The 57,671-nt window shown below is 34.6% G+C and carries 51 protein-coding genes; 12 read left to right on the forward strand and 39 right to left on the reverse strand.

The window, feature by feature from the left end:
• Positions 1-97: 97 nt before the first annotated feature.
• Entirely contained in the window at positions 98-484 is a 387-nt protein-coding gene (locus LAB100_RS10850) for a CvfD/Ygs/GSP13 family RNA-binding post-transcriptional regulator (RefSeq protein WP_119327480.1), read from the reverse strand.
• 79 nt (positions 485-563) lie between these two features.
• Between LAB100_RS10850 and LAB100_RS10855 the strand changes: the two genes are divergently transcribed.
• On the forward strand, positions 564-1,556 hold the full coding sequence (locus tag LAB100_RS10855; protein ID WP_119327479.1) for an NAD(P)/FAD-dependent oxidoreductase: 993 nt from the start codon (positions 564-566) through the stop codon (positions 1,554-1,556).
• A gap of 93 nt (positions 1,557-1,649) precedes the next feature.
• Positions 1,650-2,291, forward strand: a complete 642-nt coding sequence (locus LAB100_RS10860; RefSeq protein WP_119327484.1) for a DedA family protein — start codon at positions 1,650-1,652, stop codon at positions 2,289-2,291.
• 10 nt (positions 2,292-2,301) lie between these two features.
• On the opposite strand, the gene LAB100_RS10865 is transcribed toward LAB100_RS10860, so the two are convergent.
• From LAB100_RS10865 to LAB100_RS10890, 6 genes are read right to left on the reverse strand one after another with little or no spacing between them, the layout of a single operon-like run.
• Positions 2,302-2,904, reverse strand: a complete 603-nt coding sequence (locus LAB100_RS10865) for a TIGR01906 family membrane protein (protein WP_119327478.1) — start codon at positions 2,902-2,904, stop codon at positions 2,302-2,304.
• Positions 2,897-3,673 (reverse strand): TIGR01457 family HAD-type hydrolase, encoded by a 777-nt coding sequence (locus tag LAB100_RS10870; protein ID WP_119327477.1) that lies wholly within the window; start codon positions 3,671-3,673, stop codon positions 2,897-2,899. The genes LAB100_RS10865 and LAB100_RS10870 overlap by 8 nt, the downstream gene beginning before the upstream one ends.
• Positions 3,670-4,212, reverse strand: a complete 543-nt coding sequence (locus tag LAB100_RS10875; RefSeq protein ID WP_119327476.1) for a YutD family protein — start codon at positions 4,210-4,212, stop codon at positions 3,670-3,672. The genes LAB100_RS10870 and LAB100_RS10875 overlap by 4 nt, the downstream gene beginning before the upstream one ends.
• Before the next feature lie 9 nt (positions 4,213-4,221).
• Positions 4,222-5,589, reverse strand: coding sequence for a bifunctional metallophosphatase/5'-nucleotidase (locus LAB100_RS10880; RefSeq protein WP_119327475.1), 1,368 nt, complete (start codon positions 5,587-5,589; stop codon positions 4,222-4,224).
• Between the two features lie 6 nt (positions 5,590-5,595).
• Entirely contained in the window at positions 5,596-6,207 is a 612-nt protein-coding gene (locus LAB100_RS10885; RefSeq protein ID WP_119327474.1) for a metallophosphoesterase family protein, read from the reverse strand.
• Positions 6,207-6,542, reverse strand: a complete 336-nt coding sequence (locus tag LAB100_RS10890; protein WP_119327473.1) for a hypothetical protein — start codon at positions 6,540-6,542, stop codon at positions 6,207-6,209. The genes LAB100_RS10885 and LAB100_RS10890 overlap by 1 nt, the downstream gene beginning before the upstream one ends.
• 114 nt (positions 6,543-6,656) lie before the next feature.
• On the opposite strand from LAB100_RS10890, the gene LAB100_RS10895 reads away from it, so the two are divergent.
• The 4 genes from LAB100_RS10895 to LAB100_RS10910 all read left to right on the forward strand — a co-directional run bounded on the left by LAB100_RS10895 (position 6,657) and on the right by LAB100_RS10910 (position 12,922).
• On the forward strand, positions 6,657-8,087 hold the full coding sequence (locus LAB100_RS10895; RefSeq protein ID WP_119327472.1) for a glycerophosphodiester phosphodiesterase: 1,431 nt from the start codon (positions 6,657-6,659) through the stop codon (positions 8,085-8,087).
• A 66-nt stretch (positions 8,088-8,153) separates the two neighbouring features.
• Positions 8,154-9,557: a dipeptidase PepV gene (gene pepV / locus LAB100_RS10900; protein WP_119327471.1), complete on the forward strand. Its 1,404-nt coding sequence runs from the start codon at positions 8,154-8,156 to the stop codon at positions 9,555-9,557.
• Between the two features lie 116 nt (positions 9,558-9,673).
• Positions 9,674-12,406 carry a transglycosylase domain-containing protein gene (locus tag LAB100_RS10905; protein WP_119327470.1) on the forward strand — a complete coding sequence of 911 codons (2,733 nt, stop codon included), beginning with the start codon at positions 9,674-9,676 and terminating at the stop codon, positions 12,404-12,406.
• Between the two features lie 216 nt (positions 12,407-12,622).
• Positions 12,623-12,922 carry a hypothetical protein gene (locus tag LAB100_RS10910; RefSeq protein WP_119327469.1) on the forward strand — a complete coding sequence of 100 codons (300 nt, stop codon included), beginning with the start codon at positions 12,623-12,625 and terminating at the stop codon, positions 12,920-12,922.
• Positions 12,923-12,998: 76 nt separating this feature from the next.
• Here the strand turns inward: LAB100_RS10910 and ccpA are convergent, their stop codons facing one another.
• Positions 12,999-14,000, reverse strand: coding sequence for a catabolite control protein A (ccpA, locus tag LAB100_RS10915; RefSeq protein WP_119327468.1), 1,002 nt, complete (start codon positions 13,998-14,000; stop codon positions 12,999-13,001).
• A gap of 172 nt (positions 14,001-14,172) precedes the next feature.
• Between ccpA and LAB100_RS10920 the strand changes: the two genes are divergently transcribed.
• Positions 14,173-15,273: a M24 family metallopeptidase gene (locus LAB100_RS10920; RefSeq protein WP_119327467.1), complete on the forward strand. Its 1,101-nt coding sequence runs from the start codon at positions 14,173-14,175 to the stop codon at positions 15,271-15,273.
• A 143-nt stretch (positions 15,274-15,416) separates the two neighbouring features.
• Here the strand turns inward: LAB100_RS10920 and LAB100_RS10925 are convergent, their stop codons facing one another.
• The 4 genes from LAB100_RS10925 to murI form a co-directional block, all read right to left on the reverse strand.
• Positions 15,417-15,707, reverse strand: coding sequence for a YtxH domain-containing protein (locus tag LAB100_RS10925; RefSeq protein ID WP_119327466.1), 291 nt, complete (start codon positions 15,705-15,707; stop codon positions 15,417-15,419).
• A 2-nt stretch (positions 15,708-15,709) separates the two neighbouring features.
• Positions 15,710-16,120 carry a DUF948 domain-containing protein gene (locus LAB100_RS10930; RefSeq protein WP_119327465.1) on the reverse strand — a complete coding sequence of 137 codons (411 nt, stop codon included), beginning with the start codon at positions 16,118-16,120 and terminating at the stop codon, positions 15,710-15,712.
• 66 nt (positions 16,121-16,186) lie between these two features.
• The gene (locus LAB100_RS10935; RefSeq protein WP_119327464.1) at positions 16,187-16,786 is read right to left on the reverse strand and encodes an XTP/dITP diphosphatase; all 600 of its coding nucleotides are present in this window, start codon (positions 16,784-16,786) and stop codon (positions 16,187-16,189) included.
• A 1-nt stretch (position 16,787) separates the two neighbouring features.
• The gene (murI, locus tag LAB100_RS10940; protein ID WP_119327463.1) at positions 16,788-17,588 is read right to left on the reverse strand and encodes a glutamate racemase; all 801 of its coding nucleotides are present in this window, start codon (positions 17,586-17,588) and stop codon (positions 16,788-16,790) included.
• 133 nt (positions 17,589-17,721) lie between these two features.
• Between murI and LAB100_RS10945 the strand changes: the two genes are divergently transcribed.
• The gene (locus LAB100_RS10945; RefSeq protein ID WP_246001340.1) at positions 17,722-18,201 is read left to right on the forward strand and encodes a DUF2507 domain-containing protein; all 480 of its coding nucleotides are present in this window, start codon (positions 17,722-17,724) and stop codon (positions 18,199-18,201) included.
• A 146-nt stretch (positions 18,202-18,347) separates the two neighbouring features.
• Here the strand turns inward: LAB100_RS10945 and trxA are convergent, their stop codons facing one another.
• The 12 genes from trxA to LAB100_RS11005 all read right to left on the reverse strand — a co-directional run bounded on the left by trxA (position 18,348) and on the right by LAB100_RS11005 (position 32,273).
• The gene (gene trxA, locus LAB100_RS10950) at positions 18,348-18,659 is read right to left on the reverse strand and encodes a thioredoxin (protein ID WP_119327462.1); all 312 of its coding nucleotides are present in this window, start codon (positions 18,657-18,659) and stop codon (positions 18,348-18,350) included.
• 69 nt (positions 18,660-18,728) lie between these two features.
• Positions 18,729-21,083 carry an endonuclease MutS2 gene (locus tag LAB100_RS10955; protein ID WP_119327461.1) on the reverse strand — a complete coding sequence of 785 codons (2,355 nt, stop codon included), beginning with the start codon at positions 21,081-21,083 and terminating at the stop codon, positions 18,729-18,731.
• Between the two features lie 53 nt (positions 21,084-21,136).
• Positions 21,137-21,679 (reverse strand): CvpA family protein, encoded by a 543-nt coding sequence (locus LAB100_RS10960; RefSeq protein WP_119327460.1) that lies wholly within the window; start codon positions 21,677-21,679, stop codon positions 21,137-21,139.
• Positions 21,680-21,792: 113 nt separating this feature from the next.
• Positions 21,793-22,092 (reverse strand): DUF1292 domain-containing protein, encoded by a 300-nt coding sequence (locus tag LAB100_RS10965; protein WP_119327459.1) that lies wholly within the window; start codon positions 22,090-22,092, stop codon positions 21,793-21,795.
• Positions 22,093-22,102: 10 nt separating this feature from the next.
• Positions 22,103-22,537: a Holliday junction resolvase RuvX gene (ruvX, locus tag LAB100_RS10970; RefSeq protein WP_119327458.1), complete on the reverse strand. Its 435-nt coding sequence runs from the start codon at positions 22,535-22,537 to the stop codon at positions 22,103-22,105.
• The gene (locus LAB100_RS10975) at positions 22,538-22,795 is read right to left on the reverse strand and encodes an IreB family regulatory phosphoprotein (RefSeq protein WP_010018752.1); all 258 of its coding nucleotides are present in this window, start codon (positions 22,793-22,795) and stop codon (positions 22,538-22,540) included.
• A gap of 63 nt (positions 22,796-22,858) precedes the next feature.
• Positions 22,859-25,495, reverse strand: coding sequence for an alanine--tRNA ligase (gene alaS, locus LAB100_RS10980; protein ID WP_119327457.1), 2,637 nt, complete (start codon positions 25,493-25,495; stop codon positions 22,859-22,861).
• A 252-nt stretch (positions 25,496-25,747) separates the two neighbouring features.
• The gene (locus LAB100_RS10985; protein ID WP_119327456.1) at positions 25,748-27,088 is read right to left on the reverse strand and encodes a DEAD/DEAH box helicase; all 1,341 of its coding nucleotides are present in this window, start codon (positions 27,086-27,088) and stop codon (positions 25,748-25,750) included.
• Positions 27,089-28,045 carry a DHH family phosphoesterase gene (locus LAB100_RS10990; RefSeq protein ID WP_119327455.1) on the reverse strand — a complete coding sequence of 319 codons (957 nt, stop codon included), beginning with the start codon at positions 28,043-28,045 and terminating at the stop codon, positions 27,089-27,091.
• Positions 28,038-29,168 (reverse strand): DNA polymerase IV, encoded by a 1,131-nt coding sequence (gene dinB, locus LAB100_RS10995; RefSeq protein WP_119327454.1) that lies wholly within the window; start codon positions 29,166-29,168, stop codon positions 28,038-28,040. Before dinB ends, LAB100_RS10990 begins: the two co-directional genes overlap by 8 nt.
• 15 nt (positions 29,169-29,183) lie before the next feature.
• The gene (zwf, locus tag LAB100_RS11000) at positions 29,184-30,620 is read right to left on the reverse strand and encodes a glucose-6-phosphate dehydrogenase (protein WP_119327453.1); all 1,437 of its coding nucleotides are present in this window, start codon (positions 30,618-30,620) and stop codon (positions 29,184-29,186) included.
• Between the two features lie 744 nt (positions 30,621-31,364).
• On the reverse strand, positions 31,365-32,273 hold the full coding sequence (locus tag LAB100_RS11005; protein WP_119327452.1) for an SDR family oxidoreductase: 909 nt from the start codon (positions 32,271-32,273) through the stop codon (positions 31,365-31,367).
• A gap of 157 nt (positions 32,274-32,430) precedes the next feature.
• Here LAB100_RS11005 and LAB100_RS11010 point away from each other — a divergent pair, with 157 nt between their 5' ends.
• Entirely contained in the window at positions 32,431-32,931 is a 501-nt protein-coding gene (locus LAB100_RS11010; RefSeq protein ID WP_119327451.1) for a TetR/AcrR family transcriptional regulator, read from the forward strand.
• Between the two features lie 102 nt (positions 32,932-33,033).
• Here LAB100_RS11010 and LAB100_RS11605 read toward each other — a convergent pair whose 3' ends face one another.
• The 9 genes from LAB100_RS11605 to LAB100_RS11050 all read right to left on the reverse strand — a co-directional run bounded on the left by LAB100_RS11605 (position 33,034) and on the right by LAB100_RS11050 (position 43,487).
• Positions 33,034-33,186, reverse strand: a complete 153-nt coding sequence (locus LAB100_RS11605) for a hypothetical protein (protein WP_162894271.1) — start codon at positions 33,184-33,186, stop codon at positions 33,034-33,036.
• Positions 33,187-33,282: 96 nt separating this feature from the next.
• Positions 33,283-33,750: a preprotein translocase subunit YajC gene (yajC, locus tag LAB100_RS11015; RefSeq protein WP_119327483.1), complete on the reverse strand. Its 468-nt coding sequence runs from the start codon at positions 33,748-33,750 to the stop codon at positions 33,283-33,285.
• Between the two features lie 96 nt (positions 33,751-33,846).
• A complete protein-coding gene (gene tgt / locus LAB100_RS11020; protein WP_119327450.1) occupies positions 33,847-34,989 on the reverse strand; it encodes a tRNA guanosine(34) transglycosylase Tgt in 1,143 nt (380 codons plus the stop codon).
• Between the two features lie 9 nt (positions 34,990-34,998).
• Positions 34,999-36,036, reverse strand: a complete 1,038-nt coding sequence (gene queA, locus LAB100_RS11025) for a tRNA preQ1(34) S-adenosylmethionine ribosyltransferase-isomerase QueA (RefSeq protein ID WP_119327449.1) — start codon at positions 36,034-36,036, stop codon at positions 34,999-35,001.
• 417 nt (positions 36,037-36,453) lie between these two features.
• Positions 36,454-37,482: a Holliday junction branch migration DNA helicase RuvB gene (gene ruvB / locus LAB100_RS11030; RefSeq protein ID WP_371851222.1), complete on the reverse strand. Its 1,029-nt coding sequence runs from the start codon at positions 37,480-37,482 to the stop codon at positions 36,454-36,456.
• 32 nt (positions 37,483-37,514) lie between these two features.
• The gene (ruvA, locus tag LAB100_RS11035) at positions 37,515-38,105 is read right to left on the reverse strand and encodes a Holliday junction branch migration protein RuvA (protein WP_119327448.1); all 591 of its coding nucleotides are present in this window, start codon (positions 38,103-38,105) and stop codon (positions 37,515-37,517) included.
• A gap of 2 nt (positions 38,106-38,107) precedes the next feature.
• Positions 38,108-40,027: a DNA mismatch repair endonuclease MutL gene (mutL, locus tag LAB100_RS11040; protein ID WP_119327447.1), complete on the reverse strand. Its 1,920-nt coding sequence runs from the start codon at positions 40,025-40,027 to the stop codon at positions 38,108-38,110.
• Positions 40,028-40,042: 15 nt separating this feature from the next.
• A complete protein-coding gene (gene mutS / locus LAB100_RS11045; protein ID WP_119327446.1) occupies positions 40,043-42,670 on the reverse strand; it encodes a DNA mismatch repair protein MutS in 2,628 nt (875 codons plus the stop codon).
• 13 nt (positions 42,671-42,683) lie between these two features.
• The gene (locus LAB100_RS11050) at positions 42,684-43,487 is read right to left on the reverse strand and encodes a TIGR00282 family metallophosphoesterase (RefSeq protein ID WP_119327445.1); all 804 of its coding nucleotides are present in this window, start codon (positions 43,485-43,487) and stop codon (positions 42,684-42,686) included.
• Between the two features lie 229 nt (positions 43,488-43,716).
• Between LAB100_RS11050 and LAB100_RS11725 the strand changes: the two genes are divergently transcribed.
• A complete protein-coding gene (locus LAB100_RS11725; RefSeq protein WP_249037598.1) occupies positions 43,717-44,898 on the forward strand; it encodes a restriction endonuclease subunit S in 1,182 nt (393 codons plus the stop codon).
• 89 nt (positions 44,899-44,987) lie between these two features.
• Positions 44,988-45,914 (forward strand): site-specific integrase, encoded by a 927-nt coding sequence (locus LAB100_RS11060; protein ID WP_119327444.1) that lies wholly within the window; start codon positions 44,988-44,990, stop codon positions 45,912-45,914.
• 49 nt (positions 45,915-45,963) lie between these two features.
• Here the strand turns inward: LAB100_RS11060 and LAB100_RS11065 are convergent, their stop codons facing one another.
• From LAB100_RS11065 to LAB100_RS11090, 6 genes are all read right to left on the reverse strand, one after another.
• Positions 45,964-47,181: a restriction endonuclease subunit S gene (locus LAB100_RS11065; protein ID WP_119327443.1), complete on the reverse strand. Its 1,218-nt coding sequence runs from the start codon at positions 47,179-47,181 to the stop codon at positions 45,964-45,966.
• Positions 47,174-48,823: a type I restriction-modification system subunit M gene (locus LAB100_RS11070; protein WP_119327442.1), complete on the reverse strand. Its 1,650-nt coding sequence runs from the start codon at positions 48,821-48,823 to the stop codon at positions 47,174-47,176. The genes LAB100_RS11065 and LAB100_RS11070 overlap by 8 nt, the downstream gene beginning before the upstream one ends.
• Positions 48,824-48,831: 8 nt before the next feature.
• Entirely contained in the window at positions 48,832-51,906 is a 3,075-nt protein-coding gene (locus LAB100_RS11075) for a type I restriction endonuclease subunit R (protein ID WP_119327441.1), read from the reverse strand.
• 219 nt (positions 51,907-52,125) lie between these two features.
• Positions 52,126-53,079, reverse strand: coding sequence for a restriction endonuclease (locus LAB100_RS11080; protein WP_119327440.1), 954 nt, complete (start codon positions 53,077-53,079; stop codon positions 52,126-52,128).
• Positions 53,080-53,200: 121 nt separating this feature from the next.
• Positions 53,201-53,896, reverse strand: a complete 696-nt coding sequence (locus tag LAB100_RS11085) for a DUF554 domain-containing protein (RefSeq protein WP_119327439.1) — start codon at positions 53,894-53,896, stop codon at positions 53,201-53,203.
• A gap of 59 nt (positions 53,897-53,955) precedes the next feature.
• The gene (locus LAB100_RS11090; protein ID WP_162894270.1) at positions 53,956-54,771 is read right to left on the reverse strand and encodes a MerR family transcriptional regulator; all 816 of its coding nucleotides are present in this window, start codon (positions 54,769-54,771) and stop codon (positions 53,956-53,958) included.
• A 178-nt stretch (positions 54,772-54,949) separates the two neighbouring features.
• Here LAB100_RS11090 and LAB100_RS11095 point away from each other — a divergent pair, with 178 nt between their 5' ends.
• Entirely contained in the window at positions 54,950-57,448 is a 2,499-nt protein-coding gene (locus LAB100_RS11095; RefSeq protein ID WP_119327437.1) for a DUF11 domain-containing protein, read from the forward strand.
• The last annotated feature ends 223 nt before the right edge of the window (positions 57,449-57,671 follow it).

Consider the following 57,671-nt stretch of genomic DNA (forward strand, 5'->3'; position numbering starts at 1 on the left):
AACGAGAAGCAGTTAAGCCTCAAAGCGTTGACGCCGTTGCTCTGTCGCAACAACAAGATATATATTACCAATTAGGATAGGTGTGTGCAACCCTTTTTTACAAAAAAGTTGAATTTTTTCGTTTTTTTTCTGAAATACGCTCCATAGCGCTCTTTACCCAGGCATTTTTATGCTGTGCAATTGTCTTATAACCTATCTTGTTCCGATAATCGGTCCAAAAATGCTTATGTAAAATCGGTCTTCCCAATTCTTCTGACTGTAAAGCACGCATTGATAAACTGATTTTTTGATTATATTCATCAATTCCCATTACAACTACCTTAACTGTATCGCCAACCTTATACTTATCGTTTAAGTCAGAAACAAATCCATGTTTTAATTCTGATATATGAATCAAGCCCTGATGTTCATCATCTATCTTAACGAACACTCCATATGATTGAATACCTGAAATAGTTCCGGTTATGATATCTCCTATTCGCATTTACTCTCCACCTTCTTTAAAATGTAAGTATGTAACAATATATCTATTGATTATATAACAGAAAATGGTGACTAAGATTATGAATGATAAAATTTATGACATTTCAATTATTGGTGGTGGCCCTGCTGGTATCTTTGCAGCCTACTTTGCTCGATTGCGTAACTTAGACGTTGCTTTAATAGAAAGTTTGCCAAAACTAGGAGGTCAACCTGAGACGCTCTACGCTCAAAAGCATATCTATGATATTGCTGCTCTACCTAAGATATCAGGAACTGACCTAACTAAGCAACTAACTGATCAACTAGCTATTATGAATTGTGATCAATACCTAAAAACTTCTGTTTCTTCTATAGAAAGAAAAGATGACATTTGGGAATTAACTACTAATAAAGAAACTATTCGTACCAAGGCAATTATCATTGCTATTGGTAATGGAGCATTTAAGCCTCGAAAGCTGACCTTCAACTATGATCCTAAAATAGAAGATAACAATCTGGACTACTTTGTTAATAGTCTCGATGAATTTGCTGGTAAAGATGTTGTTGTAGCAGGTGGCGGTGATTCCGCTGTTGATTGGTCAATTGATTTGAGTAAAGTTGCTAATCATACATCCCTAGTTCATAGAAGAAACAAGTATCGTGCTATGGAATCAAGTGTCAATAAGTTAAACCAATCTAACGTTGACCAACTCAACCCTTATATTATTAAAGGAGTTGACTTCAACACTCAAACTCCAGAAAAGATTGATGTTACTTTAAAGATGATCAAGTCCGATGAAATCAAAACTATCACAACAGACAAGCTTTTAGTCAATTATGGTTTCGTTTCCGATTCCAAAATTCTTCGTGATTGGAATATAGAACTAAATGGTCCGTTTATCAAAGTATCTCAACAAATGGAAACTAATTTGCCAAACGTCTTTGCCATTGGTGATATTGTTACCTATCCTGGAAAACTTCAATTGATTACTACTGCTTTTGCCGAGGGACCTATCGCTGTTACTAAGGCCTTACGTAATATCTATCCCAATAAGGATTACTTTGAACACAGCACTTCGATTTTTGAAAAATAATCTTTAATTTCCATTAAATTTAAAGTTATTTTAAGGTATGCTGGTATAATGAAGTTTAATTTGAATTCTGGAGTTGATTGATTGAGTTACGTTATGGGTCTGGTCGATTTCATTTTACATATTGATAGTCACTTAGTTAATATCGTAAATAATTTCGGCCTTTGGACATATTTAATACTGTTTCTAATCATCTTTATTGAAACTGGAGTTGTTATTTTACCTTTTCTTCCCGGAGATTCTTTGATCTTTGCTGCAATGGCGTTAGCCGCTAATCCTAAATATGGATTAATATCGTGGCTAATGTTCATTATCTTTTTAGCCGCTGCGGTCCTAGGAGATTCGATGAATTACGAAATTGGTGAACACTTTGGTGAATACGCGACGAGGAATAAATACCTCAGCAAGTTGATCAATAAAGATCATTTACATGAAGCACATACATTCTTTGAAAAACATGGTGGCAAAACAATTGCCATTGGTAGATTTATTCCGCTGATCAGAACTTTCGTACCGTTTGTTGCTGGTAGTGGAACAATGCACTACGGAACCTTCTTAAAGTACAACTTTATTGGGGCATTCCTCTGGGTACTTGTTTGTTCAGCTGCAGGACATCTTTTTGGTAATATTCCCGCAGTTCAAGAACACTTCTCAATGATTATCATCGGTATTGTCTTGGTATCATTAGTTCCTGTTCTTATCACTGCACTTAAAAATAGAAAAAAGAAAAAAGCTTAGGAAAATTTTCCTAAGCTTTTTTTAGTCTAGCTTTCCAAAAGTTTAATCCTTCAAATAGAATGAAGAACAAAATGAAACACTGCGTGAAGAACTCCTCTGGCAAAATATTAATAACTGGATCTTTATTTGGATCAAATAACCAATCACTATTGCGAAAGAGCACTTCATGGAAAACGACGAAAAATTCATCAAAATTCAACATCATTAAAATGGCTATAACAATACCTACAATACCTATCCACAAGAAAGTTCTATTAAACCGAGCCCTAATCTTATGAAATTTAGCCACAACAGCACCACTAGCTATAAAAACCACAAAGTTCAACAAAAAGAGTTTTTTACAATCTTGAAAGTGCAATCTTCCGGCAGCCGAAGAACCAAAGTCACTCAAACTAAAATGCCAATTGAAAGGATTAATCAAATAATCCATCATCTGGGCATAATTTTTCATTATCGTACCATACTTCATATTTACCGCCTGTTCAAGATAATAACGTTTTATATCAACTGCAAACAAAAGATAACTTACAAATATGGTTACCGTAATGGCTGTTGTCAGCAAAAAGAAAGCTAATGCAGTCGTATATAAAAGATCTTTTTGCGAATTAGACATCCCACTGGTCCAAGCTTTCAACTTGATGCGTAGGTTTAATTGGTGCCTTGTCAATATCTTCATGCGTACTTACACCAGTATTGACCCAAAGAGTATCAACATCAGCATTGATACCGCACTTAATATCGGTATTATAATTATCTCCAACCATTACAGCTGATTTAGGATCAAATCCTCTAGCTTTAACGGCAAAATCAATAATATCTCGTTCAGGCTTACCTATATAATGAGCCTTTTGTTGCGTTGATGTTTCTACTAAGGAAATTACAGAACCAGCACCTGGAACAAGTCCACGCTCGTTAGGCAAATTAGTATCAGCATTAGTTCCAATGAAGAAAGCTCCACGCTTAATTGCTAACGTTGCTAATTCAAATTTATGATAAGTTACGTCATAATCCAATCCTACAATAACAACATCCGGATCAACTTCATTTAACTTGATACCTGTTCCAAAAACGGCACTTTTTAATCCATATTCACCAATAACATAAGCCGAATGATTTTCCAAATCGTCTTCAAACATATTTTTAATGTATGCCGCCGTAGCAAGTGAAGGCGTCAATACTTGATCAGCAGTTGCTGTAATCTGATGATTGTTAGTCAAATTGTCTGCTACTTGTTGTGGCGTCTTAGTAGTATTATTCGTCAAGAAATAATATTTAGCCCCTGCAGCGTTTAGGTTATCAATAAAAATCTTAGCTTCAGGAATCTTATCCTTGCCTCGATACATAGTTCCATCTAAATCAATTAAATATGTTTGATACTTCATTTATTCTTTTCACCTATTTTTCTAATTTTAAACGTCTTCTTCGCACTCGTAGTTGTTGTTGTCTTCTTACTACTACGATGTTTAGAAATCCGTTTTTTGCGTTGCCCGTTATTATGTGGCTTATTAGCCTTAGTGCCGGGTTTAACATGATTATTTCTAGTTCTAAATCTATGGTTAGCTCGATGATGACCTGTTTTAAGTGGTGCTTTTTTGACTTTTTCCAAAACGAAATAAGCACAGCCGAAATTACAGTACTCCAACAAATAATCCTCTAAATGAGAAATTCGATTATCTAAAGTACTTTCTTTACGACCATCTTCATAAAATCCCTTAAAACGTAACTGATCATAACCCCAGTCACCAACAATATAATCATATTTTTCTAGAACATTGTTATAACGCTCTTCGATTCGTTCTTCACTAAAGCCACTGTCATGATTCTCTACAATTTTATATTGTGTTTTATCAATTGTAATCAAACTATCAGACAACTTGATTACATCAACTAATTTAGCTGCTTTTTCTTCAACATCCTCCAAGTAATCACCTCAAATCGGATATTTTTTATTCAAATAATCTCCGAATACACTTCTCAAAAATTTAGGATACAATATCTCATTTTTACCAGCAATCTCAATTGAAGGAAAATAAGGTACAAATAAGTAGTGATCCAATAATGCTAAAGTATACTCTTGATTCTTCTCTAATTCCTTACCGTTTATATAGACATTGCGCTTACTGTCAATTTCGATGCCCTGATAAACCAGTTCGCCAAATATCTTACCACGAAATCCCATTCCCTTTTGCATATGGTTACGTAAAAATAGACGATTCTTTTCCATCTCCATAATCAAACGCCATACATTATCACCAGTCATTGTAGTTCTCATGACATGAATCGCATGTGGTAAGGCATTGTGCAAGTTCTTTTCTGTAATAGTCCCCGCTGGTAGATTCTCTAAAAATAATCCTGAACTCAAAATTGCCACATCACTATGAGCATAGTCATTTACCGCCGTCAAGGCTTCATCAATGATACTATGTTCGGCTTGATAATCATTACTTAATGTTACTGGTAATTTAGCCACTTTTTGTTGATCTAATAAAGTCTCACCCTTGTCATATTGAGCTTTGATCCATTGTTGATCATCTGGTAGCTCTTTTAAACTTGAGGTTTTAGTCGTAAAGGCAGCCTTTTGTATAACTTTTTTACCATCGTCTAAATCCAAACTAATTGTTCCAATATGTTGACCATACTTACCTGCTGCAGCCAATAAAACACCATTATCTATTTCACCTTCAGGAAAAAGATGATGAGAATGAGAACCAATAATAATATCTATTTCTGGGTGTTTACTGGCAATTAAGCGATCCATTGAAACACCTAAATGTGATAGCAAAACAATTACATCGCAATCTTTTACCATCTTCAAAGCTTTAGGTAAAATATCCTGAACCAATCTAATATCCCAATCCAATAAAGGATAGGTCAAAATATACGGTGCCGTTAAACCGATAACTCCAATGGTAGTATTTTTTTTAGTTTTAATGATCTTATACGGCTGAGCAAACTCAGCTAACTGACCAGATTCTTTTTCATAGAGATTATCCAAAATAACAGGAAAGTTAGCATGGTCATACAAGTGTTCCAATTCAGCATGGCTATTTCCTAATCCTTCATTATTACCAATTGTGGCAGCATCATAATGAAGAGGATTCATCCATTCAATATTTGCCTGTCCATTAGTAGCTTCACTTAAAGGATGAGCCCGATCCATAGCATCTCCTAGATCAAACAAATAAAAATCATCAGCTACACTTTCTTTTCGAGACTGTTCAATAAATCGTTTGACTCGTGGAAAGTTTTCAAAGTGAGAATGCAAATCATTGGTGTGAACTATTTGAATTTTTTCCATAATATCCTACTTTCTTTGCAATCTAGCTAAATCCTTTTTCTTCTTATCATACATCTCTAATATCTCTTCACCACGTAATGGAGAACCCCAAGGTAAATCCTCTGACAAATAATCTCGTTCAGGTGCATCGACACCAACATTAATATTTTCAGGGATTGGAACTGCATAGTGATGAATGTGACCATGAAGATTAATAATTTTATCAACCTTACCTAAAAGCATTGGATAATGAGTACAATAAAATTGATGATGATCGAACTTTAGTAAAGATCCTACATCTTCAAATTCAAATCTTGGCTTGCCATCTGACATTGTTTCATTATGTCTATCAATAAATTTAAACAAAGAACGATAATCGTGGTTACCTTTGATCAAAGTCATATGTCCGTTCAACTGTCTTAACATATCATAGGTTTCCTCATCAGTTGGCGTAGCCTGAGGACGCATTGAGATATCACCCAGGTGATAAACTCGGTCATTCTCATCAACTCGAGCATTCCAAGCATCAATCATAGCTTGATTCATTTCATCGACATTTCCAAAATGACGTGGAGCAAAATTATTGGGCTCTAACAATTGATAATGATAAAAATGTGTATCTGCAATAAAATAATTCATTATTTACTTTCGTCTTCCTTTGAAATTATTCGGTTAGCTTTGAGAATTTCGTTAAAGGCATCGCGAATCTTACCCTCAGGTTTCTTATATTCAACCCATTCTGTTAAATTCATTGGTGGAACTGTATAATTTTGGTTGACGTAATCTTCATAAACGCCAACAGCTGAAGAATGCGGAATATTGAGCTTTAAGATTCTAACTTCTTTGATCAATCCTAATTCGGCGGCCTTTTCAGCACGACCGTTCATAACGATATTAGCCATCTCGTAATACTTTGTACCATCATTACGAGTAATTTGTTCAATCATATCTAATGTTTGATTCTCATTGTTCATTTATAAATACCTCATTATTTGGTTATTAAAGGATACATTCTTTTAAGACAGTATCCTAAAAACATTTTGCTACTTACTCTAGTATATAATATCTAAAAAGTTAGGGAGTTAATTATGAATTCAAAAAGTTTCAATCTTTTCAAAATTTCACTAGCTTTATTTCTATTTATCTTCGCTAGTGGTTTCACTGTTATCGGACACCGTGGCGATCCTATCAATGCCCCCGAAGAAACCTTTGAAAGTTTTGATAAAGCTTTTAAAGAGGGAGCCGATTATGTCGAACTGGACCTACACGTTTCCAAAGACAATGTCCTCGTAGTATCACATGACCGAGATCTAGAACGTGTTACTGGAACATCGGAAATCGTTTCACAGCATAATTTTTCAGATCTAGCTCAATTACATCAAAAAAATGGTGAACCGATCCATAGTTTGAACCAAGTCTTTGAACATTACAAAAATAATCCCAAGGCTAAGTTCCTGATCGAAACTAAGAAAACTAAAAAGGGTAATCCTCAAAATATGGAAGAATTGCTCAAACAAGTTATTGATCAATACGGTATGCAAGATAGAGTTATGTTCCATTCCTTCTCAACCAAAAGTTTGGAAAATGAAGCTCAATTAATGCCTGACATCCCTCGAATCTTTATCGCCGGAACAATCAAACGTGTCAATTTCGATATTTTACAATACGTTACTGGTGTTAATCTTTCATCTAATATTGTGACACCACAGATTATCGACACAATACATTTCATGGGCAAAAGTATTTACGTATGGGACGAAATGAATGAGAGTCCCAAAAAGTGGAATACTTTAATCAATATGCCAATCGATGGTGTGGTAACTAACTACCCTGCTACCGGTAATGAATATCGAGAATTAAAGGATCAATCAAAAAGTGAGGCCTTGAATCAGAATGTCTTTTACATGAGTTCTCAAAAAGAGCCAATCTACGAAAATCCTTATCGCCTAATCAAAACCGATAAGTCTGTTTTACCATTAGGTGGCTATCACATTACTAACATCATTAAATTCAACGGCGAAAAATATGTTCAATTGGGCGAAAATGAATTTGCCAATGCTACTGGCTTCAATTCTGAATATTCCTTACGTGATTTACGTCAATACTTTGGTGCCAAAGCTATCTATCGTAATCAACAACCTAATAACTACCTATACAGTGATCCATACGATAAGACTTCAATCTGCAATCGCATGGAAAGCAATCAACCAGAACAAATTTTAACTATTCAAAAAATCGGTACTCAAACTTGGCTAAAACTCAAAAATGGTTGGATCAATGCCCATAATGTTTTAATCCAGTTGAATCCCGATAATTATCTAGGTAACGATTCTGAAGAAAGCTATTATGATCTACCTCGTGGTCAACGTATTAAAAATATTGATTTATTACAAAATTTATCAATTATCGAACCAAGTAATAATCAAACAGTTAAAAATACTGATTTAATCAAGGATTTCAATAATTTTTATATTGATTTCTCTGTAAACAATGACAACGATTCCATAAATAAAATCTAGGTAGATTAGCCTTTGGCGGCAACCTTTGGTAAAATATAAAAAACTTCATGTGGAGGTCAAAGATATATGTCTATAGATTGGGAGAAAGAAGTTTCACATCGTTCTGATGAATTAATAAACGATCTTTCTGAATTAGTAAGTATTGATAGTTCTAGAGATACAGAACACAAGACTAGCGATTTTCCACTAGGTCCTGGACCAGCAAAAGCTTTACAAACTTTCCTACATTTTGCCGATCGTGATGGTTTCCAAACCAAAAACGTCGACAATTTAGCCGGAAGAATTGAATTAGGTGATAGTGATGATGCCATTGCAATCCTATCTCACGTCGATGTAGTTCCTGAAGGACCAGGTTGGGAAACTAATCCTTTTGAACCTGTAATTAAAGATGGCAATTTCTATGCTCGTGGCGCTTCTGATGACAAGGGCCCTGGTTTGGCTGCTTATTATGCAATGAAAATCATCAAGGAATTAAATTTACCAGTCAAAAAGAGTGTTCAACTTATCTTAGGTACTGATGAAGAAAGCGAATGGGTCGGTATCAACCATTACATGGAAAAAGAAACTATGCCTGAAACAGGTTTCTCACCAGATGCTGAATTCCCAGCTATCAATGGTGAAAAGGGAATTGTTTCCTTTAGAGTTAACTTCCCTACACCAACAATCAGCTTAGTGAAAAATTTTGCTGCCGGTATCAGACCAAACATGGTTCCTCAAAATGCCGAAGCAGATTTAGACTTATCAGCTATCAGTGCTGAAGACCTTAAGGCTAAATTAAATGATTTCTTGACTGCAAATAAAGAAATTAAAGGTAATATCGAAATTGATTCCGATAATAACATCGCAAAAGTTCAAATTATCGGTAAAGGTGCTCATGCCATGGAACCATTCAATGGTATTAATGCCGCAACTTACCTAGCCAAATTCTTAGTCGAATTAGACCTTAATGCGAGTGAAAAGCTTTACTTCTCATTTATTGCTAACGACTTGCATCTTGATTTTGCTGGTAAACACCTAGGTATTGCTAACAAAGACGATGTTATGGGTGAATTGACACTTTCACCTAATATTTATGAATACGATGCTACAAAAGCTAATATTCTTTTAAATATCCGTTATCCAAAGGGTGACACTGGTGACACCTTAACTGAAAAAATTAATCGGGCTCTACCTGAAAATGTTTCAGCTGTTATCGAAGGACATAACCAGTTGCCTCATTTCGTTGCTGTCAATGACCCACTAGTTCAAGCACTAGTTGGAGCTTATCGTGATCACACTGGCGATGATACTGAACCATTCACTGTTGGTGGTGGTACTTACGGCCGTATTCTAAAACATGGTATTGCTTATGGAGCTATGTTCCCTGGTGATGAAAATGTTATGCATCAACCTAATGAATATATTAATATTGATAAATTATTGAAGTCGACTGCCGTTTACGCAGACGCCATTTACCGCTTGATTAAGTAATGAATTAAAAGTTCTGTAGAGGTTCTTTTCTACGGAACTTTTTTTGTTTTTACACTTCTAAATCAATTTTATTATATAATTACGGTATGTAACTTTTTAAGGGAGCTTATTTAAAAGTGAAAAATTTATGGAATAGCATAGTCAACAGCTTTAAAAGTATTAAGAGCTGGTCTGATTTTGCTAACAAAGCTAATCTAACGATTGAAGTTATTCGAAGAATCATACTGTACTCTATTGCAGGGTTATTGATTCTTTTGAGTTTGGCAATCGGACTTGGAACAGGATATGTTTCGGCTTTAACTAATCAGGTCGCAGTCCCTACCAAGCATGAAATGAAGACTCAACTTCAAGATGTCAATAATTCAGCAACCTTGTATTTTGCTGATGGCTCAAAAGTTGAAAATCTTCAAAAAGATCTTGAGGGTAAAAAGATATCTTTATCTGAAATGTCGCCTTATTTAAAAAAGGCTATTGTTTCAACTGAAGATAGTGACTTCTATCGTCATAAAGGTGTCGTTCCTAAGTCTATATTTAGAGCTATTATTTCTGACGTTACTGGTATCGGTGCTCAAACTGGTGGTTCAACTCTAACGCAGCAAACAGTCAAGATGCAGATGTTATCTTCTGAAACAACGTGGAAACGTAAAGCTGTAGAAATTTTCTTAGCTATGCGTGTTGATAAGTACTTCACTAAAGATGAAATTCTTGAAGATTACTTAAACGCCGCTACATTCGGTCGTAATAACAAAGGACAAAACATTCAAGGTGTTCAAGCCGCAGCCCAGGGGTTGTTTGGCAAAGACGCTAGTGAATTAAATATTGCTGAATCAGCTTTTATCGCTGGTTTACCACAAAGCCCTTCAATTTATACCCCATACGATTACACGCAAAACGGTTCACGTGGTCGATTCAAAGATGATATTAGTCTTGGGCTAAAGCGTAAAGATGTCGTTTTATATCGTATGTATCGTGATAATCAAATTACTGAAAGTCAATATAATCGTGCTAAGAATTTTGATTTGAAGAATGATTTCTTAAAACCTGCTAAGGCTAGTTCAAAAGAAATCAAGTACGGTTATATTTATAATCTTCTAACTCAGCAAGCTACAAATGTCTTAATCAAACGCTTAGTTAAAAATGATGGCTTGAAATATAGTGATGTTGTTAAAGACGATAATTTATATAAAAAATATTCAACACAAGCTGAAACCGAATTACACAACAAGAACTACAAAATTCACAGTACAATCAATAAAAAATTGTACATTGCTATGAATCAACAAGTTCAACAATTTAAAAATAATCTAGGAACTACACATTCTGATAGTGCAACCGATCCTACAACTGGTAAACCTATTAAGGTTTCTGAACCTGTTCAGAATGGTTCCGTGCTTTTAGATAACAAATCAGGACAAGTTTTAGCTTTCGTCGGTGGTGTTAATTTCAAGAAATCACAGACTAACCACGTTTACACACAAAGATCACCTGGTTCATCTATTAAGCCATTAATTACCTTTGCTCCAGCGATTGAAAATGGTTTGATTGGTTCACAAACGATGCTAGCCGATTTCAAGACTAAGTATGGCGACTATGCTCCAACCGATTATGGTGAAACAATTCAAAATCGTTTTGTTTCTGCTCGAGAAACTTTGGAAGAATCTTATAATATTCCAACGGTTAATCTTTACAACTATATTCGTCAGCATAATGTTCATTCTAAAAAATACATGTCTAAAATGGGAATCAACCTATCTGACAAAGAATATAATCAATTAGGTATTACCCTTGGTGGTACATCTGATGGTGTTACCGTTCTTCAACAAGCCAGTGCCTTTTCAACTTTTGCCAATAAGGGAGTTCACGTTGATCCTTACGTTCTAACTGATGTAACTGATCCTTCTGGCAAGAAGATCTATCATCATAAAGGCAGCAAAAAGAAAGTCTTCAGTAAAGAAACATCATACATCATCAAGAACATGTTACATGGTGTTGTTACTAAAGGTACTGCCTCAGCCCTTTCATATGAGGCTAACTTCAGTACTAAGAATCTCTTTGGTAAAACTGGTACTTCTAATAACTATCGTGATAATTGGTTCATCGGTAGTACTCAAGGTATGACCCTTGCTTCTTGGATTGGTTACGATAATTTCTATGGCAATAACTACAATCTTGCAAGTAATTCGACCGACACTAACCAGGAACTCTGGGCTAATATGGCAAATGCCCTTTATCAAGAAGATAAGAGTGTCTTTGATGTCAATCAGAAATTCACCAAACCTGAAGGTGTCAAATCTTATAAGGTCGACAAAGAAACTGGTACTTATACAGGTTCAATTGGCTACAACGGCATTACTACTAAAGTCAATCAACACAAAGCCACATCGCTTTATTACAAAGGCAGTCCTAAAGAAATGTCTTACAGTGATTTTGCTATTGGTGGTAAAACTAAGAATTACAAACTATTCTGGGATCATTACTTTGGTCGTGATAATGGTTATGAGGTTGTTCAACAACTTGGAAGTAACTCAAAGAGTGCAAATGAATTAGCCAACGAGAATGGTAGTGGTCGTACTTCTGGATTCAGTAATAGTACTAACAGCAACGAATCATCAGAAGTCGTTACTAACAGTGCTTCCTCAACTTCGAGTCGTAACAATAACACTACTAACTCCACAACTTCTAATGGAACTTCAGAAACTGGTACAGGCTCTGGTTCATCAGGTTCAGGGTCCCGTGGAAGTAATTCTGAATCATCCTCATCTGTTGAAACTGAAGAAAATAGTGCCTCAACGGGTGATACTATTTCAACAAATTCAACATCAACAGAAACTCCGAGCTTAGGAGAATAGTTAAAAAAAGTTCAATTACTGAACAATAAAGAATCCTTATCTAGCTAACCTATTTAACGGTCACTAGATAAGGATTTTTTTTATCGAACAAGGTAGCTCTTTTTTAAAGCTGATTATAATTGGCATTAGCTAAAAAGGACCAAAAAAGGTTAACATCATTCAAACTCTTTTTTATGATAGAATAAAAACGTTACTTTGATTTAAGGAGATTAACTAATGTACTTTAGTCCAAGCTTTCTACAAAACTCTTTGTATCTTGTTGCCGCAATTTTAATAATCTTTATGATTGCCGTCATTGTTTACAAATTAAAACATAATATTAAAATTTGGGATAAGACTCTCACTTTGGCTAGTATTGTTTTGGCAAACACCTTATATTCAATTCTAGGCGGTTTTGTCGATCTCCCTTACGAATTAAGCTCAGTCGTAACTGGTGGCCTGTCACTAGTAGCATTTGGCTATATCGTAGTTATCATTTGGGAATTACATAAACAACGAAAAACTTTAAACAAATAGAACTTTGAGTAAATAAAAGTCCAGTACCTCAAATTGAGGCACTGGACTTTTTTATGTATGAAGTAGCTTATCTACTCTATTTTGTTGATCCACGTTTTACGATGCTATATGGCAACTTAATAGTATTATCATCAATTTGTTCTTGATTCATCATCTTAGTCAAAAGACGCATTGCAACGGCCCCGATATCATATAATGGTTCTTCAATTGAACTCATCTTTGGACGTGTTACTTCACAAAGAACTGTATCATTACTTGTTACTAGTTCAAAGTCTTCAGGAATTTTAACTCCAGCTTTAACTGCTGAGTTTAGAATACCAGCAGCTAGTAAATCATCTGTTACGTAAGCAGCTGTTGCACCACTACCTTGGATTGCATCCCAGATAGCTTCTCCAGCTCTTACTGAATATTCAGCTTCAAAAACTAAGTTAGATGAAAAGTTTAGATGTGCTTTTTTCAAAGCCTTCTTGTATCCATCTAATCTAAATTTACCGTCAATTGGATTTTCCAAACTGCCACCTACAAAGGCAATCTTCTTATGTCCATTTTGTGTTAATTGACCAACAACACTAGCAACAGCATCAGTAAAATCAATATTTACACTGGCACTTTCATTATTCTTATCAACCGAACCGGCCAAAACGATTGGTGTTTTTGAGTTTGCTAAGATACGTTTTAATTTCTTAGATAATTGCTTACCCATGTAAATCAAACCATCAACTTGCTTTGATAACAAATTATTCAAGATTTGTTCTTCATCGCCAACTGATTCTTGTAAACTAGTTAAGATAATATTGTACTTGTACATTGAGGCAACATCGTCAATACCCTTTGCCAATGATGCAAAATACAAATTAGTAATATCTGGTAAGATTACACCAATAGTTGTACTCTTCTTACTTGCCAATCCACGTGCAACCGCATTAGGACGATAATTTAAACGATCAATTACTTCCAAAACACGTTTTCTGGTTTCTTCCTTTACATTGGCGTTGCCATTAACAACACGAGAAATTGTTGCCATTGAAACATTGGCAGCCTCGGCTACGTCATAGATTGTTACTACTTTTTTCTCCATCAATATTCACTCTCTCAAACAATATTTTCATTAATTATCTCTAATTTATCAAAGATGTTTACATTTTGCAAGCGGTTTCTACATTATTGGCTTATGTTTTCACATTTTTTCAAAAAGAAAACCATTTTCAGTGATATACTACATATAAATATTATCGTAAAGGAGCATTTTCATGAAGAAACAATTAATAGCATTACAAGAGTACCTAGCACAAAATGGACTTGATGCCGCATATGTCTCAAATCCAACCGATATTAACTATTTTACTGGATTTTACAGTGATCCGGTAGAGCGTATTCTTGCCCTTCTCGTTTTCCCTGACAAAGATCCATTCCTCTTTGCACCTCAATTAGAGGTCGAAGCTGCTAAGGATGCTGGCTGGGATAAAGATGTTTTTGGTTATCTCGACCATGAAGATCCATTTGCCTTGATGGCTGGTCACATTCAAGATGTTGCTGGTGCGCCTAAAAAATGGGCTATTGAAAAAGACGACATGTCTGTTCAAAAGCTTGAAGCCCTTAAGAACCAATTTCCAGATGCTCAATTTCCTAATAACCTATCTCGTTACATGGAAAATGCCAAGTTAATCAAAACTGATGAAGAAATTGAACAATTAAAGGCTGCTGGTGCTGAAGCCGACTACGCCTTTTCCGTAGCCTTTAACGCTATCAAGGAAGGTCGAACAGAGCAAGAGGTTGTGGCTGAAATTGAATATGCCATGATGAAAAAAGGTGTCATGCACATGAGTTTTGACACAATTGTCCAAGCTGGTGCTAATGCTGCTAATCCACATGGTGGTCCTGAAAAAATTCCATTGAAGAAAGATGAACTAGTATTGTTCGACTTAGGTACTGTTCATAATGGTTATATCAGTGATGCTTCTAGAACTGTAGCTTTTGGACAGCCTGATGATAAGTCACTTGATATCTACAAGGTTGACCTTGAAGCTCAATACGCAGCCATGGATGCCGCTAAGCCAGGTATCACGGCCGCTGAATTGGATAAAGTTGCTCGTGACATTATCGACAAGGCCGGTTATGGAGAATACTTCATTCACAGATTAGGTCATGGTATGGGAACTTCAGAACATGAATTTCCATCAATTATGGAAGGTAACGATATGGTTTTGAAGCCTGGTATGTGCTTCTCAATTGAACCGGGAATTTACATTCCAAATGTTGCCGGAGTTAGAATCGAAGATTGTGTTTACATTACAGAGGATGGTTGTGAACCATTCACTCATACATCTAAAGAACTTAAATACATTAACTAGTAATCCATGCTACATTGAACACCGGTTATTCCTAGGGAATCCTTTCAATGTAGCATGAAGATTCAACCATTCACAAAAATACAAGCATAATAAAAAGCCCCAATCAAAACAACGTTTTGGTTAGGGCTTTTCGTTTGGATTACTTATTTATTAATATCGTCTTCGTCAAAAATAATATCTGAATTATCATCATCATCTTTGAATTTATCGACAGTTGATGCCATTTGATCCTTTAAAGCATCTGTCTTTTCATTAAATGAATCAACCAAATCACTATTAGTACTTAAACCAACACCACCGTTATTGAAATCTCCACGAATAGTTTTGATATTTTCTAATAGTTTTTGGCCTGATTCACTGGTTAAATACTTAGAAGCAACATATCCTGATGCACAGCCTAAAGCTAGGCCCAATAGAAAATGATTATTTTTCATAGTTATTTATTCTTCTTTCTTGGCCAGACTTTAGCAGCCGTTTTTGCGACTGTAGCTAAATTACCAATTGTTAACAAATTTTGAAAACTAAATCCGTTATTAGGCTTTTCTTCAGTAGCTTTGGCACTCTTCTTACCAAGATTTTCTACTGTGTCGAACAAAGGATTTAACTTACTTGATTTACTATTAACATCATCCATCAAAGTATTAGTCTTATCGACTAATTTTGTACTTTGATCCATAATTTGTTCAGTATTTCTTGAAAGAACCTCAACCATCTTAGTTGTTTCCTTCATTGTTTCCTGTAATTCTTGAAGTAATTTAGCAGTTTGAACTAAAGTTCTAGCTAAGTATACAACCAATACTACAAAAGCAACTGCTGCAATCAAACCTGCAATTTGTCCACCAGTCATAATATTACCCTCCTGTATTTTAATAGCACTTTCATACTAGCATTTTATCAAATTAACGGCAATTAATTACCAATTAATCCAATCTTGCCATTGTTGTTCCAATTTTTTAATAGCATTACCACGATGACTGATCTGATTCTTTTCATCAATTGTCAATTCCGCCATTGTCTTACCTAATTCTGGCAAATAAAATAATGGATCATAACCAAAGCCATCGTCTCCTTGAGGAAACATCGCAATTTGTCCTTTTACTTCTCCCTCAACCACCAAATCTTGCTCATTCTTAGGATTGGCAAAAACTAAAGTTGAAACGAAACGAGCTGTTCTTTTTTCAGCTGGAACACCACCTAGTTCACTCAGCAATTTAGCATTATTAGCAGCATCATTGTGATCACCTGCATAACGAGCTGAATAAATTCCAGGTCGTCCATACAAAGCATCAACTTGCAAACCTGAATCATCTGCAATTGTTGGCAAACCAAATTTTTCCATAACCGCATGTGCTTTTAAAGTAGCATTTTCTTCAAAAGTTTTACCATTTTCCCTTATTTCAGGAAAATCAGGAAAATCTAGTAAAGTTTTCAAAGTAAATTCCTGATCGTTAAAAATCTTCTTAAACTCACGAGCTTTTCCAGGATTCTTAGTGGCAATGATTATTTCTTTCATTTTATCCTCCAATATTCACTAAACTTATTTCATCAATATCTGTCTTCAACCAACGTTTTGCTAATTTCGCAAACTCATCAATTCCAGCAGTCGCGTGTAGTTTTAACGTTCTTGTTTGACTATCAGTTAATAAATCATTCTTAAATAAATATTCTTTAGCCGTTTCAACGGTACTTACAGCCGGATCTACTAATTTAGTTTCTGGTAAATAATTATTAATTTGTTTTTTTAGCATTGGGAAATGCGTACATCCCAAAATTAAGGTATCATAATTACTATCCTTAAATGGACGAAGGGTTGTTTCAATATTCTTTTTTGCTTCATCACTATCAGCTTTATCCCCCTCCACTAGTGCAACAAATTTTTGAGCTGCTATTCCTAAAACTTTGATTTTAGGATCTATTGCCGCAATTGTTTTGTCATAGCTTTTAGAGTTAATGGTTGATTCGGTTCCAATAATCCCAACATGATCAGTTTTAGTAATCTTAGAAGCCTGAGTTGAACCCGGCTGAATAACACCAAGCATTGGTACGGTAAACTCTTTACGCAATTGTAAAAGGGCATTAGCTGTTGCCGTATTACATCCATAAATAATTAATTTTACATTTTGACTAATTAAATACTGTACCATTTCTCTTGTATAAGATATGATTTGTTCATGAGTTTTTACCCCATAAGGCATACGTGCCTCATCACCAATGAAAATTACATTCTCATTAGGCAATTGACGGATCACTTCTTTAACGACGGTTAGACCGCCCAATCCAGAATCTAATACTCCAATTGGTCTTTGATCACTCATAATGTTACCCCTGCCTTCATTTAAGCAAATTATTTGTATTTTATGAAAATAATTATGTTCTATCTTTTACATTGACTTAAAAAGCAATTATTCTAATGATATAATGAATTGTCTGAAAAAAGGAGTTAAAGCAATGGCCGCAAAATCAAAAGATCTTAAGAAACCAACGTTAACAGATGCTCTACAAAAAGGTGAAGATGGTGAAAATGTAGATACGTTAACTGAAAATTACTTTGCAGTTTCGGTACTCCGTGATTTTATCCTTCCTGATCTTCTCGATAAGGATACCGTCGAACTACTATACTGGGCTGGTAAAAATCTTAGCCGCCAATTGATTCTTGATATGGAAAGTTTACCTGAACTATTCAGTAAAGCTGGTTTCGGCAAATTAGAAATCGTTAAACAATCGCCTAGTAGCTACACTTACAAATTAACCGGTCCTGAGGTTATTCAACGTTTTGATACTAATAATGATGATCCAGAATTTTCATTAGAGACTGGAATAATAGCTGAAACTGTTGAAAAGACAATTGCAGCATATTGTTTAGGAACATATACTGTCAACAGTAAAGCCAAAAGCGTTTCAATTAAAATACAAATTGATCGAAACTAAAGTATACACCAAAAAAAGATTAAAGTGGGAGTTCTCAGCCCATTATGATTCAAAAAACATTTTAGAAATCAACTATATTAATTCTCTATAACGCAAAAATGGACCATTAATCTAATAAGATTAATGGTCCATTTTTATTTCCTTGATTAGTCTGAATATCCATCGAGAATCTTAGCCAATTGTGCCTTGCTGTGGAAACCAGTCAAAGTTTCAACTACTTTGTCATCTTTCTTAACAAGCAATGTTGGAATAGCCATGATTCCAAAATCTTTAGGTGTATTAGGATTAGCATCTACATCCATCTTCAAGAATTTAACAGAATCGTCATCTTCTGATAATTCTTCTATTACAGGTGATTGCATACGACATGGACCACACCAAGTTGCCCAGAAGTCGACTAATACGACACCATCTTTTGTTTCTTCAGCAAAATCTTTATCTGTTACTTCATCAACCATTGTATTCACTCCTTTTAACAAACTAAATCTTATCATTAATACTCAATCTTTAAAAAGCATTTGCTCTCATTATAAATCAACAATCGTAGCACCAGATCCACCTGAACTAGCAGGTGCATATCCGAACGATTTCACACGTGGATTTCTCTGAAGGTATTTGGTAACACCTTTACGAATAACTCCCGTACCAAATCCATGAACGATCGTAACCTGATTATAACCAGCTAACAAAGCCGAATCAATATATTGATCTAAATCAGACATAGCCTCTTCATAACGTTTACCACGAAGATCTAATTTACTAGAAAGTCCGGTACTCTTAGTTCGACGAATCATTGTTGGTTTCTTCTCAGGTTCTGGCTGTGAACTTTGGACCTTTTCCAATTCGTCCGCATCGAACTTCATCTTTAAAATACCCAACTGTACTTCATATTGGTTATTCTTATCCTTACGGACAATAGTTCCAATTTGGTCATAAGTTAAGGCTTTAACTTCATCGCCGACTTTTAGAGCTTGTCTACGCTTATTACGACGTAAAACTCGGTTCTTTTTAATAGCTTCTTCTTGATGCAAGTTCTTCAAATTAGTTTTAGTTGAAATAATCTGATCTTCTTTAATAGCCACACCTTCACGTTGCATTTTATGCAATTGATCGATGATCTTATCAGATTCCTTTTTAGCTTTAGAAACTATTTGATTAGCACGAACTTTAGCAGCCTGAATCTCCGAGTTCTTGGACTTGTCTAAGGCATCGCTCTTTTGTTCATAATCTTTTTCAACATCTTTGTTTTTAGCAAGTTGAACCTTCAATTGTTCATTCTTTTGCTCAAACTCTTTACGACGATTCTCAAGGTCAGCAATCATATTATTAAGATCCTGACTTTCACCATCCATCAAAGCTTGCCCGCGATCGACAACACTCTTATCCATTCCCAAACGAGCAGCAATATTAAAGGCATTACTTGCTCCAGGAATACCAATCAACAAACGATAAGTTGGCTTCAAAGATTTGTCATCAAACTCCATACTAGCATTGATTGTTTCTGGCGTATTATAAGCAAAAATCTTCAATTCTGGATAGTGAGTTGTTGCCATAATAAAACAATTAGCTTTGGCCAGACGTTCCAAAATTGCAATCGCAATTGCTGCACCTTCTTGAGGATCAGTTCCGGCACCAAGTTCATCAATCAAAACCAAACTATGTTCAGATACTTTATGAATAATATTAATAATATTATCCATATGAGATGAGAAAGTACTCAAGTTTTGTTCAATTGATTGTTCATCACCAATATCAACAAAGACTTCATCAAAAACAGAAATCTCACTCTCTTCACGAGCCGGAATAAACAATCCTGCTTGAGCCATCAATTGAATTAAACCTAAGGTCTTCATAGTGATAGTTTTACCACCAGTATTAGGACCAGTGATCAGCATAGTTTTATAGCCATCACCTATCTTAATATCATTAGCTACAACCTTATCAGGGTCGATTAGCGGGTGTTTAGCGTCTTGTAGGTCCACTAGATGATCTTTAGAAATAATCGGTTCAGTCGCCTTTATTTCTTTAGCATATTTAGCTTTAGCGTTAATTAAATCAAATTGTGCTAAAACCTCATTATTTTTTACGATCTCGTCAATTTCTGGTCGGACCATATCTGACAAACGATTAAGAATTCTAATCTCTTCAGATTTTTCAGATATCTTAGCCTCATGTAATTGATTGTTCATCCCTACAACTGCTTGAGGTTCAATATAAAGAGTCTGTCCACTGGCACTCTGATCATGAACAACTCCACCAAACTTTGCCTTATATTCCGTTTTAACAGGAATAACAAATCTATCATCACGAAGAGTAACAATAGCTTCAGTCAAATACTTAGTATTTTTACCACGTGTAAATTGACTCATTGATTCTCTGACTTGGTCATTTAAACGACTGATACGTCCACGAATATACTTCAAATCTTCAGAGGCAGTATCTAAAACACGACCAGTATCATCTAAAGAACGTCCAATCCGTTTAGTCAATTCTGGATTATCAATCAGACGATCATTTAGATCATAAAGTTGACGTAAATCTAATTGATCATCTTTCAATCCTTCAAAGAATTCTTTTAATTCAGTAGTATTTTGCAAAACTTGACCGATTGCGGCTAGTTCTGTTCCATTCAAATTTCCATCTTTTTTTAAACGATTAGCTTGATCATGTAAATCAGCTAATTTTCTAACCGGGATTTCACCCTTAATACGAATTATATCGGCACCATCTTTTGTTTGATCGATCAATCTTTGGACAATTGATTCTACCGACATTGGCATTAATTTCTTTAAGAGAGTTTTCCCGCGCGTTGTGATTAGATATTTGGCAATTTCAGCTTTGATCTTGTCAAATTCCAATACTTTCAAAGCTTTATTATTCATACATCTCTCCTATTACAAAATAAGACTGAAACACAAAGTCTCAGCCTTAAAGTTTATATAGCTCCAATCCATAAACGACTAAGCATAGCCGTCAAAACAGGCGTATTCTTAATCATCGCTGAAGCTACAAATGAATGTTCCAAAGCATGTTGAATACCGGTTACTGGAATCATTGCTAACAATAGCAATACCATAAAAATGGTAACGTAAGTCACAATAAAACCAATAATTCCTCCACTAAGAACATTTACATCATTGTACATTGGAAAATATGTCAGTCTCTTAAAATAAAGACCTGTGAAACGAACAATTATCCAACCAATGAAACAAATAAATATAAAAGCAAAGGCACGGTAAAATGCATTATCTAGTTCCATACCAACTTTTGTTGAGAAAAAGGCAAATTCACTACCCAAACTTGCCGAAGGATAAGGCACAATCATTTCAAATTTAGGTCCTAATCCTCGAAAGGACACTAAGGCCAAACAGAAAAACAAAACATATCCAACAGCATAAAATGCTTCCATGGCTAAACCACGTCGAGCACCAATATAAAAACCATAAATCAAAAGTAAAATAAGTAACAGACTAAGCATTATTTCCCCTTACTTCAATCATGCTAAAAAGCGAATTTATAAATCATTATTGATAAGACTATAAACAACCAAACGATTGGCTTCCGCCAATCGTCAATTTGTTTTATTATAGCTTATTCATCTTCGTCACTTGTGAAGGTATTCAAAACCTCTTGAACCATATCCCATTCTTCAGGATCATCAATCGGATCTAAGTCTCCAGCATCGACATCGCCATTTGCATCTGGTGTAAATGAGAATGCTTGAATTTCTATTTCATCTGAATCTTCTGATGCTTTTGGATATAAGAATACATATGATTTACCATAGTCATCTGAATCAAAAGTAAAAAGAATTTTATAAACTTCTTCATTACCTTGGTCATCACTTAAAATAACTTCGTCTAAATCTTTTGGTGGTTGTTTTTCACTCATATTTATCACCTTAATTTCGTGTAAGTTTACCTTTAGCATCAAGATAATTCTGAAGAATCATCTCGGCGGCAATCTTATCAATTACTTTCTTACGTTTTTTACGAGACACATCCGCCTCATTTATTAACATTCTTTCAGCTTGAACCGTAGTTAAACGTTCATCAATAAAGTCAATTGGCAAATGAAACCTATCTTCGACCATTTTGCCATACTCACGAGATTTTTCTACTCTTGGTCCTTCAGTATTATTCATATTCTTAGGCAATCCCAATACAATTCCTGTGGGTTGTTTTTCTTTGATGATTTCGCCTAAACGATCTAAGCCAAAATCTTCCTTATCCTCGTTAATACGAATAATCTCTACTCCTTGAGCTGTCCAGCCTAATAAATCGCTACAGGCAACTCCAACAGTTCTCGAGCCAACGTCTAAACCTAATAATCTCATTTATTTACCTTGATTGAGATAACTTTTAACTAATTCTTCGATTATCTCGTCTCTTTCATGTTTCAAAATCAAATTACGGGCATCATTATGTCTTGGAATGTAAGCTGGATCACCAGACAGTAGGTAACCAACAATTTGGTTAATTGGATTATAACCCTTTTCTTCTAGTGATTGGTAAACACTTTGCAGTGTTTCTTTAACATCTTTGCCTTTGTTTTCATTAAAGTCAAAACTCATAGTTTTATCAAGTGAACTCATGGCAAACCTCCGTATAACTAAAATTTAAGTGACCGAAAAGCTTCATTTCAATTATAGCCCACTTTAATAAGATTTAATAATATCTTTAGCTAATTGTAACGCATTTGTTAAACCAGCAGGATTCTTACCACCAGCTTGCGCCATATCGGGACGGCCACCGCCGCCACCTTGAATTTCCTTAGATATTTTCTTAATTAAATCTCCAGCTTTAACACCTTTAGCTTGAGCATCTTTGTTAACAGCAACGACAAGACTGGCCTTATCGTCTCCACTAGCACCAAGAATCAAAATATCTGACTTATTGTCATTCTTCCAGTTATCAGCTAATTGTCTAAGCGCAGCCATGTCGGCTGGAATAATATTAGCAATAATCTTGTAGCCATTGATTTCTTCTACATTATCGAAAACTTCAGCAGATTTTTGACTTGTGAGTTGTGTCTTCAAGTTCTGGTTGTCACGTTTGAGGGCTTTGATTTCATCAACTAATTGAGTTGCGCGACTAGGCACATCCTTCAATTGGTTAACTTTAATATTTTTAGCAGTTTCTTGCAATGTTTGTAGTTGTTCATTTAGATATTCAAAAGCCTCTTCACCTGTTACGGCTTCGATTCTTCTTGTACCTGAACCAATAGCTGATTCTGAAGTGATCTTGAATAATCCCAATTCAGAAGTATTACGAGCATGTGTACCACCACAGAATTCAACTGAATAATCTCCAACTTCAACGACTCGAACTGTATCACCATATTTTTCACTAAACATGGCAATAGCACCCTTCTTCTTTTTGGCTTCTTCAATTGGCAAAACTTCTGTTTTAACTGGAATAGCAGCCCAGATTTTTTCATTAACAATCTTTTCAAGTTCTGAAATTTGTTCTGATGTCAAAGCAGCGTTGCTATTGAAATCAAAACGCAAGTAATCTGGTTCAACTAATGAACCGGCTTGATGAGTTCTAGCACTAACTACATCACGTAAAGCTTGATCTAACAAGTGAGTTGCTGTGTGATTGTGACGAACCTTTTCACGGAAATCACCATCGATCTTCAATTGATATTCTGTATCAACATCAAGTTCTGACATGATATTTACCAAATGAATATTTTGACCATTAGGTGCATGTTGAACATCAACGACTTCAGCAACTTGATTACCTTTAAGATCATAAATATTACCAGCATCAGCAACTTGTCCACCCATTTCGGCATAGAAAGGAGTTGTATCAAAGATAAGTTGAGCTTGGCCTTCAGTAACTGACTTAACTTCCTTATCGTCCATAATAATATTCTTCAAAGTACTTTGAGTTTCGTTATGATCATAACCGACAAACTCACTAGGTGTCTTGATTTCCATCAAGGTTTCATCTTGCATACCCATTGATTGCAAGTTTCCACGAGCATCACGAGCACGTTGTTTTTGTTCTTCCATGTTTTGCTTGAATCCGGCTTCATCAACACTTAAACCTTCGTCATTAGCATATTCACGAGTTAATTCCATTGGGAAACCATAAGTATCATAAAGCTTGAAAGCATTAGCTCCGTCAATAACAGTTTCATTCTTCTTACGAAGATCAGCAATTACACCGTTAAGTAGAGCCAATCCAGCATCAAGTGTTTCTGAGAAACGTTTTTCTTCTTGTTGAATTGTCTTTGAAATGAATTCTTGTTGTTGGCTAACTTCTGGATAATAACTTTCCATAATTCTACCAACAATTGGTGTCAATCTATATAAGAATGGTCCATTAATACCTAGCTTCTTACCATTCAAAACAGCACGTCTGATCAAACGTCTAATAACATAACCACGACCCTCATTTGAAGGAAGTGCTCCATCACCAATAGCAAATGAAACAGTTCTAGCATGATCAGCAATAATTTTGAAGGAAATATCATCTTCATCATTTACGCCATACTTCTTGCCACTTAATTCACCAACATCTTCAATCAATGGCATGAATAAATCAGTTTCAAAGTTAGTTTTAGTACCTTGAATAATTGAAACCAAACGTTCTAGTCCCATACCCGTATCAATGTTTTTATGTGGTTGTTCAACATATTGACCATTTGGCAAATGATTCAATTCTGAGAAAACAATATTCCAAACTTCAAGGTAACGTTCATTTTCGCCACCAGGATAGTTTTCAGGATCATCTTCTGAAAGATTGTTGAATTCTTGACCACGATCATAGAAAATTTCTGAATCGGGACCACAAGGACCTTCACCAATATCCCAGAAGTTATCTTCATTCTTTAAAATATGATCTTGAGGAATACCAACTTCAGCCCAAAGCTTTTGAGTTTCAGTATCTTTAGGATAAGTTGTGACATACATGTTATTAACGTCCATCCCGATCCAATCAGGACTTGTTAGAAATTCAAAAGCCCAAGGAATAACTTCTTTCTTAAAGTAATCACCAACTGAGAAATTACCCATCATTTCGAAGAATGTTTGGTGACGTGCAGTCTTACCAACATTTTCAATATCATTAGTTCTGATACACTTTTGAGCATTAGTAATTCTAGGATTCTTTGGTACAACAGTTCCATCAAAGTATTTCTTTAAAGTAGCAACACCAGAGTTGATCCATAAAAGTGTTGGATCATCTTGTGGTATCAATGATGCACTAGGTTCAATCATGTGACCTTTTGATTGGAAAAAGTCTAAAAACATCTTTCTTATTTCAGCACTTGATAAATTCTTCATTTTATCTCCCCAAAAAAGCGAAAAATCGCTGCAACTCCAAGGACGCCACTGCGCGGTACCACCTTGTTTGCAACGATTTTCGTTAGCCTCTCAACAATTATTATCTACGATTTAAATTGGCAGCATCTTTATAACAAATATTTAGGCTTTTTCACCGACTAGCCTTCTCTGAAAAACATTCACTATAAGATATATCCAAGGAAAATATTAACCATCAACTTAAAAATTGTCAATATTTATATAGTTGCGAAACTAGCTATTACGTCTTGCTTCTCTTTCTTTTCTACGATCTTGTCTGATCTTGATCTTTCTTTGTTGACGATGTTCTTCGTTGATTGCCTTCTTGATCTTCTTCTTATAGCCTGGTTTTTTCTTAGTCTTTTGTTTCTTAACATAACCAACTAACTTAGTATCAAGCTTTTCTTGTGTAGCTTTTCTAGTATCACGACGATCACGTTCTTGAGCATCAACAATTTCACCATGCTTAATATCTTTAGGAGTAAACTTAATCCCTATATGTTCGATTTCGGCAACCTTATTCTCTTCACCGGGTTCATAGAAAGTAATGGCAGTACCAGACATCTTATTACGACCAGTTCTACCAATACGGTGAATCAAGAAATCAAGGTCTGTAGGGATCTCAGCATTGATAACATGTGAAACTCCACTAATATCAATTCCACGAGCAGCTAAATCAGTTGCTATGACATATTGATATTCCATATTTTCGATCTGTTTCATTGTTCGCTTACGTTCTCTTGGGGTTAAGCCACCATGAATACGAGCAACCTTCAAACCTTTATTACGTAAGTAATGATAAATTTCATCAACTGTTTTCTTAGTATTAGCAAATACTAGAACCAAATATGGCTCTCCAAGAGTCATCAATTGATAAATAATTTCCTTTTTGTCACGACCATGTGTGAACATCAACCAATTGTCAACGTTTCTAGGAATAATGTTATTATTCTTGATTTCAACACGTTGTGGTCCATGCATATACTTCTTTAAAAATGGTTCTAACTTTTGAGGAATAGTAGCTGAAAAGACCATCATTTCACGATCTTCAGGTAATTTCTCAGTAATATGGTCAACTTCGTTCAAGAAGCCCATATCTAAAGTCATATCAGCTTCATCAATAACATATCTTTGGACATTTTCAACGTGAAGATCATTTTCACGAATCAAATCCCACAAGCGTCCTGGTGTTCCGATAGCAATTTGTGGCTGGTGAGCTTCTAGCTTTCTCTTTTGTCTTTCGCGATCAGCACCACCAACAAAGATGAAGGCATTATACTCTTCAGGATAATTCTTCAAAATTGCTTGAGTATCTTCATAGATCTGATAAGCTAACTCTCTACTTGGTGTAGCAATCAAGAGTTGAACTTCTTGATCCTTAGTTAAAGCATTCATTGATGGCAACAAGAATGCATGTGTTTTACCCGAACCTGTTTCAGATTGAACAATAATATCTTTTTTCTTATTGACCAAAGAAATTACTGCCTCTTGTACTGGCGTTGGTTCGTCAAAATTTATTTCTTTCAATGACTTATTAATAGAGTCATTAAAATTATATTGTGAAAATTTAGTCATCTATTCACCCTTCTGGTTATATTCAGTAACAATATCTTTCAATTCTTCAAACATTTGTTTTACTTCATCAAGATCTTGAGCAGTAGCACCACTGGCTAATGGATGTCCACCACCATCGTGCTTCTTAGCTAATTCATTAATAATTGGTCCTTGAGAACGCAAATGCATTCTGAAAGTACCATCGTCTTTTTGAACAGCCTCCATCCAAGAACATACTTCTTTCAAACGTCCTGGTGTTGAAACCACAGAATTAGCTTGTTCTTGGTTAATGCCCAACTTCTTCATCAAATCCAAATCAATTACGCCTAAAGCCGCACCTGATTCATCAATTTGAAGTAAATCGAACATTACACCTTGCAACTTAGCTTGTTTTAAAGTGATCTCATTCATCTTATTGTTAATAGCAGCGGTATCAACTCCTAAAGCAATAAACTTACCGCCAACTTCCATTGTATGTTGAGTTGTTGAAGGATATAAGAATCTTCCTGTATCTCCAACAATACCAGCATAAAGGTAGTAAGCTACTTCTTTAGTCAATTGTAGTTCATCACAACTTTCAATCAAATCAGCAATGATTTCTGAACTAGAACTAGCATCAGTATTAACAAAAAGTTGATCTCCATAAGCATCATCATTAGGATGATGATCGATCTTGATTAAGAAAGCTCCATCATCAAAACGTTGATCGTCAATTCTTGGTTGATTAGCAGTGTCAGTAACGATTACTAGTGCATCCTTATAATCTTCATCGGTTACTTCTTGTGCTGTTGAAAGCCATTTGAGACCTTCAGTATCATTACCACCAATCAAAACTTTTTTATTTGGAAATGCTTGGCGAATTGTTGTTGCTAAACCAGCTTGTGACCCCAATGCATCAGGATCTGGATTTTGATGACGTAGAATGATAATTCTATCATATTTTTTAATTGTTGCAATTATTTCAGCAAAGCTATTCATAATTGTCCCCCTTGTAAGACAAATTCAAAGAAACTTCTTCATATGATAATGGATCTAGATTCGTAATCGTAATTCCCAGCAAACGAATCTTTTGATCAGTTACCTTTAATTTATCATAAATATCCTTAGCAACACGATAAATTTCTCCTTTTGTCTGCACATAATCTTGAAAACTCATACGTTTAGTAATCGTTTCAAACTCAGAGTTTCGCAATTTCAGAACAACTGTTTTGCCGTGTTGTCGTTGTTTCTTTAAATCCTGACTGACTTTTTCTGACAAGAAAATTAATTCTTGATTGATTTGTTCATCAGTTACTAAATTTCGATTATAGGTTCGTTCACGACCAATTGATTTACGTAGACGATGCCCTTCTACTGGCGAATCATCAATTCCATGAACTCGTTTATAAATTACGTAACCCATCTTACCAAATCTTTTCAAAAAGGCATCCTGATCTAAATTTTGTAAATCTTCACCCGTATAAATATCCATTTCATGCAATTTTTCCTGCATGGCTTTTCCAATACCATTGAATTTTTCAATTGGAATTGGCTTCAAAAATTCTTTAGCGTATTTACCCAAAATAATCGTTCGACCAAATGGTTTTCGATAATCAGAAGCCATCTTTGCTAAAAACTTATTATAGGAAATTCCCACTGAACAAGTTAATCTGGTTTCCTTAACAATTCTTTGCTGAATGTAATTGGCCAATTTAATAGTATTGGGCTCGTTCATTTTATTATGAGTAACATCTAGGTAAGCTTCATCCAAAGCAACCGTTTGGTAATTATCCGTCACATCACCAAAAATATCATGAATCTGATTAGATACAGTGCGATACAATTCAAAATTCGGTGGTGAGATAACTAACTTTTCTTTAGGAATTAAATCAACCGCCTGTTGAGCTGGCATAGCCGAGTGAGCACCATATTTACGAGCATTATAATTGGCAGTTGTCACCACTCCATGATGATTATGTTTTCGTGGATCTTGTGCCACGATCAAACATTTCTTTTTATACTCTGGATGCTCTCTTTCTTCCACTGAAGCGAAAAAAGCATCCATGTCAACATGGATGATTTTTCTATTTTCTTCAATTTTAATGGGTATTTTTAAAAAGATGAAACAGCACCACCTTTAGTCCCAGATCCAAGAATTACCATCACGTTCAAGTAACATTTCTGCAGCATCAGGACCCATTGTTCCACTAATATAATTTGGAAAATCTGGTTGTTGATCAGCCCAACGTTCTTCAACAGTATCGATATATTTCCAAGTACTTCTCAATTCGTCCCAAAGTGTAAAGTGAACTCTATCACCAGAAAGAATATCAATAATCAAACTTTCATAAGCCTCACGAGCATTATCAAAGTCGCCCTCTTCAGGGAACTTAATGAAATCTTGACCTGATTCTTTATAGTCAATTCCATTGATCAAAATACTGTGATTATCGGTTCTTTCAATTAATAGTGTAACAACTGTATTAGCCTTAATACCTAATTCAGTTACATTACTATTGAAAACAATATCAATTCGTGAAGCCTTACCTGGCATTCTCTTACCTGAACGAACATAAAATGGTACACCACTCCAACGCTTTGAATCAAATTCAAGCTTACCAGCTGTATAAGTTTCAATATTAGAATCTTCTGCAACCTTATCTTCTTGACGATAGGCTTTTTCGTTACCTAACTTGTCAGTATCATATTGTCCGCGGACAAAGTCTTTATCAACTTGTTCAGGAGTCATTTCTTTTAAACTACCAAAGAGGTCGCATTTGTTCTTATGAATGACATCAGCTTCCTTGGCTTCTGGAGCATCACTCGCAATGGCACCAATGATTTGCATAATATGATTTTGGACCATATCACGTAAAACACCAGCCGTTTCATAATATCCACCACGGTCTTCAACACCGATTGCTTCAGCCAAAGTTACTTGGATATTAGAAACATACTTGTTATTTAATGCTTCCTCAAATTTAGCATTAGTAGCACGGATATTAGGAATATCTTGAACCATCTTCTTACCAAGATAATGATCAATACGATAAATATCATTTTCTGGGAAAGCTTTAGAAATATTTCCATTCAACTCACAAGCTGAATCTAAATCACGTCCAAATGGCTTTTCGATAACTAAACGATTATAACCATCTGTCTTCAAACCTTCTGAATTAATGTGTTCAGCAACTGTTCCAAAGAATCTTGGTGCAATTGCCATGTAATAAACTCGATTATGACCAGCCTCAAATTGATCATCAAGTTTTGCTGCCAAATTCTTCAAAGCAATATAATGTTCTGAATCATTAACATCGTGTGATTGATAGAAGAAATGCTTAGCAAAGCCTTGCATAATCTCTTCATCATCATCAAAGTAGTCCTTCAAAGAAGTGATAACAGTTTCACGGAAATAGTCATCACTCCAAGGACGACGAGCTGTACCGATAACGGCAAAGTGATCCTTTAAAAATCCAGATTTATACAAACGGAATAAAGAAGGATAAAGCTTTCTATGAGCAAGATCCCCAGAACCCCCAAAAATAATAAAAATTGCTGATTTTTCTGTAACCATTTTTAAACTCCTTTGATAGCATCATGTACTTATATTTTACATCATGACTTATTAAACATCTGCATTATTGACTTATTATTTTTTCAATAGTTTACTTGACATGCCTAGCTCGGGGCTTTTACTTAACTTTGGCTAAAGTATAAGCTTGCCGTCTTCCACTACGCTAGGAATGGTCTGGAACGCCATGGGCATCGTTTGAAACCAATTAAAGTTCAAATTGTTTCCAAATCGAGCCTTATTCTAAGCCGGCACAAGTCGCCGACTAAGAATAATTTCATGGCTGAGACCATCCTATCTCCGTTACAGACTAGACTATAAATTAATATTTTTTTATTTTAAATTTGCTATGATTTATATCTGTAAAAAACTCTAAACTTATAAATTAGTTTTAATAAAACAAAAAATTAACAGATATCTTAGCCTGGAACAAAAATTAGAATTAGCTCAGCCGTGAAATTCACTTAGTGGTTTACCACTTAGTGAATGGTCGAGCTTGAAGACCGTGGACGTAGGCCATGGGCTCCAAGTCGTGCCCACAGCGTTCCAGCTAAATTCTAATTTTTGTGGAAGGCGGGAATTACACTTTAGTAAGAACCATCACCTCATAAACTATCTTTCTAACGGTATAAATACTAAACCCTAGAGTGCACTTTAACGCAAGTGATATGGATGAGAAATAATCCTAAGGAGTTAAAATTAAGGAAAAATTCAGAATCTTCATAATCATATAGAACTTATTCCTACTTATAGATTCTTTTCCAAGTCAGCTATCAAACTCAAATTACTAGGTTTCCAAGCAAGTTCTTTTTGAGTCATTTTACTGTCAGCTGGAATATCCAAACCGAAAAGATTGTTTACATTGAATGCATCTTCATTAGATAAACTGGCAAAATCAATTTCAGGTCGTGATTCCACTGGTAAACCCAACTTTTGTCCGATAGCTTTTGCAATGTCAATTGTCTTAATTTGTCCTTCACCCACGGCATTAAATACATGTAACGAATGATTATCTCCTAAAGCATATTTTAAGGTCTTAACGAATAAGTTGGCTGCATCACAGTAGTTGACTGCATTCCAACGATTTTGCCCATCGCCAAAATAAGAAACTTTACCTGTTTTTTGTGCTTGGGCAACAATCATTGAAACAATTCCATAACGGCCATCACCGTGAACTGACGGTGCTAATCGAACTACATAAGCATTAACACCTTGTTCTACTAATTCTCGAGCTAAAAATTCTGAACGACGTGGGATTACTTTTTCTACGCCTGCAAAACCAGTGTCTTCTTCTGTTAAAACATGATTAGGATTAAGTCCCGCAGTTCCAGCTGTTACAATCAAGGGTTTATCAGTACCTCTCAAAACTTCTCCAAAACTTTTAATTGCTTCAGTATCAATTCGACCTGCTTGAGCAAAATGTTCGAAATCATTAACAAATCCTAAATGTAAAACCGCATCAGCTTTTTGAGCCGAAGTCTTCAAAACATCTAGATCCTCTAAAGTTCCCATCACGGGAACACCACCCATTTGAGTTAACTTATCGGCACTTCTTTGTGATCGAGTTAATCCTAAAACTTCAACTTCATTATTGATTAAATCTTGAGCAACTAATGTCCCGATATAGCCTGTGGCTCCTGTCATAAATACACGCATTTAAAATACTTCCTTTTTATTATTAATTTAAAACTTCATTGGTTTATCTTTAGAACACGTTTATAATAACATCGTAGAAATATTAAACTATGTATAATTATCATATGACGTTGTAGCAATAGACATCATCGAATAATTGTAGAAAAGGAAGACACTTTTGACTAATTTACAAAATGAAAGAACTAAAAAATTAATTTATTTAGGTTTCAGAGATTTATTGACTAAAGAATCTTTCAGTAAAATCACTATTAATGAAATAGCAGATAAAGCGATGATTCATCGTTCTACTTTTTACACTCACTTCAACGATAAATACGATTTACTAAATCAGTATTTGAATAGTCAACGAACTGATTCAAATTTTAAAATGGAAGACTTTTTTGATCATCCTTTTACTACCGTAGCAACAATTAATAATCAGGAATTATTGCCACTGTTGTCACTTCAAAATAATGATGCTGATTTTCGAACGGGGTTTTTTCAGTTTATTATTGATACCGTGATGGCTGATCAATCAGATAAAACCGAGTTAGACCGTTTCTTCTTTATAGGTCGAATTAAGGCTATCAATTTGTGGATTGAAAAAACCCATCAATCGTATAATCCTTTCGTTGATTATCGTTATTTAGATCAAGTTTTTAAAACCGGAAAAAAATGAACTACCAAAAAAAGAACAGTATTTACTAAGAAATTCAGGCTTTACTTGCCTTGAAAGTCTTAATAGCTACTGTTCCCTTTTTATTTTATCCAGATTCAATACCTATTTCTGTTTGAAGAATCCGGTCAAATATTCGGCTGCTTCTTCAATTGTTTTTAGGCCTTGTCTTTTTCTTATTTCTTCTAACTTAGCTTGAGATTTTTCACTCAAAGTTGAAACGTCAATTTTTTCTGACTTAGATGTTTTATCTGTCATTTAGTCACCTCATTAAGAATTACAATTAGTTATACCATGCGAATCAAGAAAATAAAAAAGATTGAAACTAATAGTTTCAATCTTTTTTAAATTAAATTATTTTGTTTCTTCTTTTGTATCGTCTTTTTCAGCATCGTCAGTTGATTTTGATTCTTCAGCTTTAACGTCTTCAGCCTTATCAGCTGTTTCTGTAGGTGCTTCTTCCTTAACATCTTTTGTTTCTTCTGCCTTAGCTGCAGGCTTGTTATCCTTAACAGCATCTGTTGTAACTTTATCAGCAGGAGTTGCACGACGAATGAAGTTCAAGTCAAATGTTAAATAAATTCCATCACAATCAACAACGACTTCTTTATTTTCACGATCGATAGATGCAATCACACCTTTGATACCACCAAGTGTAACAACCTTGTCACCCTTGTTCATACCTTGGAGCATTTCTTGACGCTTTTGTTGTTGTTTCTTTTGTGGACGAATTGATAAAAAGTACATACCAACGAACATAACAACAATAAGAATCAAAAACATTGATGAGCCACCAGCAGCACCGGCGCCTAATGTAAGCATATTCAAATTTTCCACCTCTTAATAATTTGCATAAGTATAGAGTAACAAAAAAATTGATGTCTTTCCATACTAGAAGATTTTTCTTATCAAAATCTTCTAAAAATTCTTAGCATTTTCTTGATTAAAACCATAATCTTCAAAAACATGTTCTCTAAATTCTAATAAGTTATCATCTTTGATTGCTTGACGAACACCCTTCATCAAATTCAACAAGAAGTAAAGGTTATGGTAACTAGTTAGGTGTGTTCCAAACAATTCATTAGCATTGATCAAATGACGAATGTAAGCACGTGAATAATTACGACAAACATAACAGTCACAATTATCATCTAGTGGTCCAAAATCACGAGCATATTTAGCGTTTTTAACGACTAAACGACCATGACTTGTCATACATGTACCATTTCTAGCAATTCTAGTTGGTAAGACACAATCAAACATATCAATACCACGAATAACTCCGTCAATCAATGAATCGGCTGTACCCACTCCCATCAAGTAACGAGGCTTGTTTTCAGGTAACATTGGTGTAGTAAAATCAAGAACACGATTCATTTCACTCTTTGATTCACCAACAGATAGACCACCGATTGAATAACCAGGGAAATCCATACTTACTAAATCACGAGCACTTTGCTTACGTAGTTCTTCAAATCCTGCACCTTGAACAATTCCAAATAATGCTTGCCAATCAGGATTACGATGAGCATTCAATCCACGTTCGGCCCAACGACTTGTTCTAGCAACTGACTTTTTGATGTAGTCATAACTTTCAAAGAAAGGTGGACATTCATCCAAACTCATCATAATATCTGGTCCCAAGTAATTTTCGATCTTAATGGCTTTTTCAGGTGACAAGAATTCACGACGACCATTCAAATGGTTTCTAAAATGAACTCCGGCTTCAGTAATATCACGAGTATTAGCTAGTGAGAACACTTGGAAACCACCAGAATCCGTTAAAATTCCCTTGTCCCAGTTCATGAATTTATGCAAGCCACCGGCTTCTTTAACAATATCTTCACCAGGTCTTAACCAAAGGTGATAAGTATTTGCTAAAACAATCGTGGCACCGATCTTCTCAAGATCTTCTGGTGACATATTCTTTACTGATGCTTCAGTACCAACGGGCATGAAAATTGGTGTTTCAAATGTTCCATGGGGAGTTTCTAGTAAGCCTAGACGAGCACCAGTATGTTTTTCTTTTTTTATTAATGTGTATTTAACAGCTGGTTCCATAAATTTCCTCTACTTAATGAACATCGCATCACCAAAACTGAAGAAACGATATTTCTCCTCAACAGCATGGTGATAAGCGTTCAAGATATTTTCACGACCTGTAAATGCTGCAACGAGCATTACAAGCGTTGATTTTGGTAAATGGAAGTTAGTGATGAATTCATCAACAACTTTCCATTCATAACCGGGTTTAATGAAGATATCCGTCCAACCAGAATCAGCTTTGATTTCTCCATTAAATTTAGTTCCAATTGTTTCCAAAGTTCTAATTGAAGTAGTTCCTGTAGCGACAATCTTGCCACCATTCTTTTTAACATCATTCAAAGTTTTGGCAGAATCTTCATCCAAACGATAAAATTCAGAATGCATTACATGTTTATCAACATCAGTTTCTGTTACTGGTCTAAAAGTTCCTAAGCCAACGTGTAAAGTTACATATACTAACTTGACACCCTTTTCTTCAACCTTTTGAAGAAGTTCTTTTGTCCAATGTAAACCAGCCGTAGGAGCAGCAGCAGAACCGTTTTCTTTAGCATAAACTGTTTGATAACGATCTGGATCATCAAGTTTTTCTTTAATATATGGAGGCAAAGGCATTTCACCTAATTGTTCCAAGATCTCCATAAAGATACCTTGATAATGAAATTCAATGATCTTACCACCATGTTCAAGGTCTTCTAGCACTTCAGCCTCTAATTGACCATCTTCACCAAATTGGACCTTAGTACCAACCTTGGCACGACGAGCTGGTTTCATCAAAACTTCCCACTTGTCGCCTTCAATATTATTTAGCAATAAGACTTCTTCGTGACCATCGGTGTCTTCTTTAGTCCCATACAAACGTGCTGGCAATACTCGAGAATTATTCATTACTAAAGCATCCCCGGGATTTAAGTAATCCAAAATATCATAAAAATGTTTATCTTGGTATTCACCTGTTTCGTGATCTAGAACCAATAATCTTGATTGATCACGATTTTTGATTGGAGTTTGAGCAATTAATTCTTCTGGTAAATTATAATCAAAATCTTCTGTTGATAGTGACATATTTAAATTCTCCTTTTATTTGAATTTTCGTTAAGGATGTCGTCCTCCGTAACAAAGAAAATTGAGCTGGAACGTAGTGGGCACGAATTTGAACCGATTCTACGAATCGTTTCAAATCTCGGCCTTTATCTAAGTTGCTTCGCCACTAAGATAAACTTCACTACTGAGCCCATTTTTTTGTTGCTCCGGACTGGGATTTTGTTTACTTTCTATTTCTACGATTAACTAAAAAGTATATTATCACGATTCATAATATAACAATATAATATTTATAAATACTATCTATCCATAAAGAATCAGAAGATTCTTATTACTATTCATTGTTATTTTAACTAGCAATCATAGAACGCTTAACTTATATCCACAGAGATTTTGCGGACGACGAAATCCTTTAGACACTAAAACGAGTAAATTGCTTTACTCGTTTTGGTCAGGATATGGCATCCCCATGTGTTCATAACCTTTTCTTGTTACAACACGACCCTTAGCAGTTCTCTTCAAGAATCCCATTTGCATAAGATATGGTTCATAAACTTCTTCAATTGTTTCTTGTTCTTCACCAATATTGGCGGCTATAACTTTTAGCCCCACTGGACCTCCATTATATAGCTCAATAATCATTTCCAATATTCGTCTATCAATATGATCTAAACCTGCATCATCAACTTGTAATTGGTTCAAAGCTGATTCTGCCATGTCGTAATCAATCGTATCTTTATTAGCTACTTGAGCAAAATCACGAACTCGTTTTAATAAACGGTTTGCAATTCTTGGCGTTCCTCGTGATCTTCGTGCAATCTCGTGGGCACCTTCTTCATCAACATTAATATTTAAGACATTGGCTGAACGGAAAACAATCTTAGATAATTCATCTATGGTATAGTACTCCATTCTCTCGACAATTCCAAACCGATCTCTTAAAGGAGCAGAAAGTTTTCCGGCCGCTGTGGTTGCACCAATCAAAGTATAAGGTACTAGTTGATGATGCAATGAGCGTGACTCACTACCTTGTCCAACAATGATATCAATATAGAAATCTTCCATAGCTGAATACAATACTTCTTCAACAGCTCTGGGCATACGATGAATTTCATCAATGAATAACACGTCACCTGGTTCCAATTCATCTAAAACAGCAACTAAATCGCCTGATTTTTCAATTGAAGGTCCGGTAGTCGTATGGATATTGACACCCATTTCATTAGCGATAATCATCGCCAAAGTAGTTTTACCTAGCCCGGGAGGACCATAAAGTAACACATGATCTAAAGTTTGCTGACGCTGTTTAGCGGCTTTAATGTAGACATCTAATTCTTTTTTTGCTTTTTCTTGTCCTAAGTATTGATCAAAACTTTGGGGGCGCAATGTTTGTTCAACGATATCTTCAATATTGTCAATTGAATCAGCATCTGTTAAACGTTCACTATCATTCTCGTTATTTTCGATTTTTGACACTCCCTTCCATATATTAATTAGTTTTATTTACTTAATAATTTCAAACCGGTACGTAGGTATTCATCAGCACTCTTGAGATTTTCCTTTTCAAGCTGTGACTTAACTTTACTAATTTCTTTAGCTGAATAACCCAATGATTCTAAAGCGGCCAATCCATCTTCTAATTCTTGATTCCCACTGCTAAATTGAACAGGTGCTTCACCTAAAGTCATCTGACCTTCGGCTGTAAACTTACCTGACAGATCCAAGATAATTTGTTGAGCAGTTTTCTTACCAATTTTAGGAAACTTAGTTAAAAACTTAACGTCATCATTTTCAATAGCATGAATCAAGCCTTGTAAATCTTGACCTGCCAATATAGCTAAAGCACTCTTAGGACCGATTCCAGAAACGCTAATTAAATGTAGAAAAATATTTTTCTCATTCAAATCATAAAATCCATAAAGTGATTGTTCATTATCACGGACAATCTGTTCAACGTAAACTCTTGCTTCTTGATTTTCTTCATAACGGTAAGGGTTAGCAACTTGAACTTTATAGCCGACACCTTGAACATCCACCACGATATATGAAGGGGTAACTGTTGCTATCAAACCTTTTAAATATTCATACATAATTATTCACTCTCTCTTGTATCATGTGGATCTTGGATTCTCTTAAACATTTTTTCGAGATCTTTATTACTGAATTCTACCAAGACAGGACGTCCATGAGGACAGTTATATGGATTCTCAGCTTTGGTTAAATTATGAAGCAACTGTACAGCCTCGCGGTCGTCAATATGATGGTTAGCTTTGATAGCCCTTTTACAGCTCATCATAATGGCGTTTTTTTCACGAAAACTTGCAACACTGATTTTAGAATCATTCAAAACATAGTCAACCATTTCCTTAATAGTAGATTCTTCTTGTCCGGGAACAAACCAAGTAGGATGCGTATTGACTACAAAACTATTTTGTCCAAAATCTTCCAGATACAGACCAATACTTTCAAGAATCGGTTTTTTTTCTTTAATCAAGATACTTTCCGAATTAGGGTAATCTAACACAATTGGCACTAGTAGTTTTTGTTGATCATTTGAAACTTTACCAATCTCTTTACGATAATATTCATAATTAACACGTTCTTGAGCGGCATGTTGATCTATTAAGTAAAAACCATCCTGGCTTTCAGCTACTAAATAAGTTCCGTGAATTTGACCTATATAACGTAAGTCTGGAAAATCCGATTCCTTAGTTGGCTGTTCTTCATTTCCCTTGCTATCAATTACATTGACCTTTTCAGATACTTCCTGTTCCAAGCGTTGATCCCAAGCATGTAAATGTTTGAGATCTTTAAAAATTGGCATCCCTGTCATTGGAGTTTCAACTCGCTGATCTATTTCCGGTTCTTGATACTCTGGACCGGGTTCTGCTGTTGCGGTTGACAATGGTTCACTGATTTTATCAATTGTTTCTAAATCATCGAAACTAATCTGTTCAGGCTTATACGTATCAACCTTAGGAGTTATTGATTTTTTGCCTAAATTCTTTACCGCATCTGGAATCAAATTTTGATTAGATAAACGTTGTCTAATACCATCACTAATCAAATCGCCGATATGTCCTTCATTGGATAACCGTACTTCTTGCTTAGTAGGATGAACATTAATATCAACTAGACTAGGGTCCATCGTAATATCAATCACCGCAATTGGAAAACGTGCCACCATTAACTTAGAGCCATAACCTCGAATGACCGCATTAGTTAATTGGAAGTTCCTGATATAACGACCATTGAGGATTAAAGAAATATAGGAGCGATTGGAACGAGTGGTATCAGGTTTTGAAAAGTAACCCTTAATCTCATAATCAGGATCAGAATTTTCAAAATCTAACATATGACTAGCAATCGTCCGTCCATAAATACCGGCAATTGTCTGTTGTAAGTTATCATTACCGGAAGTCCAAATTAAATCCTTGCCTTCATGAATCAGTCGAAAAGAAATATCAGGATGTCCCATGGCCAGCCGATCAACAATATCAACGATCTTATTTAATTCCGTATGTAATGATTTAACATACTTTAGGCGAGCTGGCGTATTGAAGAACAAATCTTCAACCGTCATTGTAGTTCCCCTAGAACGAGCAAAAGTTTCCTTTTTAACTAATTCATTACCAGAGAATTTTGCCCGAGTTGCCGACTTACCATCAGTACTAGATACCACGGTAAGCTTAGAAACAGAAGCGATACTAGCTAACGCCTCACCTCGAAAACCAAGTGTTTTCACATTGAACAAATCATGATCGGTTAAAATCTTGCTAGTCGTATGCGGTAAAAAGGCGACCTCAACATCATCAGCTGAAATCCCCTTACCATTATCATTAACTTCGATTGACTTGATACCTGATTGCTTAACTGTAATTAAAACTTGTGTTGCTTTGGCATCGATGGAATTTTCCACCAGCTCTTTAACGACTGATGCTGGGCGTTCAATAACTTCCCCAGCCGCAATCTGGTTACTTAATTCAACTGGTAGTTCATGAATAATACCCACTTTTTCCACCTTCTTTTATTTCAATTTCTTTTGCCATTTATAAAGTAAATTAATTGCCTCGATTGGCGTGATTCCCATTAAATCTTGATCACCAATCTCTTTAATAACTTGAGTTTCTTTATTAGACAACTTCGTAGTCTTTTTCGTAACTTCTGGGAATAGCGACAATTGTTGTTCATCGTCTTCTTCCGGTTCAGCTTTCACTGCCACTTCAGGAATAGATTCTGTAGCAACTGGTTCATGTATGCTTTCAGAAGTTGTTGTATGAACCGAAGTTTCTTCTAAACTGCTCAAAATCTTACTTGCACGTTGTAAAACATCATTTGGTAATCCCGCTAATTTAGCAACATGAATACCATAAGATTTATCCGCTGGTCCTGGCAAAACTTTATGTAAGAATACTAAATCACCGTTTTCTTCTGATGCATCAACATGAACATTTCTTAATCCTGGTAACTGACTCTCTAACTCAGTCAATTCATGATAGTGAGTTGAGAAAAGAGTCATAGCTTTAACATGTTTGTCGATATATTCGATAATCGCCTGTGCCAGAGCCATCCCGTCATAAGTGGCAGTTCCTCGACCAATTTCATCAAAGATGATCAAACTGTTAGGAGTTGCGTTCTTCAAAGCATCATTGGCTTCACGCATTTCAACCATGAAAGTACTGTCACCAGAGATCAAATCATCGGCAGCACCAATACGAGTGAAGATGTGATCGAAAATAGGAAGTTTAGCACCATCAGCTGGTACAAAACAACCAATTTGAGCCATGATAACAGTCAATGCCATCTGACGCATATAAGTACTCTTACCAGACATATTAGGACCAGTAATCAACAAAATATCCGTTTTATCATCAAATCTAACATCATTAGGAATATAACTATTATTACTTAACACCTTTTCCACAACCGGGTGTCGACCATTGGTGATCTGCAATTCATGCTTATCCACAAACTCAGGTGCCACATAATGATACTCTTCACTGACGACCGCAAAACTTTGAAGAACATCCAGTCTGGATAAGATATTAGCCAATGATTGAATCCGTCTGATTTGATCTTTGATTTTCTTTCTGATCTCGTCAAACAAGTGATATTCCAAACTCTTAGACTTCTCTTCAGCTTCCAAAATCAAACTTTCTTTATCTTTCAATTCTGGCGTAATGTATCTTTCAGCATTAACTAAAGTCTGTTTTCTCTGATAGCGATCTTCTGGAACCTTGTCGATATTAGCACGACTAACTTCAATATAATATCCAAAGACCTTGTTATAACCAATCTTCAAATTATTGATACCAGTCAATTCTTGTTCCTTAGCCTTCAAAGTTGCCAACCATTGCTTACCATTCTTAGAGGCATCAAGATATTTGTCCAATTGGTCGTTATAACCTTCCTTGATTAAACCACCGCCGGTAATTGAAATAGGAGCTTCTTCAACAATAGCTTTGTCGATCAGCTCACGAATATCGGCTACTTCATCAATCTTTTCCACATAGGTTGTTAATTCATCGTCACCAATGTCTAAAAGAATTGATTTAATCTCAGGAACTTGTTCCAAAGATGTTTTCAATTGAATCAAATCACGTCCATTGACAGTTCCGTACGCAACTCGACCAGCTAATCGTTCCAAATCATATACTTTAGTTAAATAATCTTGGAATGATGATCTTTGGAAATAATTGTCTAAAAAGACTTGCACGAAATGCTGACGTTGCTTTAATTTCTCAACACTGATCAATGGACGAGCTAACCATTGCTTTAACAAACGGCTACCCATCGCTGTTTTAGTTTCATCTAAGAGCCATAGTAGCGTTCCTGACTTCTTATTAGTACGGATATTTTTGAACAACTCCAAATTACTTTGAGCCGAATGATCCATTAAAAGGTAGGAAGAAGTTTCATATGATTGAGCTGGTTTTAAATGATCCAATGAACGCATCTGCGTCTTGATCAAATAACTTATCAACAACTTAACAGTGGATACTTCCATGTTTGAACTAATCTGTGAGAAATCGAAGCTGTAATTGTCGTCTAATTCATCCAATTTGGAAATCAAAATGCCATATTTGCGCAATCGATCGAGATACTTTTGTGGAAAACTTCCAGAAACAACAGTTTCCTTAGTATCTAAGTTCTGTAACTCATTAGTTAAATCTAATTGACTATCGACAGTTGTTACTTTAACTTCACCTGTTGATAAGTCGGCATAGGCAAGCCCAAAGATATTCTTTTGAGCGGTGATTGCTGTAATATAGTTGTTTTCTTTTGCTTGATCAGACTTATCCATGATCGTGCCGGGCGTAACCACTCGAGTAACACCACGTCTAACCATTTTACCTTGAGCGTCAGCTGGATTCTCTAATTGATCACAGACAGCTACTTTGTAGCCTTTATCCACAAGTGTATCAATATAACCCTCAATAGCATGATGCGGTACTCCACACATTGGAATACCTTCATCAGCTTTTTTATTTCGTGAAGTTAAAGTCAACTCTAAAATTTGTGATCCCTTAACTGCATCGTCATAGAACATTTCATAGAAATCACCAACCCGGTATAACAAAAAAGCATCTGGATATTGTTTCTTATACTCCAGATATTGCTCCATCATTGGTGTTTCTTTAGTTTTTTGTGGCATAAGTTCCCTCCACTTAGTTTAAGAAATTTTGATTGTTTGGTGTAATAACGTAATTCTTGATGCTACGTGCATAGTTCGTTTTATCATTGATCTCAACAACACAGAAATTAATTTGCATCCGACCATCTTCATCGACATCGAATTTATTTGGACGTTGGGTTAAGAAACGGTTGATAATTGGTTCCTTCTTGTCACCAAGAATACCATCGTACGAACCAGTCATCCCAACATCAGTTAACAAAGCTGTCTGCTTGTTGATAACCTGTGCATCATTTGTTTGGACATGCGTATGAGTTCCAACAACTGCTGATACACGACCAACCATATAATTAGCAAAAGCAATTTTTTCACTGGTTGTTTCGGCATGGAAATCGACAAACTTAACAGCGTCTTCATCCATTGATGAAATCAACTTGTCAGCAGCAATAAATGGGTTATCTAAAGGCTGCATCAAAGCTGTTCCCATCATGTTAATAACATAAACTTTTTTAGTATTTACTTTAATTTCAAGATATCCACGTCCTGGAACATTTTTTCCAGAAAAATTATATGGGCGCAAAATATTTTTCTTAGGATCGTCAATAAAATCTAAAATTTCACGTTTATCCCAAGTATGATTTCCCCCCGTAACAACGTCAGCTCCAGCACGAGTGATCTTTTGATAATCAGGTTCTTTGGTCCCTTTACCACCAGCAGCATTCTCGCCATTAACAATGGTTAATTGTGGTTTGACCTTCTTTTTGATTTCAGGTAGATATGTTTCAATCGCCTTAATGCCGACAGAACCTACGACATCTCCTACGAAGAGTATTTTCATTATATTTTATCCCCAATCTTTACCTATGATATTGTATCAATTTTGACGAGAATTAAAAAGACCAGACGAACGTCTGGTCGTATATTTTAACACTTAAAAACTTCTTTTTATATTCAGAAGCAAATTTTATTTTCTACTTAATAATAGCTTCAAATAGAATCTTTTATTTTAAATATAATTGTATTTATTGTAATTAACGTTTGTTGCTCCAAATAAATAATCAAATTTATTGATTTTTATAACTACTTTTTGTACTAAAACTTGGGAACAACGTTATTTAGGTGACTTGTATAAAAAGAATATTGAAAAAAATAAAAATCAGTTCAAAGAAGATAAAACAATCTCCATTTCCTCAATGAAGTTTAACAGATCAGGGAATGGTGCCAAAGAATCCTCTTTGTCTAACTATAAGGTACTACGAATAGGCGATATTGCATTTGAAGGTCATAAAAATAAAGAATTTTCATTTGGAAGATTTGTTCTAAATGACGTAGGCGATGGCATAATGTCTCCAAGGTTTACAACATTGAGACCTATATATCATCAGAATATTAATTATTGGAAATACTACATACATAATGAAAGAATTATGCAAAAAGTTCTAGTTAGAAGTACAAAATTAGGAACAATGATGAATGAATTGGTTGTTAATGATTTTTATAAACAAGCAATTTTGGTACCTAGTTCTGAAGAACAAAGAAGTATCGGAGAATTATTAAGCACAATAGATGTAATTATTACTCTACAACAACGGCAGTTAGACTTATATAAGAAACTCAAGAAAGGATTATTGCAGAAACTATTCCCTAAAGATGGGGAAAAGGTACCTAAAGTAAGATTTGCTGATTTCCATGATGATTGGAAGCAGTTTAAGCTTAAGGAGCTAGGAGATATACAAACGGGAAATACTCCTTCAACTTCAGACGAAAATAATTATAGTAATAATGGAATGATGTGGGTAACACCAACTGATATTGATTCTCTATTAATTTCCAATACATCCAAAAAACTTTCTAAATTAGGCCAATCTAAAGCTAGAATTGCAAAAAGAGGATCTGTTTTAGTAACATGTATAGCTAGTATTGGTAAAAATACATTAATTACAGAAGATGCTAGCTTCAATCAACAAATTAACTCTTTAACACCTTCATCAAAAAACAATTCATATTTTCTTTTAACACAATCATCACAATGGTCGAAAAAGATGAAATACATTGCGGCTTCTGGAACAATGCAAATTGTAAATAAAAAAGATTTTTCAAATATAGAAACCTATGTACCCAGTTTAAATGAACAAAATGAAATGGGATTATTGTTCAAAAAGTTGGATTGGATTATTATTTTATATCAGAACAAAATTAATAAACAAAAGCTCTTAAAGAAGTATCTACTACAAAATTTATTTATTTAGCAAAACTAAATGCTATAATTTTAAACTTCTGGATAATAAATACTGGTATCTAAATTTAATACCATATAAATTATTCGGAGGTTTTTTCTATGCCCAGAACTAAATCATCACAATTATTTTATAAGTATTATGAAGAATGGATTGAATTGTACAAAGTTAATGCTATTAGATCAATAACTTTAGATAAATACTATATGTGTCTAAAATGGATCACTAAACTGGCTCCAGAATTAAAATTAAATGATTTGAATCGTCGAACCTATCAGAAATTAATCAATGACTATGCTTTAGAACATGAGAAACAAACAACCCAAGATTTCCACCATCAAGTAAAAAGTGCAATTATAGATGCTTTAGACGAAGGATTAATCAAGCAGAATCCTACTCGAAAAATTGTTATTAAAGGTAAAAAACCAGGTAATAAAAAGCCAAAATTTTTAAATCAATATGAGTTACAACAACTAATTAGGAAACTTGATTTAGGAACAGAATTAAATTGGGATTGGTATATTTTACTAGTGGCTAAAACTGGATTGAGATTTGCGGAAGCATTGGCAATTACTCCAAAAGATTTTGACTTTACCAAGCAGTTATTAAGTGTCAACAAAACTTGGAATTATCGAGCAACAACGGGTGGTTTTCAACCAACAAAAAATTTTTCGTCAAATAGAAAAGTTCAACTTGATTGGCAGATTGCTATGCAATTTTCACAATTAGTAAAGGATTTACCTGAAGATGAACCGATTTTCGTTAAACAACGTGTCTTTAATTCGACCGTAAACAATCGCCTAACGGTTCTATGTAAGCGTGCTCAAGTCCCCGTCATAACTGTTCATGGACTCAGACATACTCACGCTTCGATTCTCTTGTTTGCTGGCGTTTCAATTGCCAGTGTTGCGAGAAGACTTGGACATTCTAATATGACTACTACTCAAGATACTTATCTTCATATTATTCAAGAATTAGAAACACAAGATGGAGAAAAAATAATGCGACAAATGGCTCAGCTAATGTAGCAAAAAAAACAAACATGGCAACATATAAATTGTTATGTTTGTTTTTTTGCTACATGAATAGCTTTTGTAGAAAATATTTTTTTAACAATTTTAATGTTTTAAGATGCTTGGTTTGAGAACAAATTACTTTATCAATGCTCTCTAAAAGATTTACTAAATAATTTTGTTCTTTTAAGGATGGAATTTGAATATTTATTTCAGAAAATAATGGATATTTTAAATTCCAAGTATCCGAAGTTAAACCTTGAGAATTAATTCTAAATTTCCAAGTCATTTCAGGCGTTTTTATTGAATATCCCAAGAATATATTGTTCAATACATTCTTTTTTACTTTAAAAACTGTGTATGCAGGACTTACTATACCGGAATATTTAGACACCCCACTTGCTCCTTGCCACATTCTCATAGAATTGTATGCAATATCACCAATCTCTACTTTTTTATATTTTGACTTATTTTTACTAGAGTTATTTTTTCTTTCTAATGATGAATTTTTAACAATCCCATCATTGATAGTTACTGATAATAATTCACCCTCGCTAGATTTATTGCTTATTTCTTTAGTAACTTCCTTTAACTTACGTTGTTCCCAATTATTGTTGAAATCAGTATAGCGTATTTTCGGATTAGATGCCTTATTGCTAGGAAAAATTCGTTGTATTAGTCCTTTCCTTAATTTAAGAAAATAATCAATTTGAGATTGTTGTAGAGTAATTAGATTATCTAGATGAAAATATAATTTACCAATTAATCTTTGTTCATTAAAAGATTTAGGAATAATTATTTTAAAACTAGCATATTCTTTGGCATTTATTCCAGGTTGTCCTGATCTTTGAGAAGTAATTTTAATAAATTGTTGATATTTATCCGTTAAAGTATTTTGAAACACAAAGTTTTTGTCAAATTCACCATTAATTTCCATCCTTATTAAAAAACCAGCAAAAAAGGCTTTACCATCAGCATTATCATACAAGTATGATTTTCCGACACTTGCACCAGTACGTGCAAATAACAGATCATTTTCTTTTAATTGATAATCGCTTATATCTTCTAAGTTTGTATTTGGTGATGTTAAGTTTTTTTCAACTAATTTGTGGCTGTTATCATCGATGTCGGTAATTCTAATATATTTATTTTTACCATCATATTTTTTAGAACTAACATTTAAACCGTAACTGAAGCTATTACTAATCTTGGAAAGCGGTAGTTGTTCCCAATCATCAGTAAAGCCTTTAAATCGAACCTCAGGCACCATTTTCTTATCCATGATTATTCACCTCGTCACTCAACATAGAGATAAAATCATCAAGATCATTCTGAGTCTTTTCATCAGAAGAAGTGAGTTCTTTCATCATTGAAAGCAACTCATTTTTATTTTCCATAATTTTTTTGTTATTTTCTCGAATTTCTTTAGTAACTTCACCCAAGTCAATTTCTGGTTCAGGTTCAAAAGTATCAACATAACGTGGAATATTTAAATTGAAGTCATTTTCTTCAATTTCACTCATTGGAGCAATGTGAGCATACTTATCAACATCTTTACGTTCTTTATATGTATTAATTATCTTGTTAATGTCATCATCACGAAGAATATTTTGATTCTTACCTTTTTTAAAATTATTACTTGCGTCAATAAACATAACATCTTTATTAGTCTTATTCTTCTTCAATACCATTACTAATGTTGGTATCCCAGTTGAATAAAATAGTCCAGCTGGCAGCCCAATTACAGCGTCAATTTGATTCTTATTTAGTAGTGCTTTACGAATTTTTTCTTCTTTAGCACCACGGAACAAAACACCATGTGGCAAAACTATTGCCATAGTACCCTCATTACCTAAATGATATAAACCATGAAGCAAGAAGGCATAATCTGCTTTAGTCTTTGGTGCTAAACCACCATATTCTTTAAAACGTGGGTCTTTCATTTTATTATCTTCATTATTCCAATGAGCTGAGTATGGGGGATTTGCTACAACCATATCAAAGCTACGAGGATGATCAATACCAGCAGAATCAACACCATCGGGCCAATCGCTTTCCAAAGTATCAGCATTACGTAAATCCATATTCATGTATGAAACATCATGCATCATCAAATTCATACGAGCCAGGTTATAAGTGGTCGTATTCAATTCTTGTCCATAGTAAAACAAACTACGATTCTTAATTTGTTCTTGAACAGTTAGTAACAACGAACCAGAACCACAAGCAAAATCATAAACACTTGGCTTATCTTCTTTTGGATTTAAATCAATCGTCACTAACTTAGCTAAGACTTCTGAAACTTGATGAGGTGTATAGAACTCTCCAGCCTTTTTACCAGAATTACCAGCAAATTGAGCAATTAGATATTCATAAATGTCACCTAAAATATCATGTCCATCTTCATCTTTGTATTGAACTTCATCGACCAGATTAACGATCTCAACTAAAGCTTTTGCTCTAGCAGCGGTTGTCTGCCCTAATCGTGAATTACCTAAATTCATATCTGCAAATACACCGTGGAAATCTTGTTTGGCATTTTTATTCAAATCAACGTTATGATTAAAGCTATCTAACATATCTTGAAAGTCAGATGGTGCAATTGAATTATCATTTACTTTATCTACAATTGTTTGCCATGTATATTGTGGAGCAATAGCGTAACCTAATGAATCAGCCAGCTCTTCTAAATAGTCATTTAAATCATTACCACTGGCTTGTTCGATATAAGCATCATTAACACTTTGTCCTTCTTCAACATCAATCAAATCATTTTGGACCATTCGTAGTTCTTGATGTTCTGACAAATAACGATAAAACATGAATCCTAAAATATAATTACGATACTCACTGGCATCCATATTACTTCTCAAACGGTTTGCCATTTCCCAAATTTGACTAGTTATTTCTTGTGCTTTACTCATAATTTCTCCTAATATTTATCAACCATTTGATCTGCAAATTTCTTAAAACTTCTTCTCAAGTGGGTACGGTATTTAATTTTCGATAATTTCTTAACTTCTTCAGATTCAGCATCCATTCGATAAACAACACAAGCTTCTTTAACTATTTCATCTAAAGCCCCATCGATATTTAAATCATCGGCATCTTTTATATGATCTGAAATCAACTTATTAATGTCTTGAGATGCTTCAATGTCAGTCAATCCCCAACTCTTTTTGTAATCGAAAATATCATTTCGTAAACGCATGTCATTATGGCCTGAAATTAATTTTTTGATTTCATTTTGTTTTACGGGATATGTATCAGAATACTTAACATTGCCATTTAAAATATCGTCAGTAAATTGATTAATCTGTTCAGCATACTTACGATTGTCGACTTTATCAGAAATTGATTTAATTTCTTTAGCTGTTTTATTAGCGTTTTCCAAATCATTGTCATGATATTGATTCATCAAGTTAGCAATTAATTCTTCCAAGTAATCATAATTTACTCGAATAGCCTTAACATGTTCCATTTGAAGATCAATTTGTGATATATCAACACGGTGAATCCTAGCAACCTCTTTTTTCAATTGATTACTTAATGTTGTTGTCAATACTTCTTCGGTATCTGTATTCATTCCCAATTCATTCAAAAGAATATCAGGATTCTTATCATCGTATTTATCATCTTGTTTAGCCATAGCCATCAAGTGATTATATTTACGTAAAGCTGAATACATTTCTTCAATGCGATTGTCATCTTGAGGAATTCTTGTAAAGCCATCAGAAAAATCATTCAACTGTGTAGTAACTTCTTTTAATTCTGATTTAACTTTTTCATAAGGTTTGGCAATCACATCTACCTTACCAGGAAGTTCTATTTGAAAATTAGCCGAATCTCTATTTGCATATAATGCTAGAGCCTCTTTCATTAACTTCTCAGTTTGATGTGGCCAGCGATAGTTAACTATTCTCCCAAAGGGCTTTGTCTGCATGTCATAAACACGATTAGTTCTAGAATAGGCTTGAATCAATGCAGAACCATGCAGAGTACGATCAACATACAGTGTATTCATCTGAGGAGCATTGAACCCAGTTAGTAGTTGATCAACAACGATTACAATATCAAAATATTTTCCATCATCAATTGTTCGATTTAATCTAGAAACTACTTGAGCGGTGTAATCTTTAACATCTTGATCGCCAAAACTTGTACCGAACTCTTCGTTATAATCAGTCATTGCTTCCCGTAAATCTTTATTATTATCTAATTGATTGTCACTATTCGACGTAGTTTGGCTGAAAGTAATTCCCACTTTCAAACCAGAATTACGTTTTTTAAATTCACGATAATACATCATTGCCATAGGTGTTGAAGCCTTACCGCCACCAACGTGAGTCGTTAATATGGCATTATACTTACCTTGTCTTGATCGCTTACTCCAATTTTTAATAATGTCATCAACAACTAACTTAATATGCTTAGGATTACTATCATAAACTGATGGCTCAACCGTATCGTCCATGTCTGCATCAGTCATATTGTCGATACGTGTTTCAATATCTTCATCTGATATTCCCGGATAACGCCCCTTAAAATATTCAGGTAAATATTGGTCACGTAAAACTGAATCTGACAGAGTTGTTTCAAAATCAACTTTGAAGCCTAAAACATTTCCGTCAGCAATAGCATCCCTAATCGTATAAGCATGAATCAAATCACCAAAAACTTCTTGAGTTGTTGGGTGTTCTTCAAAAACCGGAGTTCCTGTATAACCAATCCAAGCTGATCTTGGAAATCCATCTTTAATTCGTTTCAGCATATCTCCTGAGGTTGAACGATGAGCCTCATCAACAATGAAAACAATATTTTTATCAATGGGTTTGAAGTTACTACTTTGAACCATCGAATCCATTTTTTGAGTAGAAGTAACGATAATTCCATTACCTTTTTTGGATAATTTCTTAGATAAAACCCAACGATTAGCTGTATCAGTTACAACTCCTCCATTACTTTCATCAGTATTTTCTGGATCATAAGCTTTATATTCATCAACAGTTTGATTAGTTAAAGCAATCCTATCAACTAAGAAAACAACTTTATCAACGTTTGGTAAACGTGAAGCTAACCAAGCAGCCTTAAATGAACTGATTGTTTTACCCGAGCCAGTCGTATGCCAAACATAACCTATTCCTTGTTTACCAATACTAAAATCATGTTCACGTATTTTTCTAATAACACGTTGTGTGGCATAAACTTGATATGGTCTCATGGCTTTAATCATTTGATGTTTTGGAGTTCCATCCAAAATCATATAGTTAGTAGCCATTTGGTGTGCCATTGGAATTGACAGCATATAATTGGAAAATTCTTTCCAATCAAAGACTGGTTTATTATCATCAGCTTTTTGCCAGCGAAAAGCAAAATCAGTATTAAATTTGTCTGTAGTAGTATTTGCCATATATCTACTATCATGCGGTGTGATGGCAACCAATATTTGTAAAGTTGAAAAGATATCTGTATATTGACGTTCATCAATATATTGATGCATCTGATTTAAGGCTTCTTTAGCATCGTGTCCATCGGCCTTTTCTTCAATCTGTAAAATCGGCAGCCCATTAATTAACAGAGTTGTATCAAACCGTCTATTTTTTCGACCAGGAATAACTGCTGGTCGTTCAATTTGATTAACTATCTGATAAATTGTATCCCCGGCGCCAATATTATCCTGATCAAATATTCTAAGATATACGTGCTTACCATTGTCCAAATCCACTTCAACTTGAGAAATTCCATTCATACCATACAAAAATTGTCCAGCTTGATATGGAGTTTCTAATTGACCAATAATGACCTTTATTTGTTGAAATTCTGATTTAGTCAGTGGTGCGTCCAAACGATCTTGATTATGTTGCTCAACGATTTTTTTGAAATTAGACCACAAATCTTCAGTTGTTTTAATATTAGGAAGATAACTCCATTGTTTTGTTCCACCTAAATTAATCAAATGTCCGATTAATTCATCTTCAAAATCTAACTCATTAGTTTTTATCACAATTCGATTCCCCCTAAGCGAAATGTAAAGATTTAATTGCGATTGTAAATTTTTTACATATTCAACTTTATCTTATCAAAAATAAGCTCCTAAATTACGAAATAACTAATTAAAATTTAATTCATTTTTGAGATTTTTAGAAAAATAATACATTCACAAAGGTATTCAGATGAATGTATACAAAAAAGCCAGACATTTTGCCTGACTTTTTTGTATAGTTAGTTAATCCTCAAAAAAATCCTCATCAATTTCAAATAGATCCAAATGTTTCTTAACCTGTACACCAACCTGATATTGAAGCATCAAATTAGTTAACTGAATCCCATCAATTAAAACAATTGAAAAATTCTTTGCAGTAGAAATAGCACTACTAGAAAAATGTGAAGTAGTAATAAACACACCACGATCAGCGTGAACCCGCGACAAAGCTCCAAAGAAACCATCAATTGCTGGTCTTTGAACGACATTATCATCCTTATATCTTTTCGCCTGAATATAAACTGTACTTGTTCCCAATGGATCTTGATTAATTATGCCATCAATTCCACCATCATTAGTTCTCTGAGTTATTTGCGAAGAACCATTTGGACCCTTATAACCCATTTTTATTAAAAGTCTAACCACTAAGTGTTCAAAGAAACCGGGATTAGATTCCTGTAATATTCTCAAAAGATTGGTAGCTATTTCATTATTATAACTAGTTGTTTTTTCTGATAATTCATCTATGATGCTATTTCTTTCCTTTGAGTAGTTTTTTTCAATTTCCCCATTAGCAGCCCGTTTTTCTCGTTCTGCTAATTCTTTCTTATGAGCCTTATAAGCCGGTAAAGAATGAACCTTTTCAACAGTTATTTCACTTGCATCTAAATCCAATAACCTTTTTCCTAAATCAGCTATTCTATAGACACCTCTGGCAGGACGTTCCAATGCTCCACCAATAAACAAATCACTAACAGCCCATCCCACTCTACCTTCAATCAAAATATCATCAGGATACTTATCAGAAGCCTTACTTCTCAATTTATCTGGTAAATTTAATAAATTTGCTACATCAAAATCTATTTTCTTTTTTAAAACTTCATCTTTATCACTCAAATACTCCAAAACGACAGGCATCAATGAATCCCAGGTCGGCAACCCACTTTTTTCGCTCAACTTTAAATCCCTATAATCCATATATTACTCACCAACACATCTTTTTGAATTTATATATTATATTATATATAAATTCAAAAAATATATAAATTCAAAAAAATAAAAAAACTCTCCTTTCCAGGAAAGCCTTCTTTTATTTTTTCTAAAACAACTGCATAACCCCAATAACCACAATCGGAATCACCAAAGAAGGCAATAGATTCAACACTTTAATCTTTTTAATATTCAATAATCCCAACCCTGAAGCTAAAATCAAAATTCCTCCAACAATCGTCAATTCAGTGATCATATTGTTATTAATCGAATTCTGTAACAACATGGCAATCAAATAAATACTACCTTGCCAGCACAAAACTGCCACGGCAGCTAAAGCCATTCCAATACCAAAAGTTGATGCTAAAACAATCGAAGTAATACCATCCAACATCCCATTGGTGAACAAGAAAGTATAATCCTTATTCAAAGCTGCCTGAATTGGTCCTAAAATCGACAATGATCCAATACAGTACAACAAGACTGCCGTTGCTAATCCTTCAGCCAAATTACTGCCACCATCAGGATTAGGTTTAGAAAATTTATTAACCAAGTTATTAAAATGTTTTTCCAAATCCAGCCACTGTCCAATCAATCCTCCAATTGCCAAACTGACAATAAACAGGACTGGATAGTGGCTTTTTGGCATATGTTGCACCACAGCATTGATACCAACCATCATTGCTACCAATCCCAAAGCCTGTGTCAGGATCTCATTATATGCTGGCTTGATTCCCTTTTTAAAATAACTACCAACAAAGCTCCCTATCAAAATCATTCCGACATTAAAAATTGTTCCTATCATAAGATTCCCCCTAAATAAGTTGTTAATTTTAAATTATAAACTCTCTAGTGACTGGAGGGTCAATCATTTTTAATAGGAATTCTTATTTCAGTTACATACTTTGATAGATCATCGGTGATTCCATAATCGATCAATGCCGTTTCAATTGCAGGACCATTGATTTCAAAATTGTGTTTTTGACAATAAGACAGTAGTTTTTGGTATTGATCAATTGCAACGTTGTGTGTTCCGTGAAACCTCAACCGTATATATCTTCCAGACTTTAATTTATTTGATGCTACCCCATCATCTCCAGGTTCCATAATCAGTAACAAACCATCGTAATTATCAAAAATTCCACTGATTAATTTATCCTGAGAAAGCATCAAGGCAATTTTTCCTAAGAAAATATTCTTCTCCATCCCAAATTCTTTTCGTAGAGCTGTGATTGGAAGTTCTATATCATCATTTAAACGATAATTTTCATCTAAATAAATCACCGCCACTTCAGGAAGATTTACAATTTCAATCTTATCCAACCCACTATTAGTAGCGTCTTCAACTTGACTGATCCGGGCATCGATACGATGATCAATCTTTTCTAGTGTTTTAATCTGATTCTGAATTTGAATCTTTTGTTCCTTTAACATTTCTTCTAATTTGACTATATCACGAGCTTCAAAAAAGTCTTTGATCATTTCAATAGGCATATCCAATGCTCGTAAATATGAAATTACATTTAATCGTTCAAATTGTTGTGTTGAATAATAACGGTAATTTGTCCTATGGTTTACTTTTTCCGGCTTCAAAATACCCACCTCATCGTAATAACGGAGTGTGGGTATTTTTATATTAAAAAGTTTAGACAATTGTCCAATAGTGAAAAATCGATTCATAGCTCTGTCCTCTTTATTCATATGGCTTGATTCAATCTGTGAAAAAAAATCCATTAATAAATGAAATATTATTATAATTATTTAGGTATAAACTGAAAGCGGTTAGCTTTATACAAATTTATATATATATTTATCAAATGTACTTAAAATACTATACAAACATTTCCAGGGGGTAGAAATGAGAAATAAGAGGGTCACATCAAAAATAATTTTCACATTATTCTCCACATTAATAATGTTCCTAGCTTTTAGTAATTTTACTACTAATGTCAAAGCTGTAGTTTCTCAGGCCAACGTTGAAGCTGCAGCAAAAGTTATGCAAAAATATGATGGTATCAGTGATTGGACACTTCAAAACAATTCTCCATCCAATCAAATTGGAAAAATTCCTATTGGTGGTGGTATCTCCTTAGGATACACCTTCGGATCAGCTCGTAACTCATCAGGTAAAGTTGTTAGTGGTGACACCACTATTACTAAAGTTAGTGGTACGGGTACTGTAAATTCAGCTCCAATAATAAATAATGGTAAAATAAACGTTTTTCTAAATTATAATGGCTCGTATTATGGTATTTTGCATCAAGGAGAAAATTCATACATCGGTGGGACTCCTGAAACAGCATCTAATACGTCAATTGATTATGCACTATTGACTAATAACCGAGATTCTTATTTTTATTCGGACATGAATGTCCTCAATAAATTAGACGTTATTGATTCTTCTTCAAAAACTAATAGACTTTTCTACGTCGGTCATGATTTAAATAAAAAACCAGTTTATAAACTAGTTGGATACTATACACCAAATCATGTATACGTTGAAATTGTTCTAAGACCATCACCTACTGGTTCTCCAATTGTCCAACGTGAACTGTACGTATATAACCCAGGTACAAGTGATGTATCATTTCAAACATTTTATGGTGAAGATACTGGATTAAACAATCGCAATAATGATGATTCGGTTGATAACGTCCCTATGTTTGCTATAGGTGGAGGTCAAGGTCTATACCTTCTTAGTGGAGCGGACTATGATCCTGCATCAAAACTTTTTATTACTAACGATGTAGACGGTGGTTTTAAAGACTTTATGGGTAGAGTTTTAACTAACCCAACAAACTGGGGGATTAAAGGTAAGCAATATAGTAGTGCTGGTGATATCACTGATCCAAAACTTCCATGGGCAAGTAATCCTACTGCATCACAAAATGGTGACACTAATGCCGCAGCCGATTCTAATTTACTGGTTGGCAAGACTAATGCGGGTGCAAATTACAATATCGTTGATAGCAATGGGAAACAAGATACCGCCTATACATTGAGATGGCCAGAAACTAAACTAGGTGCCGGTCAAGTTCAAAAATACGTTTCCAAAATTGGTGCCACAATCCAACACTACGCAATTCCGGTAGTTAAGAAATCTTATACTAATCTAACTTCAACTGATGGAATAAATAGGGTCGGTGATAAATTAGCATTTAAATTGAGTGTAAAAGATGACGGTTATGATTCTTCTTGGAAGATAACTAAGGTCCTTGACCAATTACCAACTGGATTAACGATTGATCCTAACTCGGTAAACAATAGTATGGTAAACGGAAACTCAATTGACTTCTCTCCAAATCAAACAATCAGTTCTGGGGGACAAACCGCAATCTATACTTTCAACGCCACAATCAATAATCAAGCTCCCTACAATCTAACGAATGGTAACCTAACCAATACTGCATCATTTACCGGAACTAATCAGGGGACTGGAACTAATCATAGTGAAAGTAAAACTTATAGTGATAGTGTTGACATACCTGTTCAAACTCCAAGTTTTAAATACCGTTTCACTAAACAAGTTAGAAATAATACTACCAATCCTAATGGCGCTTTCTCCGATAAAGTAACCGCTCAAAAAGGTGATACTATTGAATATAAAATAGATTTCACTAGTAATGGAAATAGTAGTTTAACTGGAGCTAATTTTACTGATTCTCTACCTTCAGGTCTGGAATTAGTTTCCAATAGCGTAACTTTAAATAACATTCCTAAAGGCAGTTTGAACTTCTCTACTGGAGCATTAGCTAACAATTATGATAATGTAATCAGCTTTAAAGCAACAGTTACCGGTATAAGTACATCAACTGCTTCCAATACTGCGCATCTTCAAAATGTATCCACTAGTGCTGGTCAATCCATTAGCAATATTGATACCGAAGTACCTGCCGTTGTTGAAATTGAAGCAGCGCCAGTTACAATGGCTATTACTAAATATCCAGAAACAATTGATTTTGGTAATGTAAATACATCTGGAATAGATCGTATTATTCCTAGTATCAGTACTACTGGAAATCTAGCTGTAGATCACCCTGATGACACTCCATTCCAAGTGAGTGTTAGTTATAATAACAATGGCGAAAATGCTCTTGCATCTAATGGTACTAAACTAATTCAGGATAATGGTGAGTCATTACTTTTCAACCAAACTGATGATAATAATTCTAATATTTGGAAACCTCTTTCTGCTGAACCAATCCCTATTAAAAGTGAAGGGTTTAGTGGCTCATATACCGATTTTGATTTAACCAAGTATATTGGTTCAAATAAATGGAAATTGCGTGTTCCCGGGTCTGCTAAGGCTGGTAAATATACTGGTAAAATCACTTGGTCAATTTCAGACACAATGTAGTAATTAATAAGATATCACTCTATTCTTAAACAACAAAATAGGTGTGGTGACTATTATCTCAAACGATAGTCACCACACCTATTTATTTACAATAAATTAGTATTATATCAATTTAGTAAAAAGTAATATTTAATATTTGAATAAAAGAAAATTCATTTCATTATATAAATATGTACTTTTATATAATATTAAATATAAATTTATCAATGAACTAATACATTAG

It is taken from the genome of Companilactobacillus musae (genome assembly GCF_003967595.1).
Taxonomy (GTDB): Bacteria; Bacillota; Bacilli; order Lactobacillales; family Lactobacillaceae; genus Companilactobacillus; species Companilactobacillus musae.

Bases quoted from the DNA above. Each gene is read 5' to 3' on its own strand.
- LAB100_RS11070 (WP_119327442.1), bottom strand. From the start codon at position 48,823: ATGAGTAAAGCACAAGAAATAACTAGTCAAATTTGGGAAATGGCAAAC.
- LAB100_RS11085 (WP_119327439.1), bottom strand. From the start codon at position 53,896: ATGATAGGAACAATTTTTAATGTCGGAATGATTTTGATAGGGAGCTTT.
- LAB100_RS10920 (WP_119327467.1), top strand. From the start codon at position 14,173: ATGAAGAAACAATTAATAGCATTACAAGAGTACCTAGCACAAAATGGA.
- yajC (WP_119327483.1), bottom strand. From the start codon at position 33,750: ATGCTTACATTAGGCGCCGGTGCTGCTGGTGGCTCATCAATGTTTTTG.
- LAB100_RS10870 (WP_119327477.1), bottom strand. From the start codon at position 3,673: ATGAAGTATCAAACATATTTAATTGATTTAGATGGAACTATGTATCGA.
- LAB100_RS10930 (WP_119327465.1), bottom strand. From the start codon at position 16,120: ATGACTGGTGGACAAATTGCAGGTTTGATTGCAGCAGTTGCTTTTGTA.
- murI (WP_119327463.1), bottom strand. From the start codon at position 17,588: ATGAGTGATCAAAGACCAATTGGAGTATTAGATTCTGGATTGGGCGGT.
- LAB100_RS10855 (WP_119327479.1), top strand. From the start codon at position 564: ATGAATGATAAAATTTATGACATTTCAATTATTGGTGGTGGCCCTGCT.
- queA (WP_119327449.1), bottom strand. From the start codon at position 36,036: ATGTCACTATCAACAGAAGATTTTGATTATAATTTACCAGAAGAATTA.
- tgt (WP_119327450.1), bottom strand. From the start codon at position 34,989: ATGGAACCAGCTGTTAAATACACATTAATAAAAAAAGAAAAACATACT.
- mutS (WP_119327446.1), bottom strand. From the start codon at position 42,670: ATGCCACAAAAAACTAAAGAAACACCAATGATGGAGCAATATCTGGAG.
- LAB100_RS10990 (WP_119327455.1), bottom strand. From the start codon at position 28,045: ATGAATAGCTTTGCTGAAATAATTGCAACAATTAAAAAATATGATAGA.
- LAB100_RS10935 (WP_119327464.1), bottom strand. From the start codon at position 16,786: ATGAAAGAAATAATCATTGCCACTAAGAATCCTGGAAAAGCTCGTGAG.
- LAB100_RS11060 (WP_119327444.1), top strand. From the start codon at position 44,988: ATGCCCAGAACTAAATCATCACAATTATTTTATAAGTATTATGAAGAA.
- LAB100_RS10895 (WP_119327472.1), top strand. From the start codon at position 6,657: ATGAATTCAAAAAGTTTCAATCTTTTCAAAATTTCACTAGCTTTATTT.
- LAB100_RS10925 (WP_119327466.1), bottom strand. From the start codon at position 15,707: ATGAAAAATAATCATTTTCTATTGGGCCTAGCTTTAGGCTGTGCATCA.
- LAB100_RS10960 (WP_119327460.1), bottom strand. From the start codon at position 21,679: ATGCTTAGTCTGTTACTTATTTTACTTTTGATTTATGGTTTTTATATT.
- LAB100_RS10880 (WP_119327475.1), bottom strand. From the start codon at position 5,589: ATGGAAAAAATTCAAATAGTTCACACCAATGATTTGCATTCTCACTTT.
- pepV (WP_119327471.1), top strand. From the start codon at position 8,154: ATGTCTATAGATTGGGAGAAAGAAGTTTCACATCGTTCTGATGAATTA.
- trxA (WP_119327462.1), bottom strand. From the start codon at position 18,659: ATGGTTGATGAAGTAACAGATAAAGATTTTGCTGAAGAAACAAAAGAT.
- LAB100_RS10975 (WP_010018752.1), bottom strand. From the start codon at position 22,795: ATGAGTTCACTTGATAAAACTATGAGTTTTGACTTTAATGAAAACAAA.
- LAB100_RS10850 (WP_119327480.1), bottom strand. From the start codon at position 484: ATGCGAATAGGAGATATCATAACCGGAACTATTTCAGGTATTCAATCA.
- LAB100_RS11095 (WP_119327437.1), top strand. From the start codon at position 54,950: ATGAGAAATAAGAGGGTCACATCAAAAATAATTTTCACATTATTCTCC.
- LAB100_RS10865 (WP_119327478.1), bottom strand. From the start codon at position 2,904: ATGTCTAATTCGCAAAAAGATCTTTTATATACGACTGCATTAGCTTTC.
- ruvX (WP_119327458.1), bottom strand. From the start codon at position 22,537: ATGAGATTATTAGGTTTAGACGTTGGCTCGAGAACTGTTGGAGTTGCC.
- LAB100_RS11050 (WP_119327445.1), bottom strand. From the start codon at position 43,487: ATGAAAATACTCTTCGTAGGAGATGTCGTAGGTTCTGTCGGCATTAAG.
- LAB100_RS11080 (WP_119327440.1), bottom strand. From the start codon at position 53,079: ATGGATTATAGGGATTTAAAGTTGAGCGAAAAAAGTGGGTTGCCGACC.
- LAB100_RS10955 (WP_119327461.1), bottom strand. From the start codon at position 21,083: ATGAATAATAAAGCTTTGAAAGTATTGGAATTTGACAAGATCAAAGCT.
- LAB100_RS11065 (WP_119327443.1), bottom strand. From the start codon at position 47,181: ATGGATAAGAAAATGGTGCCTGAGGTTCGATTTAAAGGCTTTACTGAT.
- LAB100_RS10910 (WP_119327469.1), top strand. From the start codon at position 12,623: ATGTACTTTAGTCCAAGCTTTCTACAAAACTCTTTGTATCTTGTTGCC.
- LAB100_RS10890 (WP_119327473.1), bottom strand. From the start codon at position 6,542: ATGAACAATGAGAATCAAACATTAGATATGATTGAACAAATTACTCGT.
- ruvA (WP_119327448.1), bottom strand. From the start codon at position 38,105: ATGTATGAATATTTAAAAGGTTTGATAGCAACAGTTACCCCTTCATAT.
- LAB100_RS10885 (WP_119327474.1), bottom strand. From the start codon at position 6,207: ATGAATTATTTTATTGCAGATACACATTTTTATCATTATCAATTGTTA.
- LAB100_RS10860 (WP_119327484.1), top strand. From the start codon at position 1,650: ATGGGTCTGGTCGATTTCATTTTACATATTGATAGTCACTTAGTTAAT.
- LAB100_RS10985 (WP_119327456.1), bottom strand. From the start codon at position 27,088: ATGACTAAATTTTCACAATATAATTTTAATGACTCTATTAATAAGTCA.
- LAB100_RS10945 (WP_246001340.1), top strand. From the start codon at position 17,722: ATGGCCGCAAAATCAAAAGATCTTAAGAAACCAACGTTAACAGATGCT.
- LAB100_RS11605 (WP_162894271.1), bottom strand. From the start codon at position 33,186: ATGACAGATAAAACATCTAAGTCAGAAAAAATTGACGTTTCAACTTTG.
- LAB100_RS11090 (WP_162894270.1), bottom strand. From the start codon at position 54,771: ATGAATCGATTTTTCACTATTGGACAATTGTCTAAACTTTTTAATATA.
- zwf (WP_119327453.1), bottom strand. From the start codon at position 30,620: ATGGTTACAGAAAAATCAGCAATTTTTATTATTTTTGGGGGTTCTGGG.
- LAB100_RS10965 (WP_119327459.1), bottom strand. From the start codon at position 22,092: ATGAGTGAAAAACAACCACCAAAAGATTTAGACGAAGTTATTTTAAGT.
- alaS (WP_119327457.1), bottom strand. From the start codon at position 25,495: ATGAAGAATTTATCAAGTGCTGAAATAAGAAAGATGTTTTTAGACTTT.
- ccpA (WP_119327468.1), bottom strand. From the start codon at position 14,000: ATGGAGAAAAAAGTAGTAACAATCTATGACGTAGCCGAGGCTGCCAAT.
- LAB100_RS11005 (WP_119327452.1), bottom strand. From the start codon at position 32,273: ATGCGTGTATTTATGACAGGAGCCACAGGCTATATCGGGACATTAGTT.